Origin of the sequence: Kutzneria sp. CA-103260 (assembly GCF_018263855.1) — a bacterium.
GTDB lineage: Bacteria > Actinomycetota > Actinomycetes > Mycobacteriales > Pseudonocardiaceae > Kutzneria.
This window is the reverse complement of record NZ_CP073318.1, coordinates 8,254,055-8,310,444: the sequence shown is the minus strand read 5'-3', so window position 1 is coordinate 8,310,444 and position 56,390 is coordinate 8,254,055. Positions and strand designations below refer to the sequence as shown.

The 56,390-nt window shown below is 71.2% G+C and carries 54 protein-coding genes (1 of these 54 cut by a window edge); 35 read left to right on the top strand and 19 right to left on the bottom strand.

Going from position 1 to position 56,390, the window contains the following annotated elements:
* The 4 genes in view from thiO to JJ691_RS36505 are tightly spaced (at most 50 nt apart) and all read left to right on the top strand, a layout consistent with a single transcriptional unit that may run on beyond the window.
* Positions 1-1,036: the 3' portion of a glycine oxidase ThiO gene (gene thiO / locus JJ691_RS36520; RefSeq protein WP_211764090.1), read on the top strand. The gene continues 68 nt to the left of window position 1, outside the view; 1,036 of the gene's 1,104 nt are visible here — the last part of the coding sequence; its start codon lies off the left edge, out of view; the stop codon is at positions 1,034-1,036.
* Positions 1,037-1,237, top strand: coding sequence for a sulfur carrier protein ThiS (gene thiS, locus JJ691_RS36515; RefSeq protein ID WP_211764089.1), 201 nt, complete (start codon positions 1,037-1,039; stop codon positions 1,235-1,237).
* 1 nt (position 1,238) lies between these two features.
* Positions 1,239-1,994 carry a thiazole synthase gene (locus tag JJ691_RS36510; protein WP_211764088.1) on the top strand — a complete coding sequence of 252 codons (756 nt, stop codon included), beginning with the start codon at positions 1,239-1,241 and terminating at the stop codon, positions 1,992-1,994.
* 50 nt (positions 1,995-2,044) lie between these two features.
* Complete coding sequence (locus tag JJ691_RS36505; protein ID WP_211771931.1) at positions 2,045-2,479, top strand: MarR family winged helix-turn-helix transcriptional regulator; 435 nt, start codon at positions 2,045-2,047, stop codon at positions 2,477-2,479.
* Here the strand turns inward: JJ691_RS36505 and JJ691_RS36500 are convergent.
* Positions 2,476-3,414: an NADP-dependent oxidoreductase gene (locus JJ691_RS36500; RefSeq protein WP_211764087.1), complete on the bottom strand. Its 939-nt coding sequence runs from the start codon at positions 3,412-3,414 to the stop codon at positions 2,476-2,478. The genes JJ691_RS36505 and JJ691_RS36500 overlap by 4 nt on opposite strands.
* 96 nt (positions 3,415-3,510) lie before the next feature.
* Here JJ691_RS36500 and JJ691_RS36495 point away from each other — a divergent pair, with 96 nt between their 5' ends.
* Positions 3,511-3,897, top strand: coding sequence for a winged helix-turn-helix transcriptional regulator (locus JJ691_RS36495; protein ID WP_211764086.1), 387 nt, complete (start codon positions 3,511-3,513; stop codon positions 3,895-3,897).
* Between the two features lie 79 nt (positions 3,898-3,976).
* Here JJ691_RS36495 and thiD read toward each other — a convergent pair whose 3' ends face one another.
* Complete coding sequence (thiD, locus tag JJ691_RS36490; RefSeq protein WP_211764085.1) at positions 3,977-4,807, bottom strand: bifunctional hydroxymethylpyrimidine kinase/phosphomethylpyrimidine kinase; 831 nt, start codon at positions 4,805-4,807, stop codon at positions 3,977-3,979.
* 142 nt (positions 4,808-4,949) lie between these two features.
* A complete protein-coding gene (thiC, locus tag JJ691_RS36485; protein ID WP_211764084.1) occupies positions 4,950-6,599 on the bottom strand; it encodes a phosphomethylpyrimidine synthase ThiC in 1,650 nt (549 codons plus the stop codon).
* A 185-nt stretch (positions 6,600-6,784) separates the two neighbouring features.
* On the opposite strand from thiC, the gene JJ691_RS36480 reads away from it, so the two are divergent.
* From JJ691_RS36480 to JJ691_RS36470, 3 genes are read left to right on the top strand one after another with little or no spacing between them, the layout of a single operon-like run.
* Entirely contained in the window at positions 6,785-7,417 is a 633-nt protein-coding gene (locus JJ691_RS36480) for a hypothetical protein (RefSeq protein ID WP_211764083.1), read from the top strand.
* A 34-nt stretch (positions 7,418-7,451) separates the two neighbouring features.
* Entirely contained in the window at positions 7,452-8,375 is a 924-nt protein-coding gene (locus JJ691_RS36475; protein ID WP_211764082.1) for an aldo/keto reductase, read from the top strand.
* A gap of 46 nt (positions 8,376-8,421) precedes the next feature.
* Entirely contained in the window at positions 8,422-9,384 is a 963-nt protein-coding gene (locus tag JJ691_RS36470) for a quinone oxidoreductase family protein (RefSeq protein ID WP_211764081.1), read from the top strand.
* Here the strand turns inward: JJ691_RS36470 and JJ691_RS36465 are convergent.
* Both JJ691_RS36465 and JJ691_RS36460 read right to left on the bottom strand, forming a co-directional pair.
* Positions 9,372-10,271 (bottom strand): glycosyltransferase, encoded by a 900-nt coding sequence (locus JJ691_RS36465; RefSeq protein ID WP_211764080.1) that lies wholly within the window; start codon positions 10,269-10,271, stop codon positions 9,372-9,374. The two genes, JJ691_RS36470 and JJ691_RS36465, sit on opposite strands and share 13 nt — an antisense overlap.
* Positions 10,272-10,386: 115 nt before the next feature.
* Positions 10,387-10,974, bottom strand: a complete 588-nt coding sequence (locus tag JJ691_RS36460; protein ID WP_211764079.1) for a peptide deformylase — start codon at positions 10,972-10,974, stop codon at positions 10,387-10,389.
* Between the two features lie 190 nt (positions 10,975-11,164).
* On the opposite strand from JJ691_RS36460, the gene JJ691_RS36455 reads away from it, so the two are divergent.
* Positions 11,165-11,461, top strand: a complete 297-nt coding sequence (locus tag JJ691_RS36455; protein ID WP_211764078.1) for a DUF3263 domain-containing protein — start codon at positions 11,165-11,167, stop codon at positions 11,459-11,461.
* Positions 11,458-12,054, top strand: a complete 597-nt coding sequence (locus JJ691_RS36450; protein WP_211764077.1) for a LytR C-terminal domain-containing protein — start codon at positions 11,458-11,460, stop codon at positions 12,052-12,054. Before JJ691_RS36455 ends, JJ691_RS36450 begins: the two co-directional genes overlap by 4 nt.
* 93 nt (positions 12,055-12,147) lie before the next feature.
* Here the strand turns inward: JJ691_RS36450 and JJ691_RS36445 are convergent, their stop codons facing one another.
* From JJ691_RS36445 to moeA, 5 genes are read right to left on the bottom strand one after another with little or no spacing between them, the layout of a single operon-like run.
* Positions 12,148-14,328, bottom strand: a complete 2,181-nt coding sequence (locus tag JJ691_RS36445) for an AAA family ATPase (RefSeq protein ID WP_211764076.1) — start codon at positions 14,326-14,328, stop codon at positions 12,148-12,150.
* Between the two features lie 28 nt (positions 14,329-14,356).
* Positions 14,357-15,313 (bottom strand): CDP-diacylglycerol--serine O-phosphatidyltransferase, encoded by a 957-nt coding sequence (pssA, locus tag JJ691_RS36440; protein WP_211764075.1) that lies wholly within the window; start codon positions 15,311-15,313, stop codon positions 14,357-14,359.
* A gap of 4 nt (positions 15,314-15,317) precedes the next feature.
* Positions 15,318-16,025, bottom strand: a complete 708-nt coding sequence (locus tag JJ691_RS36435) for a phosphatidylserine decarboxylase (protein ID WP_211764074.1) — start codon at positions 16,023-16,025, stop codon at positions 15,318-15,320.
* A 42-nt stretch (positions 16,026-16,067) separates the two neighbouring features.
* Positions 16,068-16,340, bottom strand: a complete 273-nt coding sequence (locus tag JJ691_RS36430; protein WP_211764073.1) for a GlsB/YeaQ/YmgE family stress response membrane protein — start codon at positions 16,338-16,340, stop codon at positions 16,068-16,070.
* A 9-nt stretch (positions 16,341-16,349) separates the two neighbouring features.
* Positions 16,350-17,537 (bottom strand): molybdopterin molybdotransferase MoeA, encoded by a 1,188-nt coding sequence (gene moeA, locus JJ691_RS36425; RefSeq protein ID WP_442912794.1) that lies wholly within the window; start codon positions 17,535-17,537, stop codon positions 16,350-16,352.
* Positions 17,538-17,754: 217 nt separating this feature from the next.
* On the opposite strand from moeA, the gene JJ691_RS36420 reads away from it, so the two are divergent.
* The 3 genes from JJ691_RS36420 to groL all read left to right on the top strand — a co-directional run bounded on the left by JJ691_RS36420 (position 17,755) and on the right by groL (position 21,066).
* Positions 17,755-17,958: a cold-shock protein gene (locus JJ691_RS36420; RefSeq protein WP_025354171.1), complete on the top strand. Its 204-nt coding sequence runs from the start codon at positions 17,755-17,757 to the stop codon at positions 17,956-17,958.
* Between the two features lie 119 nt (positions 17,959-18,077).
* A complete protein-coding gene (locus JJ691_RS36415; RefSeq protein ID WP_211764071.1) occupies positions 18,078-19,256 on the top strand; it encodes a protein kinase domain-containing protein in 1,179 nt (392 codons plus the stop codon).
* 187 nt (positions 19,257-19,443) lie between these two features.
* Complete coding sequence (groL, locus tag JJ691_RS36410) at positions 19,444-21,066, top strand: chaperonin GroEL (RefSeq protein ID WP_211764070.1); 1,623 nt, start codon at positions 19,444-19,446, stop codon at positions 21,064-21,066.
* A gap of 137 nt (positions 21,067-21,203) precedes the next feature.
* On the opposite strand, the gene JJ691_RS36405 is transcribed toward groL, so the two are convergent.
* From JJ691_RS36405 to JJ691_RS36390, 4 genes are all read right to left on the bottom strand, one after another.
* The gene (locus JJ691_RS36405; protein ID WP_249227241.1) at positions 21,204-23,834 is read right to left on the bottom strand and encodes a CHAT domain-containing protein; all 2,631 of its coding nucleotides are present in this window, start codon (positions 23,832-23,834) and stop codon (positions 21,204-21,206) included.
* Positions 23,835-23,898: 64 nt separating this feature from the next.
* Positions 23,899-24,363, bottom strand: coding sequence for a carboxypeptidase regulatory-like domain-containing protein (locus JJ691_RS36400; RefSeq protein ID WP_211771929.1), 465 nt, complete (start codon positions 24,361-24,363; stop codon positions 23,899-23,901).
* Between the two features lie 44 nt (positions 24,364-24,407).
* On the bottom strand, positions 24,408-25,019 hold the full coding sequence (locus JJ691_RS36395) for an RNA polymerase sigma factor (protein WP_211764069.1): 612 nt from the start codon (positions 25,017-25,019) through the stop codon (positions 24,408-24,410).
* A 309-nt stretch (positions 25,020-25,328) separates the two neighbouring features.
* On the bottom strand, positions 25,329-25,706 hold the full coding sequence (locus JJ691_RS36390; RefSeq protein WP_211764068.1) for a hypothetical protein: 378 nt from the start codon (positions 25,704-25,706) through the stop codon (positions 25,329-25,331).
* A gap of 667 nt (positions 25,707-26,373) precedes the next feature.
* On the opposite strand from JJ691_RS36390, the gene JJ691_RS36385 reads away from it, so the two are divergent.
* The 4 genes from JJ691_RS36385 (at position 26,374) to JJ691_RS36370 (ending at position 31,425) form a co-directional block, all read left to right on the top strand.
* Entirely contained in the window at positions 26,374-27,051 is a 678-nt protein-coding gene (locus JJ691_RS36385) for a copper homeostasis protein CutC (RefSeq protein WP_211764067.1), read from the top strand.
* Between the two features lie 44 nt (positions 27,052-27,095).
* Entirely contained in the window at positions 27,096-28,643 is a 1,548-nt protein-coding gene (locus JJ691_RS36380) for a beta-N-acetylhexosaminidase (RefSeq protein ID WP_211764066.1), read from the top strand.
* A gap of 85 nt (positions 28,644-28,728) precedes the next feature.
* Positions 28,729-29,964 carry an MFS transporter gene (locus JJ691_RS36375; protein WP_211771928.1) on the top strand — a complete coding sequence of 412 codons (1,236 nt, stop codon included), beginning with the start codon at positions 28,729-28,731 and terminating at the stop codon, positions 29,962-29,964.
* 210 nt (positions 29,965-30,174) lie between these two features.
* A complete protein-coding gene (locus tag JJ691_RS36370) occupies positions 30,175-31,425 on the top strand; it encodes a GGDEF domain-containing protein (RefSeq protein WP_211764065.1) in 1,251 nt (416 codons plus the stop codon).
* A 61-nt stretch (positions 31,426-31,486) separates the two neighbouring features.
* On the opposite strand, the gene JJ691_RS36365 is transcribed toward JJ691_RS36370, so the two are convergent.
* Positions 31,487-31,717, bottom strand: coding sequence for a PspC domain-containing protein (locus JJ691_RS36365; protein WP_211764064.1), 231 nt, complete (start codon positions 31,715-31,717; stop codon positions 31,487-31,489).
* An 84-nt stretch (positions 31,718-31,801) separates the two neighbouring features.
* Between JJ691_RS36365 and JJ691_RS36360 the strand changes: the two genes are divergently transcribed.
* From JJ691_RS36360 to JJ691_RS36320, 9 genes are all read left to right on the top strand, one after another.
* A complete protein-coding gene (locus JJ691_RS36360) occupies positions 31,802-32,659 on the top strand; it encodes an AAA family ATPase (protein WP_211764063.1) in 858 nt (285 codons plus the stop codon).
* Positions 32,660-32,675: 16 nt separating this feature from the next.
* Positions 32,676-33,764 (top strand): vWA domain-containing protein, encoded by a 1,089-nt coding sequence (locus tag JJ691_RS36355; protein WP_211764062.1) that lies wholly within the window; start codon positions 32,676-32,678, stop codon positions 33,762-33,764.
* On the top strand, positions 33,757-34,875 hold the full coding sequence (locus JJ691_RS36350; protein WP_211764061.1) for an XdhC family protein: 1,119 nt from the start codon (positions 33,757-33,759) through the stop codon (positions 34,873-34,875). The genes JJ691_RS36355 and JJ691_RS36350 overlap by 8 nt, the downstream gene beginning before the upstream one ends.
* Positions 34,876-35,018: 143 nt before the next feature.
* Positions 35,019-35,522: a (2Fe-2S)-binding protein gene (locus JJ691_RS36345; protein ID WP_211764060.1), complete on the top strand. Its 504-nt coding sequence runs from the start codon at positions 35,019-35,021 to the stop codon at positions 35,520-35,522.
* The gene (locus JJ691_RS36340) at positions 35,519-37,864 is read left to right on the top strand and encodes a xanthine dehydrogenase family protein molybdopterin-binding subunit (RefSeq protein ID WP_211764059.1); all 2,346 of its coding nucleotides are present in this window, start codon (positions 35,519-35,521) and stop codon (positions 37,862-37,864) included. Before JJ691_RS36345 ends, JJ691_RS36340 begins: the two co-directional genes overlap by 4 nt.
* Complete coding sequence (locus JJ691_RS36335) at positions 37,861-38,715, top strand: FAD binding domain-containing protein (protein ID WP_211764058.1); 855 nt, start codon at positions 37,861-37,863, stop codon at positions 38,713-38,715. The genes JJ691_RS36340 and JJ691_RS36335 overlap by 4 nt, the downstream gene beginning before the upstream one ends.
* A gap of 3 nt (positions 38,716-38,718) precedes the next feature.
* Positions 38,719-39,492, top strand: coding sequence for an SRPBCC family protein (locus JJ691_RS36330; RefSeq protein ID WP_211764057.1), 774 nt, complete (start codon positions 38,719-38,721; stop codon positions 39,490-39,492).
* Between the two features lie 70 nt (positions 39,493-39,562).
* Positions 39,563-39,832, top strand: a complete 270-nt coding sequence (locus tag JJ691_RS36325; protein WP_211764056.1) for a hypothetical protein — start codon at positions 39,563-39,565, stop codon at positions 39,830-39,832.
* On the top strand, positions 39,829-40,239 hold the full coding sequence (locus JJ691_RS36320) for a hypothetical protein (protein WP_211764055.1): 411 nt from the start codon (positions 39,829-39,831) through the stop codon (positions 40,237-40,239). Before JJ691_RS36325 ends, JJ691_RS36320 begins: the two co-directional genes overlap by 4 nt.
* Before the next feature lie 70 nt (positions 40,240-40,309).
* On the opposite strand, the gene JJ691_RS36315 is transcribed toward JJ691_RS36320, so the two are convergent.
* On the bottom strand, positions 40,310-41,971 hold the full coding sequence (locus tag JJ691_RS36315; protein WP_211764054.1) for a DNA repair helicase XPB: 1,662 nt from the start codon (positions 41,969-41,971) through the stop codon (positions 40,310-40,312).
* A gap of 337 nt (positions 41,972-42,308) precedes the next feature.
* Between JJ691_RS36315 and JJ691_RS36310 the strand changes: the two genes are divergently transcribed.
* Positions 42,309-43,100 (top strand): LppU/SCO3897 family protein, encoded by a 792-nt coding sequence (locus JJ691_RS36310; protein ID WP_211764053.1) that lies wholly within the window; start codon positions 42,309-42,311, stop codon positions 43,098-43,100.
* A gap of 85 nt (positions 43,101-43,185) precedes the next feature.
* Here JJ691_RS36310 and JJ691_RS36305 read toward each other — a convergent pair whose 3' ends face one another.
* On the bottom strand, positions 43,186-44,175 hold the full coding sequence (locus JJ691_RS36305) for an ABC transporter substrate-binding protein (protein WP_211764052.1): 990 nt from the start codon (positions 44,173-44,175) through the stop codon (positions 43,186-43,188).
* Positions 44,176-44,612: 437 nt separating this feature from the next.
* Here JJ691_RS36305 and JJ691_RS36300 point away from each other — a divergent pair, with 437 nt between their 5' ends.
* Genes JJ691_RS36300 through JJ691_RS36285 form a run of 4 tightly spaced genes read left to right on the top strand, consistent with a single transcriptional unit; the run spans position 44,613 to position 49,929 of the window.
* On the top strand, positions 44,613-47,936 hold the full coding sequence (locus JJ691_RS36300) for a sensor histidine kinase (protein ID WP_249227240.1): 3,324 nt from the start codon (positions 44,613-44,615) through the stop codon (positions 47,934-47,936).
* Positions 47,933-48,358: a roadblock/LC7 domain-containing protein gene (locus tag JJ691_RS36295; protein ID WP_211764050.1), complete on the top strand. Its 426-nt coding sequence runs from the start codon at positions 47,933-47,935 to the stop codon at positions 48,356-48,358. Before JJ691_RS36300 ends, JJ691_RS36295 begins: the two co-directional genes overlap by 4 nt.
* A 22-nt stretch (positions 48,359-48,380) precedes the next feature.
* Positions 48,381-49,352, top strand: a complete 972-nt coding sequence (locus JJ691_RS52665; RefSeq protein WP_249227239.1) for a DUF742 domain-containing protein — start codon at positions 48,381-48,383, stop codon at positions 49,350-49,352.
* On the top strand, positions 49,333-49,929 hold the full coding sequence (locus JJ691_RS36285) for a GTP-binding protein (RefSeq protein WP_025354196.1): 597 nt from the start codon (positions 49,333-49,335) through the stop codon (positions 49,927-49,929). The genes JJ691_RS52665 and JJ691_RS36285 overlap by 20 nt, the downstream gene beginning before the upstream one ends.
* A gap of 61 nt (positions 49,930-49,990) precedes the next feature.
* Here the strand turns inward: JJ691_RS36285 and JJ691_RS36280 are convergent, their stop codons facing one another.
* Positions 49,991-52,222 (bottom strand): helicase-associated domain-containing protein, encoded by a 2,232-nt coding sequence (locus JJ691_RS36280; RefSeq protein WP_211764049.1) that lies wholly within the window; start codon positions 52,220-52,222, stop codon positions 49,991-49,993.
* Positions 52,223-52,338: 116 nt separating this feature from the next.
* On the opposite strand from JJ691_RS36280, the gene JJ691_RS36275 reads away from it, so the two are divergent.
* From JJ691_RS36275 to JJ691_RS36260, 4 genes are all read left to right on the top strand, one after another.
* Positions 52,339-52,521, top strand: a complete 183-nt coding sequence (locus tag JJ691_RS36275) for a hypothetical protein (RefSeq protein ID WP_211764048.1) — start codon at positions 52,339-52,341, stop codon at positions 52,519-52,521.
* 92 nt (positions 52,522-52,613) lie between these two features.
* Positions 52,614-53,999 (top strand): NAD-dependent malic enzyme, encoded by a 1,386-nt coding sequence (locus JJ691_RS36270; protein ID WP_211764047.1) that lies wholly within the window; start codon positions 52,614-52,616, stop codon positions 53,997-53,999.
* A gap of 10 nt (positions 54,000-54,009) precedes the next feature.
* Complete coding sequence (gene moaC, locus JJ691_RS36265; RefSeq protein ID WP_211764046.1) at positions 54,010-54,489, top strand: cyclic pyranopterin monophosphate synthase MoaC; 480 nt, start codon at positions 54,010-54,012, stop codon at positions 54,487-54,489.
* Positions 54,486-55,439 carry a molybdenum cofactor biosynthesis protein MoaE gene (locus JJ691_RS36260; protein ID WP_211764045.1) on the top strand — a complete coding sequence of 318 codons (954 nt, stop codon included), beginning with the start codon at positions 54,486-54,488 and terminating at the stop codon, positions 55,437-55,439. Before moaC ends, JJ691_RS36260 begins: the two co-directional genes overlap by 4 nt.
* A 153-nt stretch (positions 55,440-55,592) precedes the next feature.
* On the opposite strand, the gene JJ691_RS36255 is transcribed toward JJ691_RS36260, so the two are convergent.
* Complete coding sequence (locus tag JJ691_RS36255; protein ID WP_211764044.1) at positions 55,593-56,243, bottom strand: LysM peptidoglycan-binding domain-containing protein; 651 nt, start codon at positions 56,241-56,243, stop codon at positions 55,593-55,595.
* Positions 56,244-56,390: the final 147 nt, after the last annotated feature.

Genomic DNA, 56,390 nt, shown 5'->3' with positions numbered 1-56,390 from the left:
CCATGAAGTGCAGCTGATCGACGCCGCGCCGGGGTCCGGCGCGTCCTGGGTGGCGGGCGGCATGCTCGCGCCGGTCACCGAGGCGTGGCCGGGCGAGGAGCACGTGCTGGCGCTGGGCAGCGCGTCGCTGGACCGCTGGCCGGAATTCGCCGCCCGGCTGGACAAACGTGGCGGCCTGCGTGCCGAGGGAACCCTGGTGGTCGCGGTGGACGCGGCCGACCGCGAGGAACTCGACGGCGTGGCCGACTACCTGGCCCGGCTCGGCCGTGCGGTGGAACGGGTCACCGCGCGCCAGACCCGCCAGCTGGAGCCGTCGCTGGGCACATCCGTCCGAAGTGGACTGCTGGTGCCCGGGGATCTGGCCGTGGACAACAGAGTGCTGCTGGCCTCGCTGCGCAAGGCGGCGGTGGACGTCGGCGTGCAGCCGATCGCCGTCGCCGCGAAGAGCGTCAGCGCCGGGGAAGTGCTGCTGGCCAACGGTTCCACCGTGCACTGCGACACGGTGGTGCTGGCCGCCGGGGCGTGGAGCGGCGGCCTGTACGAGGGGTTGGCGAAGGTCGTCCGGCCGGTCAAGGGCGAGGTGCTGCGGCTCAAGGCCCGTGATGGCGCGCTCGATCCGCCGACCCGGACCGTGCGGGCCCTGGTCGAGGGCAGGCAGGTCTACCTCGTGCCGAGGGACGGCCGCGGCCTGGTGCTCGGCGCCACCCAGTACGAAGCCGGCTTCGACACCGAGGTGACGGTCGGCGGCGTCCGGGACCTGCTGCGCGACGCCGAGCGGGTGCTGCCGGGCATCGGCGAGTTCGCGGTGGTGGAATGCGCCGCCGGCCTGCGTCCGGGCAGCCCCGACAACCTGCCCCTGCTGGGCTGGCTGGAGCCGGGCCTGCTGGCCGCCACCGGCCACCACCGCAACGGCATCCTGCTCGCCCCGATCACCGCCGAGGCGGTGGTCGACCTGCTCGCCGGACGCGAACCCCCGGAGCCGGCGCGCGCCGCCGACCCAGGCCGACTGCTCGCCGTGACGAACGGGGGAACCTGAATGCTGGTCGTGGTCAACGGAACCGAGCGCGAGCTGGCCGACGGGGCGACCGTCGCCGACGCGCTGGCCGCCATCGACGCCCCGCCCCGGGGCATCGCGGTGGCGCTGGACGGCGAGGTCGTGCCACGGGCCGGCTGGCCGGACACACCGCTGCCGCCCGGCGGCCGCGTCGAAGTGCTCACCGCCGTGCAGGGAGGCTGACGTGGACGACCCGTTTGTCATCGCCGACCGCGAGTTCGGCTCGCGGCTGATCATGGGCACCGGCGGCGCGGCCAATCTGGCCGTGCTGGAGCGGGCGCTGCTGGCCGCCGGCACTGAGCTGACCACGGTGGCGCTGCGCCGGATGGACGCCGCCGGCGGCACCGGCGTGCTGGACCTGTTGCGCCGCCTGGGAATCGAGCCGTTGCCGAACACCGCCGGCTGCCGGACCGCGGCCGAGGCGGTGCTCACCGCCCGAATGGCCCGCGAGGCCCTGGAGACCAACTGGGTGAAGCTGGAGGTCGTCGCCGACGACCGGACCTTGCTGCCCGACGCCGTCGAACTGCTCGACGCCGCCCAGCAGCTGGTCGACGACGGCTTCGTGGTGCTGCCCTACACCAACGACGACCCGGTGCTGGCGCTGCGGCTGGAGGAGGCCGGCTGCGCCGCCGTGATGCCGCTGGGCTCGCCCATCGGCACCGGGCTGGGCATCCGCAACCCGCACAACATCGAGCTGATCGTGTCCCGGGCCTCGGTGCCGGTGATCCTGGACGCCGGCATCGGCACCGCCTCGGACGCCGCGCTGGCCATGGAGCTGGGCTGCTCGGCGGTGCTGCTGGCCACCGCGGTCACCCGGGCCCAGGACCCGGAGCGGATGGCGGCGGCGATGCGGGCGGCGGTGGATGCCGGCCGTTCGGCCCTACTTGCCGGCAGAATTCCGCAACGCTTCTGGGCCCAGGCGTCCAGCCCGCCGCGCTGAGTCATCATGAACGGCAGGTGCCACCTACCTGAGGAGTGAGTGTCGTGGCGATGTCGACGACGACGGCCACGGTCGACGAGACCACGCGGCTGTACCTGGCGGTCGGGAGGCTGTCCCGGATCCTGCGCCGCAGCGGTTCCCCCGGCCTCGGCCAGGGCTCGATCTCGGCCCTGGCCACGCTGACCTACCAGGGCCCGATGCGGCTGGGCGACCTGGCCGCTCGCGAAGGGGTGGCCCCGCCCACGCTGTCCCGGATCATCGCCGCCCTGGTCGAGTCCGGCTTCGTGCTGCGGGAGGCCGACCCGCAGGACGGCCGGGCCTCGCTGGTGCGGGCCACCGCCGAGGGGGAGCGGATCATGGCCGGGGTCCGCTCCGATCGGCTGCACGAGCTGCACAACCGATTGGAGCGGCTCACCGAGCAGCAGCGGGCCGCGATCACGGCCGCCCTGCCGGCGCTGGAGGAACTGGTGGCCGAGGACGTCTAGCTGCCGGCCACGTCCAGCACGAGCTTGCCGGTCAGCTGGTTGGCCGCGCCGATCTCGTGGGCCTTGCCGGCCTCGGCCAGCGGCAGCACCTGGTCGACGCGCACGGTCAGGCGGCCGGCGTCGATCAGCTCCAGCAGGGCCAGCAGGCCGCGCTGGTCGGGCTCGACGAGGATGCCGGTGGCGCGCACCCCGCGCTGCCGGGCCTTGGCCGCGAGCGCGTCGTCGACGCCGCCGGGCACCGCGAACACCGTGCCGCCGGGCTTGAGCACGTCCACCGACCGCAGCGCGTTGTCGCCGCCGATCAGGTCGAAGACCACGTCGACGTCCTTGGCGACCTCGGTGAAGTCGGCGGTGGTGTAGTCGATCGGCTCGTCCACGCCGATGCCCCGCAGGAAGTCGTGCTTCACCGTGCGGGCGGTGCCGTAGACGTAGGCGCCGTGAGCCTTGGCGATCTGCACTGCCAGGTGGCCAACGCCGCCGGCCGCGGCGTGCACCAGCACCTTCTGGCCGGGCTGCACGTCGGCGTCGTCGATCAGGGCCTGCCAGGCGGTCAGGCCGGCCAGCGGCAGCGCCGCGGCCTCGAAGTGGCTCAGGCCGGCCGGCTTGCGCACGAACTGCCGCGACGGGGCGACGACGAACTCGCCGTAGCCGCCGACCTCCTTGGGGAACGCCGGCATGCCCAGCACCTCGTCGCCCGGCTGAAGCCAGCTGACCCCGAAGCCGACCTGCTCGACCGTGCCGGAGACGTCCCAGCCCAGCACGAACGGCGGCTGCCCCAGGAACACGCCGTGCTCGCGGGTCTTCCAGTCCACCGGGTTCACGCCGGCCGCGTGCACCCGGACCAGGATCTCTGTCGGTCCCGGCTCCGGCCGCTCCACGTCGACCACTTCCAGCACCTCGGGGCCGCCCAGCTTGGTCTGGCGCACGACTCGCATCTCGATCTGTCCCTTCCCTTCGAATGCTTGCTCAGTCATCCTGTGGGAGCTGGTACACATCCGCTAGTACGCACTAATTTGTAAAGTAGGTACCTGATGGATACCGCCTGGGACCCGTATCTTCTCGCCTGTCCGTGCCGGGACGTGCTGGACCTGGTGGCCAACAAGTGGACCGCGCTGATGATCGGCAAGTTGGCCCAGCGGCCGCACCGGTTCGGCGAGCTGCGGCGCGAGGTGGCCGGCATCACGCCCAAGGTGCTCACCCAGAACCTGCGCAGCCTGGAGCGGGACGGCCTGATCAGCCGCAAGGTCTACCCGACCACGCCGCCGAGCGTGGAGTACGCGCTGACGCCGCTGGGCGAGAGCATCAGCGGCTACCTGATCGCGCTGAACAACTGGACCGCGGCCAACTTCGACGAGATCAAGCGCTCCCGCGCCGCCTACGACGCCGCCGCAGCCGCCGTACCGCAACCAGTCAGCTGACGTCAACCCCTCAGCGTTTGGAAGGGACCATTCCACGCGTCAGACGAGCGAAATGGTCCTTTCACGCAGTGAGGGAGGCTCAGATCGGGGCGTCGGAGAGACGCCAGAAGTTGGAGACCGGGCCGGTGCCCTGGCCCAGCGGGTAGGCGTTGCGCACCGAGTGCACGATGAAGCGCTTGCCGAACTCGGCGGCGGCCGGCATGGTCGCGCCCTTGGCCAGGGCCGAGGTGATCGACGAGGCCAGCGTGTCACCGCTGCCGTGGGTGTCGTTGACGTCGAAGCGCGGCCCGGGCAGCTCGATGACGGCCACGCCGTCGTAGAGGATGTCCACGCACTCCGGGTCGGAGCGCAGGTGGCCGGCCTTGATCAGCACCCACTGGGGCCCGAAGTCGTACATCGCCTTGGCCGCGTCCAGCATCATGTCCCGGCTGGTCACGTCGATGCCGGTGAGCAGCCGCACCTCGTCCAGGTTGGGCGTGACGAGCGATGCTCGCGGGAACAGCAGACTCTTCAGGCCGGCCAGGGCGTTGTCGTGCAGCAGCTGGTCGCCGTGCATGGACGCGGACACCGGGTCGACCACGAACGGGATCGTTCGGTCCCGTCCGATGCCGACCCTGTCGATCACCTCGGCGATCGCCTCGATGATCGCCGCCGACGCCAGCATGCCGGTTTTCGCCGCGGTGACGCCGATGTCGCTGACCACGGCCTCGATCTGGGCGGCCACCACCTCGGGCGGGATCTCGTGGAAACCCGAGACCCCGACCGAGTTCTGCACGGTGACCGCGGTGACCGCGGTGGTGGCGTGCACGCCGCAGGCGAAGAACGTCCGGCAGTCGGCGTGCACGCCCGCCCCACCACCGGAATCGGTGCCGGCGATGGTCAACGCGCGAGGGGGAGTTGAATTGGTCACCAGTCACTCCGCGAGTTCGCGCCGGTCTCTGGAGCTGCGGGCCGGGAAAATCGCATCTGTTCAGCGATTTTTCCGGCCAAGGCGAAGAGACCGGTCACGAGCGAACTCGCCCCGCGCGGTACGCGCGGCGTGGGCGCTGTGTTCACGACTCGACTACCGGAAGGTAGACCTGCTTGCCGTGCGCCGCGAACTCCTGTGACATCTCCGCCATCCCAGCCTCGATCGCCTCCACAGAGGACAAGTTGTGCTCCTCAGCGTACTTGCGCACGTCCTGGGTGATGCGCATGGAGCAGAACTTGGGGCCGCACATGGAGCAGAAGTGGGCGGTCTTGGCCGGCTCGGCCGGCAGCGTCTCGTCGTGGTAGGACCGCGCGGTGTCAGGGTCCAGCGACAGGTTGAACTGGTCGGTCCAGCGGAACTCGAAGCGGGCCTTGGACAACGCGTCGTCGCGCTCCTGGGCCTTGGGGTGGCCCTTGGCCAGGTCGGCCGAGTGCGCGGCGATCTTGTACGTGATCACGCCGGTCTTCACGTCGTCCCGGTTGGGCAGGCCCAGGTGCTCCTTGGGCGTGACGTAGCACAGCATCGCGGTGCCGGCCCAGGCGATCTGCGCGGCGCCGATGGCCGAGGTGATGTGGTCGTAGGCCGGCGCGATGTCGGTGGCCAGCGGGCCGAGCGTGTAGAACGGCGCCTCGCCGCAGACCTCCTCCTCCAGCCGCACGTTCTCCACGATCTTGTGCATCGGCACGTGGCCGGGGCCCTCGATCATCACCTGCACGTCGCGAGCCCGGGCGATGTGCGTGAGCTCGCCGAGGGTGCGCAGCTCGGCGAACTGGGCGGCGTCGTTGGCGTCGGCGATGGACCCGGGCCGCAGCCCGTCGCCCAGCGAGAACGTCACGTCGTAGGCCCGCAGGATGTCGCAGAGTTCCTCGAAGTTGGTGTACAGGAAGCTTTCCGTGTGGTGCGCGAGACACCACGCGGCCATGATCGAGCCGCCGCGGGAGACGATGCCGGTGACCCGCTTGGCGGTCAGCGGCACGTAGCGCAGCAGCACGCCGGCGTGCACGGTCATGTAGTCCACGCCCTGCTCGCACTGCTCGATCACGGTGTCCCGGTAGACCTCCCAGGACAGTTTGGTCGGATCCCCGTTGACCTTCTCCAGGGCCTGGTACATCGGCACGGTGCCGACCGGCACCGGCGAGTTGCGCAGGATCCACTCCCGGGTCTCGTGGATCCGCTTGCCGGTGGACAGGTCCATGATGGTGTCCGCGCCCCAGCGGGCGGCCCACACCATCTTGTCCACCTCCTCCTCGATCGACGAGGAGACGGCCGAGTTGCCCATGTTGGCGTTGATCTTGACCAGGAACTTCTTGCCGATGATGGCCGGCTCGGACTCGGGATGGTTGCGGTTGACCGGGATCACCGCCCGCCCGATCGCCACCTCGCTGCGCACGAACTCGGGGTCGACGCCCTCGCGGGCGGCGCAGAAGGCCATCTCCTTGGTGATGACGCCGGCCTTGGCGTAGGCCAGCTGCGTCACCGCGCCGTTGACGGGCTCGCGTTCGGCGACCCACGGCGCGCGCAGCTTCGACAGTCCACTGTGGACGTCGATCGCGGTGTCCGAGTCGGTGTAGGGGCCGGAGGTGTCATACAGGTCAAGGTGTTCGCCATTGGTGAGCGCCACCCGGCGCATCGGGATCCGGGTGCCGTCCGGACCGTCGACGTAGACCTTGTGGGAACCCTGGATGGGGCCCGTGGTCACGGTGGGCCGGACACGGTCGTCAAGCGACGTCATGGCGATTCCTCCCTACGCTGGCATTACCCAGTCAGGTTCAGGCGGTCGGCGGCACCGGATCACCTGGATCCAGCCGCCCTCTCAGCCCGCTTGTGGCGCGAGCTCCCGCGTGTGTTCAGTTGTCGGCTCCCGAGGCTAGCGAGTGCCGGCAATTCCTGCCAGCCTCGGTCGCGTACCTTGTGCCGGTGGCAGACGATCAACCGTTTCCACCGGGCGCCCGGCGAGCCGTCCGGCCGACGGCGGTCATCGACTGCCCGGCCTGCGGTGAACTGGCCGGCCGCGGCTACCCGATGTGCCTGGTGTGCGCGGAACTGGTCGACCAGTTCTGGACGCTGGACTGGCGGCCGCTGGTGGAGGTGTCCGGCATCCCGGAGCTGGAGCTGGCCGAGCTGGTGCTGCTGGAGGACGTCGGCAAGCTGCCGTGGACCTGCACCGACGTGGCGATGACGCTGCTGCGTTGCCCGGCCTGCGGGGCCGAGCTGGGCACCGGCGACCTGCCCTGCCTGCGCTGCCGGGTCGCCGACGAGCAGCGCTGGGCCTGGGACCACATGGGCTACCCGGACCGGATGACCGGCAACGAGCACGCCATGCGGGTGGCCCGGATGGTGCTGCGGGCCCCGCACCGGCAGCGCGAGACGATCGTGCAGGGCTGGCGGCTGACCATGCCGTTCCTGCTGCTCGGCGAGCTGCCCACGACCGCGCAGGCCCAGCGGATCCGGGCTCACATCCTGGCCGAGCGCTACGACGAGCTGGTGCGCTGCCGGTCGTTGCGCGAGCTTGCCGGGCTGCCGAGCGTGCCCTGGCGAAAAGAAGATTGACCTGGAGTGCACTCGAAGCGGTTGGATCGGCCCCATGGTGAGTCTGGGCATTGGCACGTGGGCGATGGGCGGTCCGTTCTGGGCGGGCACTCAGGCGGTCGGCTGGGGGCCGACCGATGACGAGGAGTCGGCGCGGGCGCTGCGGCGCGCCGTCGAGCTGGGGGCGACCCTGTTCGACACCGCCGACGTGTACGGCACCGGGCACGCCGAGGAGCTGCTGGGCAAGGTCTTCGCCGGGCGGCGGGACGAGATCCGCATCGCCACGAAGTGGGGCAACGTCTTCGACCCGGCCACCCGGCAGATGACCGGCCGCGACGGCAGCGTGGCGCACATGCGCCGGGCGCTGACGGAGTCACTGCGGCGGCTGGGCACCGATCACGTCGACATCTACCAGCTCCACATCGGCGACCTGCCGTTCGAGCAGGCCGCCGAGCTGCGGTCGGCCTGCGACGACCTGCTCATGGAGGGGCTGATCCGGGCCTACGGCTGGAGCACCGACGACCCGGAGCGGGCGGCGGTGTTCGGCACCTACGTGCAGGCCGAGATGAACGTGCTGCACGACCGGCCGGACCTGTACCCGGTGCTGGAGATCCAGAACATGACCATGCTGTGCCGCGGGCCGCTGGCCATGGGGCTGCTGACCGGCCGCGACTGGGCCACGGCGGCGCTGCCCGATGACGACGTGCGCAACAAGGTGCCGGACTGGATGCAGTTCTTCAAGGACGGCAAGCCGACGCCGGAGTTCGCCAAGCGGGTCGAGGCCGTGCGCGAGGTGCTGACCTCCGGCGGCCGCACGCTGGCCCAGGGCGCGCTGGCCTGGATCTGGGCCCGGTGCGACCGGGCGGTGCCGATCCCGGGCTGCCGGACCGTGGCCCAGGTCGAGGAGAACGTCGGCGCGCTGGCTTTCGGGGCGTTGAAGCCGGCCGAGCTGGCTGAGGTGCAGAGCCTGCTGAGCTGAGGTTCTGTACTTGCGGGTCCATTTTTGTCGTCTTAAGTTCGATGCCATGCGAACAATTCACATCGAACGGCACGGTGGGCCCGAGGTGCTGGCCTGGACCGAGGTTCCCGACCCCACTCCCGGCCCCGGGCAGGCCGTCGTCGCGCCGACCGCCATCGGCGTGAACTACATGGACATCGGGGCCCGGGAGACCGGCATGGGCGGCTGGGCCGCGCCGGTGACGCTGGGCGTGGAGGGCGCGGGCCGGGTGGTGGCCGTCGGCGACGGGGTGTCCGACCTCGCCGCCGGCGACCGCGTGGCCTGGTTCTACGTGCCCGGCAGCTACGCCGAACTGGTCCTCGCGCCGGCGGAGTCGCTGGTCAAGCTGCCCGACGACATCGACGACGAGACCGCCGCCGCGGTGATGATGCAGGGCTTGACCGCCAACCACTTCACCACCGAGACGTACGCGATCAAGCCCGGCGACGTCGCCGTCGTGCACGCCGCGGCCGGCGGCGTCGGCCGCATGCTGACGCAGATGATCAAGGCCCGAGGCGGCACCTCGATCGGTCTGGTGTCCCGGCCGGAGAAGGTCGCGGCGGCCCAGGCCGACCATGTGCTGGTGTCCAGCGGCGGCGGCTTCGAGGACAAGATCCGCGAGCTGACCGGTGGCGAGGGTGCGCACGTCGTCTACGACGGTGGTGGCGCGCCGACTTTCCGCTCCTCGCAGCTTTCCCTGCGGCGGCACGGAGTTCACGTCTACTACGGGCCGTTCATGGGCGTGCCGACACTGACGCCGATGGACCTGCCCAACAGCATCCTGCTGTCCTACGCGGCCGTCGGCGACCACGTGCCCACGCGGGAGGCGCTGATCCACCGCACCGGCGAGGTGTTCGACCTGGTCCGCCAGGGACAGGTCACCGTGCACATCGGCGGCCGCTACCCGCTCAAGGACGCCGCCCAGGCCCACTCCGACCTCGAATCCCGTGCCACCACGGGAAAGCTACTGCTGGTGCCTCAGGACAGATAGCCCTCGACCGTGGCGGTGATGCTGCCCAGGGCGTCCAGCCGGGCGTACTCGGCGGCCAGCCGCCGGGCATTGCCCCGATAGGTCGGATCGGTCAGCACGATCCGCACCGCCCGCTCGATGTCGTCGTCCGACGGCTTGTCCGTGGCCAGGTACAGCGCCGCGCCGGTGGCGGCGGCCCGGGTGTTGCCCTCCAGTTGGTCGGCCGAGCGACCGGTCAGCACCAACGGCTTCGCGTGCCGCAGCGCCCGCTGCACGGTGTCGAAGCTGCCGTCGCTGACCACCACGTCGTCCTCGCAGTGCGGCGACGGCAGCGTGCCCACGAACCGCACGTGCGACGGGGTGTCGCTGCGCCGGTAGCTCAGTTCCTCCACGGACAGCTGGAGAAACCGGTCCGCGGCCAGGACCGGGGCGTCCAGCACGAACGGCAGCGGGTCGTGGGTGACGCCGACCGACCGCATGGCCTCGACGAACTCCTCCTGCACGCCGCCGAGCGCGTCCCGGACGTACTCGTAGGCGCGGCGGTTGCGCTCGCGGCCGGCCGCCGTGTGGTCCGGCGGCAGCCCGAAGCCCGCCGGGGCGGTGTCGATGCTGCTCAGTGAGAACGGCTCGGTGCCGATCAGGATCAGCGCCGACGGCTTCGGGCCCGGCGCCCCGTAGCTGAGCGGCAGCGTGCCCTGGAACGCGACGTCGCCGACCACCACGGTCGGCGCGTCGGACTCCGCCAGCAGCCGGCACAGCCGTCGGTGCTGGTCGACCAGCGAACGCCCGGTCGGCGGTTCGAGGCCGGTGATCAGCTCGACCTCGTGGCCGCGGCGCGTCAGCGACTCGGCGATCGTGCGCATGGCGCGCAGGTGCGTGGTGGTGGCCGTGACGACGACCCTGCCCATGGCTCTAGTCCTCCCCAGGAGTGGCGCCCTATGACAGGAAGACGTGTGACCGCGCGAGTTGGATCAATGAATGGGCGAACGGGCACGAGGACCAGCCCGGCCGGCCCCAGGTCCCTTAGTCCTCGTCGTCCTCGTCGGCGAACGGGTCCGGCTCCACCGCCGGGTCCCAGGACAGGCCGGGCACACCCCACCCGTTGCGCTTGAGCATCTTCTTGGCCGCCCGGGCGTTCCGGCCGACCAGCCGGTCCAGGTAGAGCAGGCCGTCCAGGTGGTCGGTCTCGTGCTGCAGGCAGCGGGCGAAGAAGCCGGTGCCCTCGATCTCGACCGGCTCGCCGTGCTCGTCGGCGCCGGTGACCTTGGCCCAGTCGGCCCGGCCGGTCGGATAGGTCTCGCCCGGCACCGACAGGCAGCCCTCGAAGTCGTCGTCCGGATCGGGCATGCCCTCCGGCCGGTCGGAGGTCTCCAGCTTCGGGTTGACGACCACGCCCTTGAACCGGTTGCCCTGGTCGTCGGGGCAGTCGTAGACGAATACCCGCAGGTCGACGCCGATCTGGTTGGCCGCGAGCCCGACGCCGTTGGCCGCGGCCATGGTCTCGTACATGTCCGCGACCAGGGTGCGCAGGCTCTCGTCGAACTCGGTGACCGGGCGGGTCGGGGTGCTCAGCACCGGGTCGCCGACCACGCGGATGGGGTGAATCGCCATGGGACCGACCCTAGGGGCCGGTTCGGCAAGATCATTGTCAGGGGTGGTCGGTAAGGTTTCCGGATCCGGGACGCGCCGAGGTCGGGCACGGCCCGGATCAAGATCACGTGATTGAATGGTCGCCGGGGAATCACACGGGTGTGATTCCTGCGACCGCAGGGATCCGCGACCGTGAGGGGCGAGGAGCCAGATGGACGCCGCAAAGGCCATCACGCAGGTGGACGAGCCTGCCGACGGCCTGACCCGACGAGAGCACGCCATCCTGGCGTTCGAACGTCAGTGGTGGAAGTACGCCGGGGCCAAGGAGCAGGCCATCCGTGAGCTGTTCGACATGTCCTCGACCCGCTACTACCAGGTGCTCAACGGCTTGATCGAGAAGCAGGAGGCCATGGCGGCCGACCCGATGCTGATCAAGCGGCTGCGTCGGCTGCGCGCCGGGCGTCAGCGCGCCCGCGCCGCGCGCAGGCTGGGGTTCGAGCTGCGATGACCGCGCCGGAGACACCCACCGGCGGTCCGGCCCGGCCGGCCCGCATCGCCGGCATCGTGCTGCTCGTCGTCGCCGGCATCGCCCTCGTGATGGGTGTCGTCAGCCTGCTGCCGCTGGGCGGCGGCAGCAACGAGGCCGGCGCCACCACCACGACCACCACGCCCTCGGCCACCACCTCGTCGTCCGCGCCAGCCAAGCCGACGACCACCACGCCCGCGCCGACCACCACAACCACGGCGCCGCCGGCCAGCACCACGGCCAACCAGCCGACCCCGCAGCCGCCGGCCAACAACCCGCAGTCGGTGCAGGTGCGCGTGTACAACAACGGCACCATCCAGGGCTACGCGCAGCAGGCCGCCGACGACTTCAAGGCCGCCGGCTGGAACGTCACCACGGTGGGCCCGTACTCGCAGGGCATCATCGCCACCACCACGGTGTACTACCGCCCCGGCACCGACGAGGAAGCCGCTGCCAACCAGCTGGGGCACGACTTCCACATGCGGGTCATGCCCCGCTTCGACGGCATCGAGACCGCCTCCCCCGGCGTCATCGTCATCATCACCAACGATTTCAGCCCCCCGGCCAAGGGCTGATCAAGGGCCCGATCCTCTCTCGTTGAACCTCATGAAGGGCCCCTTCCTGACGTTCAACGTCAGGAAGGGGCCCTTCATGACAAAAAGGGGCGGTCAAAGCTGGCGGGACTCGGCGTAGGCCGCGAGCTCGGCCAGCTGGGCCGGGTCGAGGGACGGACTGACGGCGGTGCGGGCCTTGGCCAGGTGTCCGGCAGTGACCTCGGCCGCCGACAGGGACTCCCGCATGGCGGTCAGCGCGGCCTCCCGCACCAGGCCGGCGCAGTCGGCGGCGGAGTAACCGTCCAGCTCGGCGGCCAGCGCCGCCAGGTCCACGTCGGCGGCCAGCGGCATGTTGCGGGAGGCCGAGCGCAGGATCTCGGCCCGGGCGTCGGCGTCCGGCGGCGGCACGTAGATCACCCGCTCCAGCCGGCCCGGTCGCAGCAGCGCCGGGTCGAGCAGCTCGGGCCGGTTGGTCGCGCCGACGACGATCACGTCCCGCAGCGGCTCCACGCCGTCCAGCTCGGTCAGCAGCGCGGCCACCACCCGGTCGGCCACGCCGGAGTCAGAGGACTGGCCGCGTCGCGGGGCCAGCGCGTCGACCTCGTCCAGGAAGACCAGAGCCGGCGCGGCCTCGGCGGCCCGGCGGAACAGCTCCCGCACGGCCCGCTCGGACTCGCCGACGAACTTGTCCATCAGCTCCGCGCCCTTGACCGACAACACGTTCAGCCGCCCGCTGCCGGCCAGGGCTCGCACCAGGAAGGTCTTGCCGCAGCCGGGCGGCCCGTACATCAGCACCCCGCGCGGCGGCTGAACCCCAAGGCGGGCAAAGGAATCCGGGTACTGCAGCGGCCACAGCACCGCCTCGGTCAGCGACTGCTTGACCTCGGTCATGTCGCCGACGTCGTCCAGCGTCAGGCCACCGGTCCGCAAAGTGTCCGAAGTGGACATGGAGATCGGGCGCACGGTCTCCAGCGCGCCCAGCAGGTCCTGCTGGCTGACCTGGAGCACGCCGTCGGAGTGCCGCATGGCCGCTCGCAGCGCGGCTTCCCGGCGCAGCGCGGCCAGGTCGGCGGCGACGAAACCGGGAGTGCGGTCGGCGACCGCGCCGAGGTCCACATCGGACTCAACCGGCACCTCGCGCAGCAGCACCCGTAGCAGCTCGACGCGAACCTTGGCGTCTGGCAACGGAAGCGACAGCGTCCGGTCCACCAGCTCCGGGGCCCGCAGCCGAGGATCGACCGCCTCCGGGTGCGCGCTGGTCACGGCCAGCGCCAGGCCCTCGGTGCGGACCGCCGCACGCAGCGTGTCCAGCACGATCGTGGCCACCGGCGGGGGAGTCGAGGCCGGCAGCAGGGCGTCGATGTCGGAGATCAACAGCACCGAAGGCTTGGTGGCCTTGGCAATCGTCGCCGACAGCTGCTGGGCGGCCGCGTTCGCCTCCAGCGCGGCGATGCTCGGGGCCGACAGCTCGACCACCGCGGCCCCGACGCTGTGCGCGACGGCCCGCACCAGGGTCGCCTTGCCGACGCCCTCCGGGCCGGTGACCAGCACCCCCAGTTGCGCCGACGCGCCGAGCTGGGCCAGCAGCTCCGGCCGGTGGAAGGTCAGGTTCAGCCACTCCGACAGCAGCTTGGCCGAGTCCTGCTGGCCGACCAGATCGGCCACCGGCACCGGTGGCACCGACGGCGCTTCCACCGGCGCCACAACCAGTTCGGCCACCGGCGCCGGTTCGACCACGACCTCCGTGCCCCGCCAGTTCAGCACGCTGCTCGGGCCGACGGTCACCGGACCGACCGGCTGGGTCGCGGTCACGGTGATCAGCTCGTTGGTCCAGGTCGTGCCGATGGCCAGCGACAGCTGCCGGCGGGCCTGCGAGACGTCCGAGCCGGGCGGCGGGGCCAGGTCCTGCGGCAGCAGCGACACCGCGTCACCGGTGGTCAGCACCTTGCCGGTGAGGGCCAGCCGCAGCGTGTCCGGGTGCACCGAGGCCGAGGCCAGCCGGGACCCGGACACCACGATCGACCGGGCCTGCGACACCTCGACCGGCGCGACCACGATCTCCGAGCCCTCGACGATGCCCAGGTTGGACAGCGTCACGTCGTCCACGTAGACGAAGCCGTGCGGGCTCTCGCCGTCGTGGGCGGCGGCCAGCGCCGCGCTGACTCGGGCCCCGGTCAGCTTCACCGCGTCCCACGGGCGCAGGCCGAGCGCGGCGAGCACCTCGGGATGCAGGCGGACGACACCTCGCCGGGTGTCCAACGCGGACGGTGACAGCCGGGCGGTCAGCGAGATCACGCCGCCAGCTTATCCACGCCCCCGCGACTCAGCGGCGCTCTTGGCGACGAAGCCCCAGCTGCCGCCAGCCCCGGCGGCGGCCGTCACCGCTGCCATTGCCGTTGCTGGTGGGCTCGCCGCGCCGCGGCAGCCGCACCTGGCTGATCCGGCTGGCCGCGCCGGCCACCCGGCGGCGCAGCGGCGGCCGCAGCCCGAACCGGCGGGCGGCGCTGCCGGCGCGGCGGATCGCCCGCCGCTCCCGCGACGGCACCGACCAGGCCTCGGGGTGCCGGGCCAGCCAGTAGTAGCGGTACACGGCGTACGGGATGTGGCCCAGGTAGATCAGCATCGCCGCGACCAGCGCCCACAGCGGGTACAGCAGCACGGTCGCGGCCACCAGCACCACGCCGACCAGCAGCGGGGCCACCAGGCGCGGCGGCACCTTGATCGTCTTCAGCGACAGCGTGGGCACCCGGCTGATCATCAGCGCCGCCACGAAGACCGTCCAGGCCGCGACCAGGATCGGCGAGGTCCACCAGCCGGTGCCGGCGGCCAGCCACAGCACCATCGGCAGCAGGGCCAGCAGCGCGCCCGGCGGCGCCGGCACACCGACGAAGAACTCCTTGGTGAACGGCGGCTTCTCGGTGTCCTCGAGCAGCGTGTTGAACCGGGCCAGGCGCAGCACCATGCAGGCCGCGAAGATCAGGGACACGATCCACAGCCCGTTGTCCGAGCCGTGGTTCCAGATGTAGAGCATCAGCGCCGGCGCGACGCCGAAGGAGATGGCGTCGGCCAGCGAGTCCAGCTCCGCGCCCATCTTGCTGGTGGCGTCGAGCAGCCGGGCGATCCGGCCGTCCAGGCTGTCCAGGATGGCGGCCGCGCCGATCGCGCCGATCGCCACCTCGTAGTTGTTGGTGAGGGCGAACTGCACGCCGGACAGGCCCGCGCACATGGCGAGCACCGTGATGGCGTTGGGCAGCAGCCGGACCCCGGGACCCGAGGGCATCTGGTCAGCCCCCGAGTTCGGCGAGCACTGTCTCCCCGCCGATGGTCCGCTGCCCCGGCTCGACCAGCACCTTGCTGCCCAGCGGCACGTAGAGGTCGACCCGGGAGCCGAAGCGGATCAGGCCGTAGGTGCGGCCGGCCACCGCAGGGTCGCCCGCGTTGACCTCGCACACGATGCGACGCGCGATCAGGCCGGCGATCTGCACCACGACCAGGTCGTGGCCCTGCTCGGTGCGGATGGCCAGCGAGTTGCGCTCGTTGTCCTCGGACGCCTTGTCCAGGTCGGCCGACAGGAACTTGCCCGGCCGGTAGTGCGCCGCGGTGATCTCACCGGAGGCCGGCAGCCGCTGCACGTGCACGTCGAAGATGTTGAGGAAGGTGCTGATCCGCAGCATCCGGCCGGACAGACCCAGCTCGGCCGGCGGCTCGACCACGACCACGTCGGCCACCGTGCCGTCGGCCGCCGCGACCGCGATGTTCGGGCGGGTCGGCGTCACCCGGGCCGGCTCCCGGAAGAACCAGGCGCACCAGGCCGTGGCCAGGAAGCCCAGGAAGCCCAGCCGGCGGTTAAGCAGCCGCAGCACCAGCGCCCCGATGGCGAAGCCGGCCACGATCGGCCGCCCGCCCGGGTGCATCGGCGGCACGGTCTTGCGGGCCAGCTCCAGGAAGTGGCCGACGGAGAACCCGGCAGGTTCGGGCGAGTTGGCGTTCATCGCGCCACACGATAGGGCACCCGCCGGCCGACCCCGCGTGCGCTACCGGCGGCGGCCGGCGTTGCGGAACAGGCTCAGCACCGCCAGCAGGATCACCGCGCCGACCAGTGCGATGCCGAAGCTGGTGAAGTTCCAGCCGAAGTCCCGCGGATGCCCGGTGACCAGCTGGTACAGCCAGCCGCCCAGGAACGCGCCGGCGATGCCGACCAGGATGCTGACGATGCAGCCCTGCGGCCGCCGGTCCCGACCGCCGACGACCAGGTTGGCCGCCCAGCCCACGATCGCGCCCAGCACGATCCATCCGATGAGTCCCACGACACGACTCTACGCATCGAGCGCGACGACGGTGACGGCGTCACCTGCGGCGACCTCGCTCACACCCTCCGGCACGATGATCAGGCAGTTGGCCACCGCCAGCGCGCTGAGCAGATGCGAGCCGGGGCCGCCGACCAGCCGGACCGTGCCGGCCGACGGGTCGTAGCGGCCGCGGCGGAACTGACGGCGGCCGGGCGGCGAGTGCAGCGCCTCGTCGATCACCGCGGTGCGGGTCGGCCGCTGGATCACCGCGTGCCCCATCGCCGAGCGCAGGGCCGGGCGCAGGAACACCTCGAACGACACCTGGGCGCTGACCGGATTGCCGGGCAGCGTCACCACCGGCACACCCCGGTACTCGCCGGCCCCCTGTGGCATACCCGGCTGCATGGCCACCTTGCGGAACTCGACGCCGTTGCCGGTGAACGCGTCCTTGACCACTTCATAGGCGCCGGCGCTGACGCCACCGGATGTGACGATCAGATCGGCCGATTCCAGCCGGGCGGCCAACACCGAGTGAAACGTTTCGACATCGTCGGGCACGAAGCTGAGCACTTCGGCCAACGCGCCGACGGATCGAATCGCGGCGGCCAGCATCACGCCGTTTGATTCGTAGATCTGCCCCGGCAACAACGGATTCCCCGGCGCGACGAGTTCGGATCCGGTGGACAGCACCAGCACCCGGGGCCGTCGACGGACCGGCAGCTCGCCCGCGCCGACCGCGGCGGCCAGACCCAGTTGCGGCGGACCGAGTTCCGCGCCCGCGCGCAGCACGACATCGCCGACCCGGACGTCCTCGCCGGCCCGCCGGATGTGCGCGCCCGGCTCCACCTCGCCATTGACCAGCACGCTTTCCGTGCCGCCGTCGGTCAGTTCGACCTGCACGACGGCGTCCGCGCCGGGCGGCACCGGGGCGCCGGTCATGATCCGCTGCGCGGTGCCGGCGGCGAGTTCGGTGAGCACCGTCTTGCCGGCCGGAATGTCGTCGGTCACGGGGAGTTCTACCGGGGCGTCCCTGATGTCTCGCGCCCGAACGGCGTAACCGTCCATGGCCGAATTGTCGAACGGCGGCAGATCGACCGGTGAACTGAGGTCCTCGGCGATGGCCAGACCAAGGCAGTCCGCCAACGGAATGCGTTCTACCGGCGTATTGCCGACCAGGTCCAACACCATCGCCAGGTGTTCGTCGACGCTCGCCAACCGAGTAGCTGAAGTGGACACGGGACCCATCTTCGCGCATACCCGCCGGTGTCGGCGGTACCGCCGTTCGAGTCAGAGGAAATTGCTGTGTGGCAACGATCTTGTCGCATGAAGAGCACCCAACAAGCAGATGGCGAGCGGGCTTGCCGCCGCTAACGTTGTCGTGAGATCCATTCGGCGCCCCCAGCGCCGTGCGCCACATCTCAAGGAGGACGCCGTGGCAGTCGGCACGGTCAAGTGGTTCAACTCGGAAAAGGGCTACGGCTTCATCGCTCAGGACAGTGGTCAGGACGTGTTCGTCCACTACTCGGCGATTCAGATGGACGGATTCAGGGCACTGGCTGAGGGCGACCGGGTTGAGTTCGAGGTCCAGGCCGGCCGTGACGGCCGCAGCCAGGCCGCGGACGTCCGCAAGGTCTGATCTGCAGAGTCTGATCTGGAAGGCACAACCCGCGGTCAACGGCGGCGGCCCGCGCGGCCGCCGCCGTTTTCCCGCCAACCGGACGCGCGGCGAAACTCGCGGACGTTAGGCTGACCGCCGTGTCGGACGACTTGACCGGAAAACGCCTGGGCCACTATCGCATCGACGCGGTGCTCGGCCGTGGCGGCATGAGCGTCATGTACCGGGCGACGGACATGAGGCTGGGCCGCAAGGTCGCGCTGAAGGTCATCTCCGAACACCTCACCGAGGACCCGGAGTTCCGCGAGCGCTTCGTCGACGAGGCGCGCAACACCGCGGCCATCGACCACTCCAACGTGGTGCCGCTGTACGACTTCGGTGAGCTGGACGGCCTGCTCTACATCGCCATGCGGCTGGTGGACGGCTCCGACCTGGCCAGCCTGATCAAGGACGGCCCGCTGCCGCCCTCGCGCGCCCTGATCCTGGTCAGCCAGGCCGGCGAGGCGTTGGACATGCTGGCCGGCCGCGGCCTGGTGCACCTGGACGTCAAGCCGGCCAACATGCTGGTGACCAGCCGGGAGTCCGCCGGCGAGCACGTCTACCTGGCCGACTTCGGCCTGACCCGGCGCGGCGCCACCGGCCACCGCACCCGTGGCGGCGACTTCCTCGGCTCGCCCACCTACGCCGCCCCCGAGCACCTGCGCGGCGAGCCGGTGGACGGCCGCACCGACCTCTACTCCCTGGCCTGCGTGCTGTTCGCCTGCCTGACCGGCCGCCCGCCGTACCAGGGCGGAGTGTCCGAGGTGATCCAGGGCCACCTGGGTAGCCAGCCGCCGTCGGCGACCAAGCTGGTGTCGTCCCTGCCGGTCGGCATCGACGACGTGATCCGCAAGGGCATGGCCAAGGACCCCAAGCAGCGCTACGCCAACTGCCGCGAGCTGGTCGCCGCCGCGCGCTCGGCCCTGGTCACCGTGGCCACGCCGGGCGTCTCCGCGCCGCCGCCACAGCAGCAGCCGACCGTGCGCACCGAGCCGGCCAGCGGCCCGGTGCCGGTGCAGGCCGCGCCGGTGCAGGCGCCGGCCTCCCAGCCGTTCCCGAGCCAGCCCCAGCCGCGCCCGTACCAGCCGGCCCCGGCGCAGCCGCAGTACGGCGGCTACCCGCCGCAGAGCGACCAGCCGGTCCGGCTGCGCCCGCCGACGCCGATCAACGCCACCGCGTTCCGCGAGGACGGCGGCGCGGCCCGGTGGGCCGTGCCGGTGTTGGCCGGCACGGCGCTGCTGGTCCTGCTGGTCGTGGTGATCGTGTGGCTCACCGCCTGAGCGGGTGTTTGCTTGCACTCGCCGCCCCCGAGTGCTAAACACGAACTAGCACTCGGGCACTACGAGTGCCAACACGTTAGGTCGGGACGGTGAGGCCGGCCGGGGTGAACCTCCGGTGGGTCGTCCGTCGCGGGCACCGAGCCTGGCCGAGCACCGTGTCATCCATAATCCGGAGGACCACACCGCAATGGCCAAGATGATCGCGTTCGACGAGGACGCCCGCCGCGGTCTCGAGCGCGGGATGAACACCCTCGCTGACGCCGTCAAGGTGACGCTCGGCCCCAAGGGTCGCAACGTCGTGCTGGAGAAGAAGTGGGGCGCCCCCACCATCACCAACGATGGTGTCTCCATCGCCAAGGAGATCGAGCTCGAGGACCCGTGGGAGAAGATCGGGGCCGAGCTCGTCAAGGAGGTCGCCAAGAAGACCGACGACGTCGCGGGTGACGGCACCACCACCGCCACCGTGCTGGCCCAGGCGCTGGTGCGCGAGGGTCTGCGCAACGTCGCCGCCGGCGCGAACCCGCTGGGTCTGAAGCGGGGCATCGAGAAGGCCGTCGAGGCGGTTGCCGAGCAGCTGCTGAAGACGGCCAAGGAGATCGAGACGAAGGAGCAGATCGCTGCCACCGCGTCCATCTCCGCCGCTGACTCCACGATCGGCGAGCTGATCGCCGAGGCGATGGACAAGGTCGGCAAGGAAGGCGTCATCACCGTCGAGGAGAGCAACACCCTCGGGCTCGAGCTGGAGCTCACCGAGGGCATGCGCTTCGACAAGGGCTACATCTCCGGTTACTTCGTGACCGACGCCGAGCGTCAGGAAGCGGTCCTCGAGGACCCGTACATCCTGCTGTTCGGCTCCAAGATCAGCTCCGTCAAGGACCTGCTGCCGCTGCTGGAGAAGGTCATCCAGGCCGGCAAGCCGCTGCTGATCATCTCCGAGGACGTCGAGGGCGAGGCCCTGGCGACCCTGGTGGTCAACAAGATCCGCGGCACCTTCAAGTCCGTCGCCGTCAAGGCCCCGGGCTTCGGCGACCGCCGCAAGGCCATCCTCCAGGACATCGCCACCCTCACCGGTGGCCAGGTCATCTCCGAGGACGTGGGCCTGAAGCTGGAGAACGCCGACCTGTCCCTGCTGGGCAAGGCGCGCAAGGTCGTGGTGACCAAGGACGAGACCACGATCGTCGAGGGCGCCGGCGACGCCGAGCAGATCCAGGGCCGCGTCAAGCAGATCCGCGCGGAGATCGAGAAGTCCGACTCGGACTACGACCGCGAGAAGCTCCAGGAGCGCCTGGCGAAGCTGGCCGGCGGCGTTGCCGTCATCAAGGCCGGCGCCGCCACCGAGGTGGAGCTCAAGGAGCGCAAGCACCGCATCGAGGACGCGGTGCGCAACGCCAAGGCCGCCGTCGAGGAGGGCATCGTCGCCGGTGGTGGCGTGGCCCTGCTGCAGGCCGCCGAGACCGCGTTCGCCGGCCTCACCCTCAACGGTGACGAGGCCACCGGCGCGAACATCGTCAAGGTCGCCGTCGAGGCCCCGCTGAAGCAGATCGCCGTGAACGCCGGCCTCGAGGGTGGCGTCGTGGTGGAGAAGGTCAAGGGTCTCAAGGCCGGCGAGGGCCTGGACGCCGCGACCGGCGAGTACAAGGACCTGGTGGCCGCGGGCATCATCGACCCGGCCAAGGTCACCCGCTCGGCGTTGCAGAACGCCGCGTCGATCGCCGCGCTGTTCCTCACCACCGAGGCCGTCGTCGCCGACAAGCCGGAGAAGAACCCGGCCCCGGCCGGCGCCCCGGACGCCGGCGGCATGGACTTCTGAGTTAAAAGGCGAACTGGGCGACCCCTGCTTGCGGAAAGCGCAAGCAGGGGTCGCCTTTTAGTGTCTTGTGGGGGCCCGGCCCCCACGCCCCCACGCCGGGACTTCGCCCCGGACCCCAATCCTGCGTGCCGGTGCCGTTAGTTGCTGGCCCCCAGGCAGATGAACGGCCGCCTGAACGGGTCCACTGCGGTGGCGTCGGCCAACGCCACGGCCGGGCGGGCGCCTTCGGCGACGCGGCGGTGGTAGAAGGCCATGCTCTCGGCCGCCGTGTGGTCGCCGACGCGGGAGACCGCCGCCGTCACGGTGCGGACGCCGGTGGCCAGCAGGGCGCCGGCGAAGCCGAGGGCCTCGTCGCCGGGGCGGATGCGGCTCATGGCCAGCTCGCAGGCGGCCAGCACGACCTGCTCGGGCGGGCGTTGCAGGCGAGCGGTCTCGTGCGCGAACAGGCCGCCGTCGACGAGGTCGAGGCGGGAGAACAGGGCGTTGCCGGGCTCGTGCATGCCATGGGCGGCGATGTGGGCCAACTGGGCGCCGTCGAGGGCTTCGAGGACGGCTTCGACGGTGGCCCGGGAACCTTCGAGGACCTGGGCGCCGGGCAGGTAGCGGGTCAGCTGGGCGACCTCGCCGACGGCGGCGGGCAGGTCGGGACCGCCGACCAGGACGCTGCGACCGGTGCCGGGCAGCTGCTGGTCGGCGGAGGCGGCGAGCCAGGCGGTGGCCGACGGGGCGACGACCACGGGCCGGCCCCGCAGCGAAGGCAAAGCGCCCCAGGCGATGGGGTAGAGGGGAGCGGTGGGCACGACCACGAGCTCCCGGTCGCCGATGATCCCGGCCAGCGGCCGCAGCAGCTGCTCGTCCAGGGACTGGGCCCGGCGGCGGGCCGACGCGGACACCACCTCGACCAGGGCGGCGGGCAGGTGGTCGGGGGCCAGGGCGTCGAGGTCGGCGTGCAGCATCTGGGCCGACCGCTGGGCCTCGGCGACGCTGCCCAGCCGCACCAGCCGCGGCCGACCGTTCACGATCACCACGGCGACCAGGGCGTCCTCCACCGCGGCGAAGCTGATCATCGCCCGATCCTCCAGCCGCTTGCCCACCTCGGCCAGGTCGGCGACCGGCCGCGGCCGCCCCCACACCGTGGTCTGCCAGCCCAGCCGGGTGACCTCCTGCTGCAACGCGGCGTGCCGGGCGGCCATCTCCCGCACCCGCCGGCCCTCGGCCTTGGCCAGCTGCATGGACCGGGTGAGGTTGCGGATCTCGCTGATCCGGTCGGCCAGCTCGGGATCGTCGATGGAGGGCTGCGGCTCGTACCGGTACACCTGGGCCCGGGTCCGCTCCAGCCAGCCGAACAGCCGCCGCGCGTCGGCCGCGGACCGGCCGCCGTCCAGCACCAGCCGCACGGCCAGCACGCCGAGCTCGCGCCCGTGCACGGCGGTGCCGCACACCAGCTCCAGCCCGCCCATGCGGTCCCGGGTGCGGCCCAACTCATTGAACCCGACCCGGGCCTGGCTGAAGGCGGTGCGGCGGTCGCCCGTGGCCACGGCCACCTCGGCCCGGGCCAGGCGGCGCAGCATGCGGTGGTCTATGGAGGTGAACCGGCGCGGCGCGGGCACCTCGGCCAGCAGCCGGGCGGCGTCGGCGACCTCGCCCCGTCGCAGCTGGACGCGCACGGCCAGCAGCTTGGCGACCGCGGACTCGTCGGTCTGCGCGAGCCCGCCGAGCCGGTCGGACAGCTCCAAGGCCCGCCGCACCAACAACTTCGACGGCTTGCGAGAACCACTCAGCGCGGCCGCGACGGCGGCGTGCAGCCCGGTCAGCGAGGCCAGCCAGGCCATCGCCGGCCGGTCCTGCCGCAGGTACCGGCGCCGGGCCAGGTCGGAGAACCCCCGCGCGGTGGCGTAGTCGCCCGCCATCACGGCCGCGGCGGCCCGCAGCGTCTCGGCCTCGGCCAGGTCCCGGTTGCTGCCCTGTTCCCGCAGGCTGGCGAAGGCCTCGTCCAGCGCGTTGGCGGCCTCCTCGGCCAGCCCCGCGAACAGCAGCACCTGCGCCCGGTCGGAGCGCACCTTCGGCACGGCCGTCGGCGCGACCCGCAGCATCAGTCGCTCGGCCTCCTCGTAGTAGCGCAGTGCCGTCGGGGCATCGCCCATCCGGTAGTGCATCTCGCCGAGGTTGGTGGTGGTGATCGCCAGCGTCACCGGGGCGTGGTAGGTGTGGCCCAGCCACAGGCAGCGGCGCAGGTCGTCGCCGGCTGAGTGCGGATTGCCCAGGGCGCTGTTCACCAGCGCGCGGGCGGTCAGCGCGCTGATCAGGCCGTTCTCCACCGGCGCGCCGGAGGCCAGCGCCTTGTCCGCCACGACCACGGCCTTGTCCAGCACGGCGAGGGCCTCCGGCAGCCGGCCGGCCCGCCACAGGATGTTGCCGTGCTGCCGCTCGAGCAGGCCCTCCAGCGCCATCCGCTGGGAGCCGACCGGCATCGACGACACCAGCCGGCCGGCCAGCTCCAGCGACGGCATGCCCTCGCGCATCCCGTACGCCTCGGAGTCGGTGTGCGCGAGTGAGGCGAGCACCCGCACCCGCATTGTCTGCTGGTCCGGGTCCTCGGCTGGCAGGCGGTCCAGCAGCCGCAGGTTCCGGCGGTGCAGCCGGGACGCCTTGACGTACTGCTGGGACAGCGCGATCTGGTGCACGCTGGCGTGCAGCTTGGTCGCCCGGTCCAGCACGTGCGCGGCGGCGCGAGGGCGCGCGGCAGCGGCGATGGACGACGGAGGCACCCGTACATACCAGCACACCCCGCCGAAGGTGTGGTGTCCACCGTCGGAGGGAAGATCGCTTCGCCTAGAGCATGAGCGTCGGCGTCACGATCGTCCGTGGCCGCGCGCCGGCCCCGCTGGCCAGGTGCACCACCAGCTGGGTGGTGCCCTTGGGCACGTCGTCCACCGCGAACCGGCCGCCCTCGTCGGCCTCCGCGGTGGTCGAGGAGTGCCCCGACACCCGGACCTCGACGGTGTGCGGACCACCGGGCACCAGCCAGCCATCGAACCGGTAGCCGGCACCGGCCGGGGCGAAGCTGACCATGATGGTCAGGTCTTCCACGGTGAAGGTGACGGTGTTCGGGCCGGCGCCCCGGACGCCGGCCAGCTCCTCGGCCCGCTCCCAGCGCGCGACCTCGACGTCGAGGTCCTCCAGGGCGATGGCGAACTGCACTCTCTCGACCAGGTCGGCCGGCACCGGGTCGACCTTGTCGAACAGCACGTCGAGCTCCGCGAGCAGGAGCAGGTCCTGCTCGGTCAGGTTGTCCATGTCCAGACCGGCCTCGTCGAACTGGTCCTCGCCGTTGGTGGCGCTCACTGCGGCCCCCCTTCGTCCAGCAGTTCGCGCAGCGCGACCAGACACCGGCCCCTGGTCGGGCCGATGCTGCCGCGCGGCATCTCCAACGCCTCCGCGACCGCGTCGTACTGGGCCCGGCCCGACAGCACGGTGAGCGTGAGCAGTTTCTGACAGCGTTCGGTGAGCTGCTTGAACGCGGCCCACAGCCGGCGGTCCCGGTCGTCGCGCAGCGCGTGCTGCTCGGGACCGTCCACCTGGGTCGGAATGTCCACCAGGTCCTCGGCGGCCACCGGGGTCTCCCGGTCGTAGCCGGTCGTCTTGGCCCGCTGGGCCTCCCGGCGGGCCGTCACGATCAGCCACGCCGCCAGCGCCTTGGGCTGCTGCAGCCGGTCCAGGTGGCGCAGCAGCGCCAGCCAGACGGTCTGCACGACGTCCTCCGCGTGCACCTTGTCCAGGCCCTGGCTGCGGGTGACGTGCCAGACCAGCGGCGTCAGGTCGGCGACCAGCACGTCCAGCGCCCTGCGGTTGCCGTCTCTGGCCGCGACCAGACACGCCGCGTGGCGGTCGTGACCGGTCAGCCCCTCCCAAGGGTCATGGCCGGTCAGCCCGTCCCACGTGTCAACGGCCATTCGAAGCACCTCCGGGTCTGAGGTACGTGGGCGCGCCCCGGTCCCCCCGCCACGGGGACGCACCCCGTGCCTGCATCCTGCCCTACCTGGTGTAGTCGCCCACAGCCAGTCGGGCCAATCGTGCTCGATGACGGCCACGCCCCCCGGCGTGTTTCCGTGTGCTGCCACCGCCGCCCCATTCACTCCCGCGGGCCCCCGGACGGGCCCGACGTGATTAAGAGCGGCCAACTCGGACTCAGATACTCACGAATTGATAACGGACCCGGTCGGGTCGGTGGCAGGTCCCGCCACCGACCCGACCGGTGGTGCTCACGGGCGGACGGTCTCGGCGTGGCCGATGCCGCCGTTCGGGCGGGCGACGCCGTCCGGCTTGGGACCCTCCGGGTGCCCGATGCCGCCCTCGGCCTGCACGCTCCTGCCGGGCTGCAGGCCCGAGACGGGCTGCACGGTCAGGCCGGGCTGCCCACCCTGGCCGGGCTGCGGGTCCTCCGGGTGGCCGATGCCGCCAGTCTCGGTGCGCACGACGTCGGTCGGCTCGACGGTCTCGGCGTGGCCGATGCCCCCGTTGGGGCGGGCGACGCCGCCGCCGTGCACGGCGTCCAGCGCCTGCTCGACCTCGGCCAGCATCGCGGGGTCGAGAGTCGCGTCCGGCGTGCTGGTCGACTGGGTGTCGTCAGTGGTGCTCATGATGTCGTCCCCTCTGCTGTTCCCCGGTGACACCGGCCGCACCTTGTCGTTCCCCCGTGCGGCGGCGTCCTGTCGTGGAGCAACACGGTGTCCCGGCCCCACCCGGTTCACCATGCGTGCTCATTGTGCCGCCGAGTCGCCTCGAACAGCGCAACGATTTAACAAGGGATCGCTCGATCGGACTAGATACACGCCAGCGTGTGATCAACAAGTAGTCGGCGCGAACGCGCGAAAGGGCCGGAGGCGACTGTTGGCGGTCCGGCGTCGGGTCTCCCCGTCCGACGCCGGCGCCGTGCGCCTCCGGCCCGGACCCTTCACACCCCCGCTGACGTGAAGGGTCCTGCACGCGCGACGCCCGCTTCCCGACGACCGAACCGATGCCCCCTCGACACCGGGCCGGCCGGCACCCCTGTCAGGCGGGCGCCTGCCGCGCGTTCCGACCTGGTGGAACCGCCTCCCCCGAGATTGGCTCCACCACCCCCGACCGGCGCCTGTGGACGCCTGGTCCGCCTCGCCGTCCCCCGTGGCTTGGGTGAACGGTTCGGACACCAGGACAGGAGTGGTCGCGATGACCGCAGATACAGGCTCGGGAAAAATTTCTCGAAGTTTTCGATCTTGGCTGTTCGGCGGTGGTGATCACGGCCCGGTTGCCCCTATGGTCTAGACCATGTCGGACTTGCTGCTGGAAGTCATCGCGCTCGACGCCCGGGACGCGCACGCCGCCCAAGAAGGCGGGGCCGACCGGCTCGAACTCGTCAGCGACATGGCCGCGGACGGGCTGACCCCCGCCGTGGCCACCGCGCGGCGGGTGCTCGCCGCCACCGACCTGCCCGTTCGGGCCATGCTGCGCGACAGCGCCGGCTTCGCCCCCTGGTCGCTGGACCAGCTGCGGGCCGAGGCCGTCGCGTTGCGGGATGTCGGCGTCACCGAGTTCGTGCTCGGCTGGCTCACCGAGGACGGTGTCGTGGACGTCGACGCCTGCCGGACCGTCATCGCCGAGCTGGACGGCTGCAAGTTCACCTTCCACCGGGCTCTCGACCACTCCGCCGACCTGCTGGCCGCGTGGAAGGAGGTCGCCACCCTCGGCGCCGACACCGTGCTGGCCGCCGGCAGCGGCGCCGGTGTCGCCGACGGGCTGCCGATGCTGCGCAAGCTGGCCACCTTGCAGGAGGCCGACGGCCTCACCGTGATGGCCGGCGGCGGCCTGCGGGTCGACCAGGTCCCCGGTCTGCGGGCCGACGGCGTGCGCCGCTTCCATGTGGGCAGTGCCGTGCGGCCCCAGGGGTGGAACCATCCGGTGGACGCCGCCGCCGTGGCCGAGTGGGCGACGCTCGTCCGCGGCTGAGTCACACCTGGTCTGGACCTGTGGCGTGACATAGAGTCCCGCTCGTGCCGGGATTCGAGACCTTGCTGCCCCGACCGTCGCGAGTGGACGCCACGGGCGGGCGGCTGCCGCTGGACGAGAACACGACGCTGGACGGCGAGCCGGCGGCGGTGTCGTGGCTGCGGGAGGTGCTGGCCCCGGCGACAGGTCTGCCGCTGCGACCGGCGGCGGATCCGACGATCCGGTTCCGCATCGTGCCGTGGCTGGACGGCCATCTGATCCGGGTGTTCCCGGACGGTGTGCTGGTGGAGGCCCAGGACGAGGAGGCGGCGTTCCACGCGGCCCAGTCGATCCGGCAGCTGCTGGGCCCGGCGGCGTTCCGGCGGGCGCCGGTCGGACCGAGCAACTGGTCGCTGCCGTGCGGGGTGGTCGAGGACCGGCCCCGCTTCGGCTGGCGGGGCGCTTTGCTCGACGTGGCAAGGCATTTCATGCCCAAGGACGGCCTGCTGCGGTTCATCGACCTGCTGGCGGCGCACAAGATGAACCGCCTGCACCTGCACCTGACCGACGACCAGGGCTGGCGGTTCGAGGTCAGGCGCTACCCGAAGCTGACCGAGATCGGCGGCTGGCGCGAGGGATCCCGGGTCGGGGTGCGCACCGACGACACCACCGACGGCCGCCCGCACGGCGGCTTCTACACCCAGGATGACCTGCGCGAGGTGGTGGCCTACGCGGCCCGGCGGCACGTGGTGGTGGTGCCGGAGATCGACATCCCGGGCCATAGCCAGTCGGCCATCGCGGCCTACCCGGAGCTGGGCAACCTGGACTACCCGCTGCCGGTGTGGCCGCTGTGGGGCGTCAACGAGAACGTGCTCAACACCGAAGACTCCACTGTGGACTTCTACCGGCACGTTTTCGACGAGCTGGTCGAGGTTTTCCCGTCGGAGGTCATCTGCGTCGGCGGCGACGAGGTGCCGACGGTGCAGTGGACCTCAGCTCAGGCGGCCGCGCGGGGCCTGGCCACCGTGCCGGAACTGCACGGCTGGTTCATTCGGCAGATCGCGGAACACCTTGCCACGCATGGACGTCGCGCGATGGGCTGGGACGAGATCGCGGACGTCGGACCGTTGCCGGGCGGCGCGGTCATCGCCTCCTGGCGCGGTGAGCGGGCCGGTGTGGACGCCGCCCGCGCCGGCTTCGACGTGGTGATGTGCCCGGAACAGAAGGTGTATCTGGACCACCGGGAGTCCGACCGGCACGACGAGCCGATCCCGGTGGGCATGGTGCACACGCTGTCCGATGTGTACGAGTACGAGCCGATCCCGGTCGACCTCACCGGCGAGGCGGCCCGGCGGGTGCTCGGCGCGCAGGCCAACGTCTGGACCGAGCACCTGGACTCGCCCCGGCGGGTCGACTACGCGGCCTTCCCGCGGCTCTCGGCGTTCGCCGAGGTGGCCTGGACCGATCGGAGCAACCGGGACCTGGCCGACTTCACCCGCCGCCTGTCCGAGGACCATCTGCCCAGGCTGGACGCACTCGGCGTGGAGTACCGGCCGCTGGCCGGCCCGCACCCGTGGCAGACCCGGCCCGGCGTCCCCGGCCGCCCGCGTTAGTCGACGCGGGTGAAAAGCCCGCGCGCACCACCCGTTTCGCTTACCAGTCGCTACCGTGCGAGCACGGACGGTGGGGGCGGTGCGTATGGCGGGACGGTTCGGGGCGGCGTTCGCGGACGCCGAGTTCAGGGCCATCTGGGCGGCCAGCGGGCTGTCGATGGTCGGCGACCAGCTGGCCCGGGTCGCACTGGTGGTGCTGGTCTACGGCGACACCGGCTCGGCCGCGCTGACCGGGTTGACCTTCGCGCTGACCCTGGTGCCGTCCTTCGTGGGCGGCGTTTTCCTGTCCGGCCTGGCCGACAAGCTGCCCCGCCGCCGGGTGATGCTGACCGCGGACCTGTTGCGGGCGGCCATGATCGTGCCGGTCGCGGTGCCGGGCATGCCGTTCCCGGTGCTGTGCGTGCTGGTGGCCGGGGTGTCGCTGCTCAACGCCCCGTTCCGCGCGGCCGAGCAGGCGCTGTACGCGGATGTGTTGCCGCAGCAGGACTTTCTCGCCGGCATGGCGATACGCAACATCACCAACCAGTCGGCCCAGGTGCTCGGCTTCGCCGGCGGCGGCCTGCTGCTGGCGGTGATCGGCCCGTACTGGGCGCTGTCCCTGGACGCCTTGTCGTTCCTGGTCTCCGCGGCGCTGCTGCGGGTCGGCGTGCGGGCCAGGCCGGCCGCGATCAATCCGGCGGTCCGCTCCACCCCTGGCGGTTTTTCCTTGCTGCGCAACGACTCCGGCTTACGTTCGCTGCTGCTGATCGGCTGGTTGACCGGCGTGTTCATCGTGTACGAGGGACTGGCCGGTCCCTACAACGCCGAGCTGGGCGGCACCACCGCCACCCTCGGCCTGCTGCTGGCCGCCGACCCGGTGGGCAGCGTGATCGGCGCGTTCCTCTTCGGCCGCTTCGTGCCGGCCACCGCGCAGACCCGGGGACTGGCCCTGATGTGCGTGGCCTCGGGGGCGCCGCTGCTGGTGTGCCTGCTCCAACCAGGACTGATCGTTTCCGCCGTGGTATTCGTGATCGCCGGCGCATTCGGCACCGCGACATACATGCAGACAACGGCGTCTATTGTGCGCGGAGTGCCCGATTCCCGGCGGGCCCAGGTGTTGGGACTGGCGTATGCGGGAATGATGGCCGCGCAGGGGTTGAGCCCATTCGTGGCTGGTCTGGTAGCGGACCGTGTCGGGGCGGCGAATGCGGTCGGCTGGTTTGGCGTGGTCGGGCTGCTGGTCGCGGCGCCGGTGGCGGTGGCCTGGCGTCGCGCCACCACCAGCCGGCCGGAAATCTGGCTGCCCGCCCCGGAATCCGGAGCGGACACCCGGCTGAACTGACCGGTGCGAGACTAGTCCCGCGTCTTTCGCGTTGCCTTCATGACGTTCCCTCCTGTGATCACGGTTGTGAACTCACCCGGATGAACCTAGCGAATCTGCCGTCTCCGACTGAACACTGGAGACGGCGGCGAAAAAGGGGGCGACGTGTCGAGTATGAGCCAGTCCAGATCCTCTCCGAAAGGGGTCGATCGTTACGGGCTCATCAACCGCATGGCCGGATTCGCGCTGTGGGAGCTGCCGGGACGCTGGATCGTTTACGCCGTTCTGTTGGAGTCGGTCGCCCTCGTTCTGGCGTTGGCCTCCTTCACCCACGGCGCGCTGACCGATGTGGCGCTGCTGCGCTTCGGCATCCTGCTGGCACTGGGCATGGTGCAGGCCGAGCTGTCCCGGCGGATCGAGCGCGACCGCCGCCGGATGAGCGGCTCCACGCACATCAACATGACGTCGATCTGGCTGATCCCCGCGGTGTTGATGCTGCCGCCGCAACTGGTCGCGGTGCTCTGCGTCGCGCTGTACACGCACATGTGGCTGCGGATCTGGCAGAACCTGCGCAACGTCTCGCTGCACCGCACGGTGTTCGGGGCCAGTGCGGCGATTCTGGCCTGCCTGGCCGCGAACACCGTCTCGAACATGCCGCTGGCCGACCGGCTGCCCGAGTGGAGCTGGGGCGTCACCATGGCCTGCCTGCTCGGCGGGCTGACCTTCGAGCTGGTGGACGCCCTGTTGCTGGCGGTGTCCATCAACCTGCGCAGCCTGGGCAACGCCACCCTGACGGAGCTGTTCGGCAGCTGGGACGACAACGCGCTGGAGCTGACCACGCTGTGTCTCGGCGGGCTGACCGCGCTCACCCTGGTGTACCAGCCGCTGTTCACGGTGCTGCTGTTCTGCCCGATCGTCGTGCTGCACCGCAGCGTGCTGGTCAAGGAGCTGGAGGCGGCGGCTACCATCGACGTGAAGACCGGGCTGCTCAACGCGGTCACCTGGCACCACATGGCCACTCAGGAGTTGGCTCGGACCAAACAGGACCGCCGGGCCACGGTCGGTGTGCTGATGGTGGATCTCGACCACTTCAAGCGGGTCAACGACACCTACGGACACCTGGCCGGCGACGCCGTGCTGAAGTCGGTGGCGGCGGCGGTGAAGGGCCAGGTGCGCGCCGACGACGCGGTCGGCCGCTTCGGTGGCGAGGAGTTCGTGGTGCTGCTGCCCGGCGTCGACGACGCCGGCGCTCTTGTTGTGGCGGAACGGATTCGCAAGACGGTCGGCGCGCTGTACGTGATGTCGCCTCAGGACGGTGTGCCGATCGCCGGGCTGACCTGTTCGATCGGCGTCGCCGTGCACCGCAGCAGCGGCACGACGATGGAGCGGCTGCTGCTGGCCGCGGACACGGCGGTGTACCGGGCCAAGCGCACCGGCCGCAACCGGGTCGTGTCCACTATGGACAAGCGGGACGCGGCTTAGCGGCCCGCTGCCAGAGCCACGCGGGGCCTCCCCCTCGAAGGCCCCGCGTGGCTCGTCCCACTCACTCGCTCTCGGCTTCCGGGACCAGCAGCCAGCAGGCCGCGTAGAGGACCACGCCGGCGCCGGCGAAGAACACCGTGCCGACCACCATGCCGACCCGCAGCAGGGCGGCGTCCACGCCCAGCATCTCGGCCGCGCCGCCGCACACGCCGGCCAGCATTCGGTTCTCCCGGCTACGGCGGAAGGTGCGCATCTTGTCTCCGGCCTCGTTCAGGATGTTGTTCGTCGTCATGACACAAAGACTGCCCGCCCGGCGGCCGCGTGCCATCGGGGTTCGTCCCTGGTTCGACCCGGAGATGGGCCTACCCTGCAAGCCATGGACACCCCGGGTGAGCTGGCCGCGGCCCTGGACCGGGTCGGCTATCTGGCCGACGAGGGGCTGGCCACGGCCGCCTTTCTGGCGCTGCGGATGCGCCGGCCGCTGTTCTGCGAGGGCGAGCCCGGCACCGGCAAGACGGCGCTGGCCAAGGCCCTGGCCGATGTGCTGGGCACGTCGCTGATCCGGTTGCAGTGCCACGAAGGCATCGACGCCGCCCGCGCGCTGTACGACTGGGACTTCCCGCGCCAGCTGCTGCACCTGCGGGCGATGGAGGCTCAGGGTCGCACCGACGACGCTGAGGCCGAGCTCTACACCCGGCGGTTCCTGCTGGCCCGGCCGCTGCTGCAAGCCCTGGAGGAGCCGGGCTGCGTGCTGTTGGTGGACGAGATCGACCGCGCCGACGACGAGTTCGAGGCGTTCCTGCTGGAGGTGCTCGGCGAGCACGCGGTCAGCATCCCGGAGCTGGGAGAGATCCGGGCCGCCGAGCCGCCGTTGGTGGTGCTGACCTCCAACCGCACCCGTGAGGTGCACGACGCGGTCAAGCGCCGCTGCCTCTACCACTGGCTCGAACACCCCGGCCTGGCCCGGGAAGTGGCGATCCTGCGCCGGCGGCTGCCCGGGCTGACCGAGGCCCTGGCCGTGCAGGTGGCCACGGCGGTGTCCCGGCTGCGGACGGCGGAGCTGCTCAAGCCGCCGGGGGTGGCCGAGTCGTTGGACTGGGCCGAGGCGCTGCTGGCCCTGGACCGGCCGTTGTTGGACGTCGAGTCGGCGGCGATCACCCTGGGTGCGGTGCTGAAGTACCGGGAGGACGCGGACCGGGTCGTGCGGGCGGGGTTGGACGCGCTGCTGGCCTGAGACGCATTATCTGAAGATGACGGACCCGCTGGTCGGGCTGACCGGGTTCGCCGAGGTGCTGCGACGGCTCGGCCTCGGCGCGGATCCGGTGCGGGCGCAGGCGTACCTGGAGGCCCTGCGGCTCGTGGATGTGGCTCAGCCGAGCCAGGTGTACTGGGCCGGCCGCCTGAGCCTGTGCGCGGAGCCGGACGACATCGCCGGCTACGACGCGGCCTTCGCCGCCTGGTTCGGCGGCGTGCCGGTGCACACCACGGGCAATGGCCGGACCAAACGACGGACCGCGACCAGTGTCCCGCTGGTGGCCCCGGTTTCCGGCAAGGGCGACGGCGATCTTCCCGAACTGAGAGTAGCGGCCAGCGACACCGAGATCCTGCGGCAACGAGACGTCACCAAGCTCGACGGCGCGGCGTTGCGGGAGCTTCTGGCCACGATCGACACCGCACCGCCGCTACGGCGCAGCGTCCGCACCCGCCGTTCCCATCGCGGCCGGCTCGACCCTGATGAGACCCTGCGTGAGCTGCTGCGATCCGGTGGCGAGCCGGTACGGCTGCGCTATCGCCGCAAGCGTTTGCGGCCGCGTCGGCTGGTGCTGCTGATCGACGTCTCCGGCTCGATGGCCCCCTATGCCGACGCGCTGCTGAGGTTCGCACACGCCGTGGTCCGGCGCTCCCCGCCGAGCACCGAGGCATTCACGCTCGGTACACGGCTCACGCGGGTCAGCCGCCAGCTCCGGATGCGCGACCCGGACCAGGCCCTGGCCGCGGCGGCCCGGGCAGTGCCCGATTTCGCCGGCGGCACGCGTCTCGGGGACACCATTCGGCTATTTCTTGATCGCTGGGGGCAGCGCGGGCTGGCGCGGCAGTCCGTCACGGTGGTCTTCTCTGACGGCTGGGAGCGGGGCGACGCGGCGCTGCTCGGCGAACAACTGGCCCGGCTGCGCCGGCTCGCCCATGCCGTCCTGTGGGTGAACCCGCATGTCGGCCGTTCGGGCTACGCCCCGGTACAGTCCGGTATCCGCGCGGCGTTGCCGCACGTCGACCGGCTGCTCGCCGGGCACAGCCTGGCCACGCTGGACGAACTGCTGACGGAGGTGCGGCGTGCGTGACCTTCTCGACACCGTCGACGAGAACTGGCAAGAGGGCCGGCCGACCGCGCTCGGCACCGTCGTCGCCACCTTCCGCTCCGCCCCCCGCCAGCCCGGCGCCGCCATGCTCGTGGCCGAGGACGGCCAGGTCTCCGGCAGCGTGTCCGGCGGCTGTGTGGAGGGCGCGGTCTACGAGCTGGCGCAGCAGGTGATCGCCGACGGGCGGCCGGTGTTGCAGCGCTACGGCGTCAGCGACGACGACGCGTTCGCGGTCGGCCTGACCTGCGGCGGCATTCTCGACGTGTTCGTGGAACGGGTCGACGGCAAGCGCTTCCCCGAGCTGGCGGCGGTGGTCGAGTCGGTGCGGGCCGAGGAGCCGGTGGCCGTGACCACCGTCGTGGAGCATCCCGACGAGACCCTGGTTGGCCGGCACCTGGTGGTGTGGACCGATCGCCGGGCCGGCGACCTGGGCTCCGCCCGCATCGACGACGCCGTCACCGACGACGCCCGCGGCATGCTGGCCAGCGGCCGCAGCGGGCTGCTGCACTACGGCCCGGACGGCCAGCGCCGCGGCGAGGGCCTGGCGGTGTTCGTCAACTCCTTCGAGCCCCCGCCGCGCATGCTGGTGTTCGGGGCGATCGACTTCGCCGCCGCGATGGTCCGCCTCGGCGCGTACCTCGGCTACCGGGTGACGGTCTGCGACGCCCGGGCGGTGTTCGCGACCAAGGGCCGTTTCCCCGACGCCGACGAGGTTGTCGTCGACTGGCCGCACCGATACCTGGCGCAGCAGGCGTCCGAGGGCAGGATCGACCACCGCACGGTGATCGCGGTGCTCACCCACGACCCGAAGTTCGACGTGCCGGTGCTGGAAGTGGCGCTGCGGCTGGATGTCGCCTACATCGGGGCGATGGGGTCCCGGCGTACCCACAGCGACCGGCTGGCCCGGCTGCGGGAAGCCGGCCTGACCGACCAGGAGCTGTCCCGGCTGTCCTCGCCGATCGGACTGGATCTGGGCGCGCGGACGCCGGAGGAGACCGCGGTGTCGATCGCCGCGGAGATCATCGCCCTGCGCTGGGGCGGTCGCGGCGAGCGACTGGCCCACTCCGAGGGACCCATCCACCGCACCGGCTGACCGGCGGGGCGCATATGCGGTGACAATGCCGCTGCAAGACCGCATCTGCGCTGAAGATTGTGTCCGTCGGCGGACAGGGGCAGGCTCGCCAGTGTGAGCCCGATCACGACGTGATGGCGGGTTCGGCGCTGCCGGGAGGCGACATGCGTATCACCATGATCGTGGACGGGGTGAGCTACACCGACGAGGTCGAGCCGCGCACGCTGCTCGTGCAGCATCTCCGCGAGACGCTGGGCAAGGTCGGCACGGTGGTCGGCTGCGACACCGGCAACTGCGGGGCCTGCACGGTGCATGTGGACGGCCACAGTGTCAAGTCCTGCTCGATGCTGGCCGTGCAGGCCGACGGCTGCGAGATCACCACCATCGAGGGCCTGGCCCGGGACGGCCAACTCCATCCGGTGCAGCAGGCCTTTCACGACAACCACGCCCTGCAGTGCGGCTTCTGCACGCCGGGCATGATCATGCAGTCGATCGACCTGCTGGCCGACGATCCCGATCCGGACGAGCGGACCGTGCGGCACGGCCTGGAGGGAAACCTCTGCCGCTGCACCGGATACCAGAACATCGTGCGCGCGGTCCAGGACGCGGCGCATCGCCTGAAGCCGGCCGCCGAGCGGGAGCGCGAGGCCGTGGGCGGTGGCGAATGACCACCGCCGAGATCGGCAAACCCCGGCGCCGCAAGGAAGACGCCCGACTGATCACCGGTCGGACCCGCTGGACCGACAACATCGCGCTGCCCGGCCTGGTGCACATGGCCATCCTGCGCAGCCCCGTCGCGCACGCCCGGATCACCTCCGTCGACACGCGGGCGGCGCGGGCCAAGTCCGGTGTGCTGGCGGTGCTGACCGGGGCCGACCTGGCTGAGGAGCAGGGCAGTCTGCCGTGCGCGTGGACGATCACGCCGGACATGAAAACCCCGGCCCACCCGGCGATCGCCGTGGACACGGTCAACTACGCCGGTGAGGCGGTGGCGGTCGTGGTCGCCCGGACGTCCGCCGAGGCGCACGACGCCCTGGAGGCCATCGACGTCGACTATGAGGACCTGCCGGTGGTGCTGGACATGGAGGCGGCGATCGCCGACGGCGCGCCGCTCGTGCACGAATCCTTGGGCACCAACAAGAACGCGCTGTGGGTGTTCGACTCGGCCGAGGCCGGCACCGGCGGCAACGTGGACGAGGCCATCGCCGTCGGCGAGATCGTGATCGAGCGGAAGTACCGCCAGCAAAGGCTGATCCCGGCGTTCATGGAGCCGCGGTCGGTGGTGTGCGACCCGACCGGCGAGCAGTTCACGCTCTGGTCGGCCACCCAGGTCCCGCACATCCTGCGGCTGATGCTGGCCCTGTCGCTGGGCGTGCCCGAGCACAAGGTCCGGGTGATCGCCCCGGACGTCGGCGGCGGCTTCGGCGGCAAGCTCCAGGTGACGCCCGAGGAGTTCCTGGTCTTCCTGGTGGCCCGCCGGCTGGGCAAGCCGGTCAAGCACACCGAGACCCGCTCCGAGTCGCTGGCCACCGGCCACCACGGCCGCGACCAGATCCAGCGGGTGACGATGTCGGCCACCCGGGACGGCACGATCACCGGCCTGAAGGTCGACCTGCTGGCCGACATGGGCGCGTACCTGAGCCTGGTGACGCCGGGCATCCCGATCCTGGGCGCGTTCATGTACAACGCCATCTACAAGATCCCGGCCTACCGGTTCAGCTGCACCAACGTGTTCACCAACAAGGTGATGACCGACGCCTACCGTGGGGCCGGCCGGCCCGAGGCCACCTTCGCCATCGAGCGCCTGATGGACGAGCTGGCCGCGGAACTGGGGATGGATCCCCTGGCCGTGCGGGAGAAGAACTGGATCAAGCACGAGGAGTTCCCGTTCACCACGGTCTGCGGCCTGACCTACGACTCCGGCAACTACGAGGCGGCCACGGACAAAGCCAAGCAGCTGTTCGACTACGACGGTCTGCGGCGGGAGCAGTTGGAGCGCCGCGAGCGTGGCGACGCCGTGCAGCTGGGCATCGGCATCTCCACGTTCACCGAGATGTGCGGGCTGGCGCCGTCCCGGGTGCTGGGCTCGTTGTCCTATGGGGCCGGCGGTTGGGAACACGCGGCGATTCGCATGCTGCCCAGCGGCAAAGTCGAGGTCGTCACCGGATCCTCGCCGCACGGGCAGGGGCATGAGACGGCCTGGAGCCAGATCGTGGCCGATCAGCTGGGCGTGCCGTTCGAGGACGTCGAGGTGCTGCACGGCGACACCCAGTCCTCGCACAAAGGCATGGACACCTACGGTTCCCGCTCGCTGACCGTCGGCGCGATCGCCGTGGTGAAGGCGGCGGACAAGGTAATCGCCAAGGCCCGCAAGGTGGCCGCGCACATGCTGGAATGCAGCGAGGACGATCTGGACTTCGCCGACGGCCGATTCACCGTGCGCGGCACCGACAAGGGAACCGGCATCGGCGACGTGGCGCTGGCGGTGTTCGCCGCGCACGATCTGCCCGACGGCGTGGAGCCGAGCCTGGATTCCGAGGCGACGTTCGATCCGGAGAACTTCTCGTTCCCGCACGGAACTCACTTGTGCGCCACGGAAGTGGACACCGAGACCGGGCGGGTGGCGATTCGCTCCTATGTCTGCGTCGACGATGTCGGCACGGTGGTGAATCCGCTGATCGTCGAGGGCCAGGTGCACGGCGGACTGGCGCAGGGCATCGCCCAGGCGTTGTTCGAGGAGGCCGTGCACGATGAGAACGGCACCCTGACCACCGGCACCTTCGCCGACTACCTGCTGCCCTCGGCGGCCGACCTGCCGTCCTTCGTCACCGATCGGACCGAGACGCCGTCGACGACCAATCCGTTGGGCGTCAAGGGAGTCGGCGAGGCCGGCACCATCGCCTCGACGCCGGCCGTGGTCAACGCCATCGTGGACGCCGTGCGGCACCTCGGCGTCAACGACATCGAGATGCCGTGCACGCCGTTCCGGGTTTGGAGCGCGATCCAATGATTCCCGCTGCCTTCGAGTACACCCGTCCGTCCACTGTGGAAGAGGCGATCCGCGCGCTGTCCGACGCCGGCGAGGACGCGAAGGTGTTGGCCGGCGGGCAGAGTCTGCTGCCCGTGCTGAAGATGCGGCTGGCCGCGCCGACGGTTGTCGTCGACATCGGACGCGTCCCCGAGCTGCGGGGCGTGCGTGAGGACGGCGATGACCTGGTCATCGGCGCGATGACCACGCACTACGACGTGGCCCGGGACCATCTGGTCCAGGAGCACGCGTCACTGCTGGCGCGGGCCACGGAAACCGTTGCCGATCCCCAAGTTCGGCACCGCGGCACGTTCGGCGGCGCGCTGGCCCACGCTGATCCGGCCGGCGATCTGCTGGCCCCGGCGCTGGCCCTGGGCGCGGTGATGGTGGTGGCCGGTCCGTCCGGACGGCGCGAGGTGCCGGCGGCCGAGTTCTTCGTCGACTACTTCACCACCTCGCTGGCCCCCGACGAGCTGCTGGTGGCGGTGCGGATTCCCAAGCACACCGGCTGGTTGTCGCACTACGAGAAATTCAACCGGGTGGCCCAGGCCTGGTCGATCGTCGCGGTCGGAGTGTCGCTGTCGGTGCGTGGCGGCAAGATCGCCGACGCCCGGATCGGGCTGACCAACATGGCTTCGGTGCCGGTGCGGGCGGTCGGCGTCGAGCAGGCGCTGATCGGGCAGCCGGCCGGGGCCGACGTGCTGCGGGCCGCGGCCGGACACGCCGCCGAGGGCACCAGTCCCGGCGTCGACGGCAACGGCGACGCGGCGTACCGCAGCCAGTTGGCCAAGGTGCTGACCGGCCGGGCGCTGACGATGGCCGTCGGGGGCTGACCGGTGCGACTGGAACACCAGTTCCGGGTGGCGGCGCCGGTCGACGAGGTCTGGTCGGCGCTGCTCGACCCGCGGCGGGTCGCCCCGTGCATGCCGGGCGCGACCCTCGGCGAGGTGACGGACGAGTCGTTCACCGGCTCGGTCAAGGTCAAGCTCGGGCCGGTGGCCTTGCTGTACAAGGGGACCGGCTCGTTCGAGGCCACCGACGAGGCGTCGCGGCGGGCGGTCATCAAGGCGTCCGGAAAGGACAGTCGCGGCAGCGGCACCGCCTCCGCGACGGTCGAGGTCACCCTTTCGGCGGATCCCGGTGGGACGGTCGCCCGGGTCGTCACCGACCTCAGCGTGACCGGCCGGCCGGCCCAGTTCGGCCGGGGCATGATCACCGAGGTCGGCGGCAAGATCCTGGACCAGTTCGCCGGCTGCCTGGCCGGGAAGTTGGCCCCGGCGGCGGAAAAGCCGCCGGCCGAACCCGCTCCGCCCGCCGCTGCGACGCTCGCGGACCCGTCTGCCGACGACGCTGCCGGGTCCGGCTCCCGGCCTGGCGGATCGGCTTCCGACTCCCAGCCCGCGTCCTCTTCTGACTCACCAACCACCGCTTCTCCTCCCCGCACGGCGGAAGAACGGGCAGCGGGAACCGAAGAAGGGGCAGCCGCGCCGGAGGCCGAACCCCTGGACCTGATGCAGTTCGCCGGAACGTCCGTTGCCAAACGAGCCGTTGTGGTCATTGGCCTGGTGGTGCTGCTCATCGTGGTCGTCGGCTGGCTGCGCCGCCGCTGAACGGCTACACCCGGACGCCCATTGGGATGGCGTGCACCCGGGGTTCACACACTGCCGCCATACTGTCCCCGTGCCGAGCAAGCGAGTGACGATCACCCTGCCCGAGGACCTGGCGCCGCGGGTCCAGGAGCTGGCCGACGACGCGCACTTGGCGCTGGCCACCTACGTCACCCGGGTCGTGGAGTACCACGTGCTCAACCAGGAGGGCCTGACGGCGATGGAGTACTGGGAGAGCCGGTACGGCCCGCTGACCAAGCCCGAGCTGGCCAGCGCGGACGAGGCCATCGAGGCGGCCCGGGCCCGGCTGCGGCCGCCCCAGCAGGGCTCGGCCCAGCAGTGACCGGCAAGTACCGGCCGCCGGTGGTCTACACGGTCGGGGCGCTGATGGCGGCGCTGGACAACAACCGCGCGTTCATGGCCCTGCACAAGTGTTTCCTGCTCGACGAGTGCCGGATCGTGGTGCCCTCGATCGTGCGGGTCGAGGTGCGCCGCCGCGGCGACGGCCGGCAGCCGACCGAGGTGCTCAAGGCGTGCAAAACGGACTGGGAGGACGAGTCCGAGACCAGCGTCCTGCACGAGTACATGATCGACTTCGTGGTCGGCAGCAAGGTCAGCCGAATCGACGCCATGGTGGCCGCCACCGCCGTGGCGCACCGGGCCGTGGTGGTCACCACCGAGGTGAACGCCCTTGAGCTCATGTGGGCGGTCGACGACGTCGACCGCCCCATGGCCATCATCACCATCTAACGCCCCCCGCACACATGAAGGGCCCCTTCCTGACGTTCAACGAGAGGAAGGGGCCCTTCATGATGTTCGGCTAGCCCACTTCGGGCAGCGCCGGGCCCAGCAGGTCGTCGGCGTCCACGATCTTGTACGCGTAGCCCTGCTCGGCCAGGAAGCGCTGGCGGTGGGCGGCGTAGTCGGCGTCCAGCGTATCCCGGGAGACGATGGAGTAGAAGTGTGCCTGCCGGCCGTCGCCCTTGGGCCGCAGCAGCCGGCCCAGCCGCTGGGCCTCCTCCTGCCGTGAGCCGAAGGTGCCCGACACCTGCACGGCGATGGACGCCTCGGGCAGGTCGATGGAGAAGTTGGCCACCTTGGACACCACCAGCGTCCGAATCTCGCCCTTGCGGAACGCGTCGAACAGCTCCTCGCGCTCCTTGTTCTTGGTCGAGCCCTGGATCACCGGCGCGTTCAGGCCCGCGCCCAGCTCGTCCAGCTGGTCCAGGTACGCCCCGATGACCAGCGTCGGCTCGCCCTTGTGCTTGTCCAGGATGGCCTGCACCACCGGCAGCTTGGTGCGCGCGGTGGAGCAGATCTTGTACCGCTCCTCGGGCTCGGCGGTGGCGTACTGGAGCCGCTCGTTGTCGGTCAGCGTCACCCGCACCTCGACGCAGTCGGCCGGCGCGATCCAGCCCTGGGCCTCGATGTCCCGCCACGGCACGTCGTAGCGCTTGGGCCCGATCAGCGAGAACACGTCGCCCTCGCGGCCGTCCTCCCGCACCAGGGTCGCGGTCAGCCCGAGCCGCCGACGGGACTGGAGGTCGGCGGTCATCCGGAACACCGGGGCCGGCAGCAGGTGCACCTCGTCGTAGATGACCAGGCCCCAGTCGCGGGAGTCGAACAGCTCCAGGTGCTTGTACTCGCCCTTGGTCTTGCGGGTGATCACCTGGTAGGTGGCGATGGTGACCGGGCGGATCTCCTTGCGCTCGCCCGAGTACTCGCCGATCTCGTCCTCGGTCAGCGAGGTCCGGGCCACCAGCTCCCGCTTCCACTGCCGGCCGGCGACCGTGTTGGTCACCAGGATCAGGGTGGTCGCCTGGGCCTCGGCCATCGCCGCCGCGCCGACCATCGTCTTGCCCGCGCCGCAGGGCAGCACCACCACGCCCGAGCCGCCGGCCCAGAACGACTGGGCGGCCAGCCGCTGGTAGTCGCGCAGCTGCCAGCCGTTCTCCTCCAGCGCGATCGGGTGCGCCTCGCCGTCGACGTAGCCGGCGTGGTCCTCGGCTGGCCAGCCCACCTTCAGCAGCGCCTGCTTGAGCCGGCCCCGCTCGCTCGGGTGCACGACCACCGTGTCGTCGCCGACCCGGGCCCCCAGCATCGGGTTGATCTTCTTGTTGCGCAGCACCTCTTCCAGCACCGCGCGATCGGTGGAGACCATGGTCAGGCCGTGCGCCGGGTTGTTCACCAGCTGTAGCCGGCCGAACCGGGCCATCGTGTCCACCACGTCCACCAGCAGCGGCTGTGGCACCGGGTACCGGCTGTACCGGACCAGCGCGTCGACCACCTGCTCGGCGTCGTGCCCGGCGGCGCGGGCGTTCCACAGCGCCAGCGGCGTCACCCGATACGTGTGCACGTGCTCCGGGGCCCGCTCCAGCTCGGCGAACGGCGCGATCGCGGTGCGCGTCTCGTCGGCGAGCGGGTGGTCGACCTCCAGCAGCAGCGTCTTGTCGGACTGGACGATCAGAGGTCCGTCGGTCACCGCTCGTGCTCCTCACCTCGGGGACAGCCCAGTGTTGCAACGCCGGGAACCCGATTGCCAATCCGGTGGCCGACCGACCGCCCCGAACCCGGTTGTGTGACGCAGATCACCTATGGGATTTCTTGGAGATCGCGTTTACGACTGGTGACCAATTGATCGCCGTCAGTGCCGTTCGGAGGCGCTTCAGGGCACCGCGCGTGCCCGAATCTCGTGGTCACATAACCAACCGGTAAATACCCGGCGGGTGGGGCCCCGCGGTGGCTACTGTCCGGGCCTTCGGGGGTTGTGACGCCTGAGGCCAGGCGTTTTGTCATCAGTAACACCACAGAGGGAAACCATGAGCACTCCACCCATGCCTCCGGGCCCGCAGGGTCCGCAGGCGCCGCAGCCTCAGGGACAGCCGTACCCGCAGGCCCCGCAGGGCCAGCCCGTCCCGCAGGGTCAGTTCCCTGGCCAGCCGGGCCAGTTCCCCGGCCAGCAGCAGCCGTTCCAGGGCGGCGGCGCTGTGCCGCCCGGCGTCGGCCCCGTGCCCGGCACCGGCCCGCTGCCGGGTCAGCCGCAGCCCTTCCCGCAGGCCCCGATGGGCACGCCGCCGAAGAAGCGGCGTCGGCTGCTGGCCAGCATCGGCGGCGCGATCGGCGTCATCGTGGTGGTGCTGATCGTCCGCGTGGTCATCGGTCTCGGCGTGGGGACCGCCGTGAACAGCGCCGACGACGCGCACAACACCGCCGTGGGTGACTGCGCGAGCGTCACCGGCACCACCACCAAGCCGAACTACGACAAGGTCGACTGTGGTTCCGGCAAGGAGAACTACATCGTCGGCATGGTCATCAAGCCCAGCGAGAGCTGCCCGGACAAGGGTGGCTACGACGAGTACTACGAGGACGGCACGCTCAACAACGTGAAGCTGTGCCTGGCTCCGGTGCTCGCCGACGGCAAGTGCTACGACCTGAACTCGAGCGGCCCGGACATGGGCTACTCGCCGCAGGCGTGCTCCTCGACGAATTTCCAGGTCAAGGTCATCAAGGACAAGGCGGACAAGAACGCGTGCGGTGACGCGGCGGCGGGAGCGCTGGCCTACGACCCGCTGAAGCTGACCTACTGCCTCAGTCAGCCCAGCGGTTCCTGAAGATTCACGTAGCGGCAACGTAAAACACGGCCGGGTCGGGAAAAATCCCGACCCGGCCGTGGTCTATTTCGTCAGAAAATGTCGATCAACTGTTCTGCTGCTGGGGCGGCAGCATCGACTGGGCGTCCAGGCGGTTCAACAACATTCCGGACGTCTGCATCATGTCGGCTACGCGCTGCAGGCGCACCGCGTTCAACGTGGTCGGGAAGTTGCCCACCGAGACCAGGTCGGCGGTGGCCGCGTCGACCCCGGCGTAGTCCTTCAGCGCGATCTGCACCTGCAGCCGGTCCGAGGCCTGTTGCTGGGCCTGCTGCAACGCCTTGCGGAAGGCGGCCATGGTGTTCGGGTTGGCGTCGGCGAACTTCTTGGACGACGCGTAGCCGGTCATCGGGAACTCCTGGGTGGCGCCGCGGGCGGCGTCGGTCAGGATGGTCGCGCCCAGCTGCTGCTCGGCCTTGGTGATGAACGGCTCCACCATCCAGGCCGCGTCCACGGTGCGGTTCTGCAGCGCGGTGATCATGTCCGTGAACGGGATCGTGGAGAACGCGATCTTGTTCTGCTGCACGCCCGCGGTGTCCAGCACCGACTTGGTGGTCAGCACGCCCAGGTCGTTGTCGGCGTTGACGGCGATGCGCGGCGTCGGCTTGGAGATCGGGTTGTTGTAGCCCAGCGAGGGCAGCGTGACCAGGGCCATCGTGTTGGTGCCGGCCTGGTAGGCCTCGCCCTGCAGCTCCAGCTGGGCGCCGCCGGCCTCGGCCTTGAAGAACCCGACATGCGTGGCGAAGGCGACGTCGAGCTGCCCCCCGGCCAGCTGCTTGATCGCGTCCTGGTCGTTGTTCTCCTGCACCAGCTCGATCTTCAGCCCGGCCGCGTCGAACAGGCCGCTCTTGACCGCCATGTACAGCGGGGCCACGTCGACCTGGGCCTGGTAGCCGACCCGGAGCGCCGGGTGCTCGAGCGTGGGCGAGTTGGAAGAGCCGGATCCGGGCAGCATGCTGCACCCGGCCGCGGAAGCGACCAGACCCAGCGCCCCCGCGAGCGCCACAGCGGTCCGTCGTACCGCTCCGATGGCCATGCGCACCTCATTAATTTGATCTACGGGCCCCCCAACCGGGCCGCTGGCATCAAACCACGATCGATACCAACATGCGGGGATGGTAGCCACCCGGACGTATGAAGGCATCCCCCGCGGCGGATACCGTGAGTGCATCTGGAGTCTTCCCGTACGACGTATCCACCACTACGCTTCTTGGGCTAGTGGATGTGGTCGGCGCGGACCACTGAAGAAGAGGACGGCGGGGCCGTCTGGCATTACGCCCCGTGGTTGTGCTGCAATTCGGCCCACTTCGGAACCATCTTGGTCCGGGGAGGGACCGAGACACTGCTGCTGGAATGAGGAAGCCCAGGGTGGCCCGTCGAGACAAAGGCCCCGGCCGACCAGGCCTCGCTGGTCCGGCGCGTTCGGGTGGCCCCGAAAAGGGTGAAGGACTGGCTGCGCAGCGTGATGTTGACGTGAGCGAAGAAACCGCACATACCGGACCAAGCGGCGATGTCGACGACATCGACCGCACGAGTGGCGGCACCGGCTCCCGGTGGCGCCTGCAGAACTGGCGGCTGCGCACCAAGCTGCTGGTCGTCCTGCTGATCCCGACGATTCTGGCGCTCATCCTGGGCGGTATCCGGGTCAGCAGCGACGTGTCCAACCTCACCGACGCGCAGCGCCTGGCCAAGCAGGTGCAGCTGCAGGTGTCCGTCGCCGACCTGGTGCAGCAGCTCCAGCGCGAGCGCGACCTGACCGCGCAGTTCGTCGCGGCCAACCGCACCGGCGACCAGGTCAGCCTGGACCGCGAGCGGGACCGGGTGGTGCAGGACATCACCGCGTTCCGCAACCTGGTCAACACGCTCGGTCCTGGGCTGTCCAGCGACGTGGAGCAGCGCTTCCGGACCGCGGCCGACCAGCTCTCCCGCCTGACCAACCTGCGCAAGGCCGTACAGGAGTCCCAGTACCCGGCCAGCGCCACGTTCAACGCCTACAGCGACTCCATCCAGAACCTGCTCGACCTCGGCGAGCAGGCCATCTCCACCATCACCGACCCGAGCCTGGTCCGGCTCCAGCTGGCCACCAACGCGGTGGCCCGGGCCAAGGAGCAGGACTCCCGCCGCCGCGGCATCCTGCTCCAGGTCTTCCAGACCAAGAACTTCCCGCAGGACCAGCTGCGCGCCCTGCTGGCCGCCGACGCCGAGCTCGACGCGGCCAAGAACGACTTCTCCAAGTCGGCCACGCCCGACCAGCAGCGCATCTTCGACGACACGGTCACCGGCCTGATCGTCGACGACGCCAACAAGCTGGAGGAGTCCGCGCTGATCCGCGGCACCAACGGCCAGAGCCTGGACGGGCTGACCACCACCCAGTGGGACATCGACTCCACGCTGACGGTCAACCTGACCAACCAGGTCCAGCAGGCCCTGTTGCAGCAGCTCCAGCAGCAGACCGACAGCCTGGCCAGCGCCTCCCAGGACTCGGCCATCCGCAACTCCGCGCTGGTCCTCGGCGCGCTGCTGCTGGCCCTGGTGACCGCCCTGTTCGTGGCCCGCTCGCTGCTGCGCCCGCTGCGCGTGCTGCGCCGCACCGCCCTGGACATCGCCGACCACCGGCTGCCCGAGGAAGTGCAGCGCATCCTCACCGACCCCAACCCGGCCGAGGCGGCCCGGGAAGTGGTCAACCCGGTCCCCATCCACACCAAGGAAGAGGTCGGCCAGCTGGCCCGGGCCTTCGACGCGGTGCACGGCGAGGCGGTCCGGATGGCGGCCCAGCAGGCCATGCTGCGGGACAACGTCAACGCCATGTTCGTCAACCTGTCCCGGCGCAGCCAGGCCCTGGTCGAACGCCAGCTGGGCCTGATCGACCGGCTGGAGCAGGACGAGCAGGACCCCGACCAGCTGGCCAACCTGTTCGAGCTGGACCACCTGGCCACCCGGATGCGGCGCAACTCGGAGAACCTGCTGGTTCTGTCGGGCACCGACCTGGGCCGCCGGCTGACCCGGCCGGTCCCGGCCGGCGACGTCATCGGCGCCGCCGTGTCCGAGGTCGAGCAGTACGCCCGCATCCAGGTCGCGCCGACGCCGGAGCTGACGGTGCAGGGCCGCGCGGTCAACGACCTCGTGCACCTGATCGCCGAGCTGCTGGACAACGCCACCGCGTTCTCCGACCCGAACACCAAGGTCACCGTGCGCACCGCCAAGACGCGGCGCGGCGAGCTGGCCATCGAGATCCACGACCGCGGTGTGGGCATGTCCGGCCCGGACGTGAACGAGACCAACGACCGCCTGGCCGACCCGCCCGAGGTCGACGTCGCGGTGTCCCGCCGGATGGGCCTGTACGTGGTCGCCCGGCTGGCCAAGCGGCACGACATCAAGGTGCGGCTGCGCGGCAACGAGGACATCGAGGGCGGTATGACCGCGCTCGTCGTCGTGCCCGGCTCGCTGGTGCTGGCCCCCGGGGCCGACGTCAGCACGCCGCCGTCGGGCGCGGAGCGGCCCTCGGCCCAGGCCGGTGGCGGCATCGCCAACGCGTTCGGCATGGCCCGGCGTCCCTCCACCCAGCTGGAGGACCAGCCGGCCGCGGCGCCGGAGCCGGCCGGCGACCCCGGCATGCCGGTGCAGTTCGTGTCCAGCGCGGGCAGCCCGGAGCTGGGCGTCACCGGCGTGCCGCGCTGGTCGCCGAACACGCCCCCGCCCGCGGTGCCGGCGCAGACGCCGCAGGAGAGCACCGCGACCTGGTTCCCGTCGATGGAGGACTCGGCCGCCGGCAAGCCGGTGGACATGTTCGCCGGCTTCCAGGAGCTGCCCGAGGAGCAGGTCACCCAGGGCCTCAACGGCAACGGCACGCTCAGCGCCAACGGCAGTCTCAACGGCAGCGGCAGCCTGAACGGGCACGCCACGCCGCCGGCCGCCGTGCCGGCGCCGGCCCAGCCGGAGCCGAGCCCCTTCCCGTCGCGTGACCTGGATCATGAGCTGGACGCGCCGACCGAGCGGCTGCCGATCTACGAGGCCGTCCTGTCGCAGTGGTTCCAGGCCGTCGAGGACGAGACCCCGGATCTGGAGGGCCCGTTCGGCGTGCCCACCCCGGCCGGCGCCTCCGTCGACGACCTGCCCGCCGGCCCGGCCACCGCCACCATGTCGCTGCCGCTGCCCGAGGTGCCCGAACCGGAGGTCGACGAGGCTGTCGCGCCGGAGCCCGCCGCCCCGGCCGTCGAGCCGCCGGCTAAGCCGGCCCAGCCGGCCGCCGAGGCCCCCGCGGCCGCCCGGACCGAGGCGCCGCCTGCCGCCAAGCCGGCCGGCGGGTCGCCGCTGCCCAAGCGCACCCCCCGGGCGACGACGGACCAGCGGTCCGGGCAGACTCCGGTGGTGCCCGTAGAGACCGAACCCGCCCGCCAGCAGCAGCCGGAGACCCCGGCGGCCCGCAATGGTTCGGCCCCGCTGCCCACCAGACCGGCCCGGCCGGCAGCGGCACGTAGTAACGAATGGACATCTCCTGGCGACGAAGGATGGCAGGCTGCTGAGTCCTTGCTGAACCAGGCGCCCGATTCGCAGACCAACGCTGGCCTGCCGAAACGGGTCCCGAAAGCGCACCTCATCCCGGGTTCGGCCGCACCGAAGACGCCGGCCGCGGTGCCCACCAGGGCGCCGGCCGCACCTCGGTCGGCTGACTCGGTGCGGGGTCGCATGTCAAGCTTCCAGCAGGGCGTGCGCCGTGGCCGGCACGCTTTGATAGACGCCTACTCTGGTGATGCGTCCACATCGCCGCAGAGCAGTGAAGACGAGGAGCAGGAGTGACTACCGCGTCTGTACAGCAGCCCGGCAGCTTCAGCTGGCTGATCACCGACTTCGTCCGCCGGGTCCCCGGCGTGGCGCACGCCGTCGTCGTCTCCGCCGACGGCCTGCTGCTGGCCGGTTCCCACGGCCTGCCGCGGGACCGGGCGGAGCAGCTGTCGGCCGTGTCGTCCGGGCTGATCAGCCTGACCCAGGGCGCCGCGCGTTGCTTCGAGGGCGGCGCGGTCAACCAGACCGTCGTGGAGATGGAGCGGGGGTACCTGTTCCTGATGTCGATCAGCGACGGATCGTGCCTGTCCATCCTGGCCGCGCCCAACTGCGACATCGGGCTGGTCGCCTACGAGATGACCCTTCTGGTCGAGCGGGTCGGCCAGCAGCTGACGCCTGAACTACGGGCTCAGCTGCAGGGCGTGGTCCGCAGATAGGCCCGGGCGGGGGTGAGAAGTGATGGCCAAGGGTTCTGGCGTACCCGGCGGCCGGTTCGGTAAGAAGTTCGACTACCAGGCCTGGGCCGCCGAGGGCTTCAGCTTCTCCGATCCCGATTCGGAGGGGACCTCGGAGGCCGAGGACGACGCGCACTACGAGCTGGATGAGGTGCTGGATGACCCGCCACGACACCAGCTGCACGACGCCCCCCGACAACCCGGCGCCGGCGGCCGGGCCTTCGGCACCGCGGGACGAGGTCTAGGCGACATGGCAGCTCACGGTCTAGACGACCCGCCGCAGCACGGCCTCGACGAGGTGCCCAACCGCTTCGAGATCGACGGCTACGGCAACGGCCTGTTCGGTGGGCCCGGCGCCGACCTGTTCGGCGAGCACGGCTTCGTCGAGGGGCCGGCGCGCAGCCGTGGCGCCTACGGCCTGCCCGAGGAGATGCCGGGCGCGAACGCGTTCGGCTTCGCCGAGGAGCGGCCGGGCGAGCGCAGCAACCCCGGCTATCGCGGCGGACCGCCCTCGGGACCCATTTCCGACCCGATGTCGGGCCCGCTCTACGATGCCGACGGCTACGAGGTGCATTTCGTGCAGCCGCCGGACCCGGAACCCGAACCGGAGCCGGCACAGCACGAGCCCGTGGTCGAGACCGGATCGCTGGTCCGTCCCTACACCAGGACCGGCGGCCGGACCCGCCCAGATTACGACCTGGCGATCGAGGCGTTGGTGTCCACCAGCGACCACGGTCGTGACAGGGATGCCGCAGTGACCGCCGAGCACCGGTCGATCTGCGGTCTGTGCGTTGAGACCCGCTCGGTCGCGGAGATCGCGGCGCACCTGCGGCTGCCCCTCGGGGTGGTCCGGGTGCTCATCGGTGACATGGCCAGCATGGGTCTAGTCCTGATTCACCAAAGCGGCCTGGTCGTGGGGGACAGGCCGTCCATTGAATTCCTGGAGAGGGTGCTCAGTGGGCTCCGCAGGCTCTAGTCCCCAGATCGCCCGGCAGGCGACGACATCGGCGAAGATCGTGGTCGCCGGTGGGTTCGGTGTCGGCAAGACGACGTTCGTGGGGTCGGTGTCCGAGATCGTGCCGTTGACGACCGAGGCGGTGATGACCGAGGCCAGCCTAGGTGTGGACGACCTGTCGGCCACACCGAACAAGGTCACCACCACGGTGGCGATGGACTTCGGTCGGGTCTCTTTGGACAGCGACCTGATTCTGTACCTGTTCGGCACGCCCGGTCAGCACCGGTTCTGGTTCATGTGGGACGACCTGGTGCGGGGTGCGATCGGCGCGGTGGTGCTGGTGGACACCCGGCGGTTGGCCGACGCGTTCGCGTCGATCGACTTCTTCGACGACCGGCAGCTGCCGTACGTGGTGGCGGTGAACTGCTTCGACGGCATGTTGCACCACCGGATCGACGACGTGCGCGAGGCGTTGACCATCGACCAGTCGGTGCCGATCGTGACGTGCGACGCCCGTAACCGGGAGTCGACCAAGCAGACGCTGATCACGCTGGTCGAGCACGCCATGCGGCAGTGGATGTCGGTTCGCGCCGGTTAGTAGTTACAACGTTGCAGAGAGTGCCGGGACTCGCCGATCGTGGCGGGTCCCGCTCTCATTTCTACTGCTCGACCAGGGCCGCCGACGTGATCAGGTGCACCGGGTAGCGGCGGATCTCGCCGTGGTCCACGCCCTCCAGAATGCCGCCGGCCACGCTGACCGGGGTGACCACGCGCTGCGTCGCGACGCCCCGTGAGTCGACGAAGCCCAGCCACACGCTGCGACCCTCGCTGGCCGCCGCCCGCAGCAGCTCCAGCGTGGCCGCCACGGCCGTGCCACGCGGCGTCGCGGCCGCCCGGTCCCCGGCCCGCAGCTGGTCGATCAGCGCCCCGAGCTGTTCCTCGGCCACCACACCGGGTGCTTGGCCGCGCCGCGACGGCCGGGCCTTGGCCGGGATCCGCCGGCCGGGCGGCCGCAGGTCCAGCACCGAGCCGTCGGCTCCTTCGGCGGCCGGCGCGAAGCCGGCCCCCCGCAGCTCGTCCAGCACCTCGATCAGCGGCAGCGGGCTGACCAACACCGTCGGCGCGATCCGTCGCAGCTCCAGGCGGGCCGAGGCCGGGTTGGCCAGCACCTCGGTGATCAGCACCGGGTCGTCGCAGCGCAGGAACGAGCCGGCCGCCCCGCCCCGCAGCCGCCCATGTCGGCGGGCTACGTCGTCGATCAGGTACGCCAGTCCCTGCGGCACCGGCGTCCGGGACCGGGTGCGGAACAGCTCGTGCAGTTCGTCGGCGGTGCGGCCGCTGTCCAGGGCCCGCCGCACCGAGGCCTCGCTGACCCGGTACACGGTCGCCCCGCCGGCCGACTCGATGTCGGCGACCAGGGTCATCTCGGCAGCCAGCAGCGGCTCCAGCGGCCCGGGGGCGACCACCGTCAGGTCGGCCTGCACCAGCACGTGGTCCAGCGGCTCCGGCATCGCGTCGGCCATCCGCTTGGCGGCCATCGCCGGCCCCTCGACCAGCAGCGCCCGCGTCGCCGAGCTGACCGCGCCCAGCGCCATCACACCCAGCGCCGCCGCCTCCGCGTACGTCCAGCGCACGACGTCGTCCCGCAGCCGCCCGCCCCGCCGCGGCGCCCGCCAGGCCAGCAGGGCCGCCACCTCGTCGGCGTTCGGCACCGAGGTGCCGGCCGGCAGCTCGGCCAGCGCCTCCAGCACCCGGCGGCGCTCCCGCGGGGCCAGCGGCCGGCGCAGGTCGTCGGTGAGCGGGCCGATCGCCTTGTCACGTTCGTCACGGGTGCCGATCAGCGCCGGCAGTCGCGGCAGGTCCAGCCAGGCGGCGGCGATCATGGCCCAGCGCTGCTCCGGCGCGGCCACCAGCCAGCCGTCGGCCAGCGTGGTCGGCACCCACTCCGGCTCCACACCCTCGCTGTCGGCGACCAGCCCGGCCCCGACCACCAGCTCGGCCAGCAGCCCGGCGCGGGCGTCGTCGACGTCCAGCGCCTTGCCGATCCGGCGCACCTCCCGCACGCCCAGGCCGCCCGAGCGCAGCACCGGCGCGGGCTCCTCCGACCACAGCCGCAGCAGCCCCTCGACGTGTCGGACCAGCTCCGACGCCTCGCCGGCGGCGGTGGTGTCCACAACGGACTGCTCGCGGGCAATCCTGGTCAGGCCCGGCTCCTTGACCTGGACCGTCCCGAGTGGACGGCGGCCGCGGATGGCCATGCCCACCTCGCGGGGCAGCTCCACGGTCTCGCTGTCGCGGCGGGCCAGCAGGCCCATGGCCAGCAGCCGCTGGGTCGGCGTCCTGGCCCGCTCCAGCGGCACGACCACGCCCGCGTCCTTGGTCAACCCGATCGGCGAGTCGCCGGCCAGGGCGGTCAGCAGCCGTCGTTCCGGCTCCTCCAGCCCGGCCAGCACCTCGGTCAGGTCCTTGCCGACCAGGTGCGGTAACGACCGGCCGAGGCCGCCCGGGTACTGGGGTGCGACCTCCCGCGCCGCCGGCACCGCCGACACCGCGTCGTCCGGACCCCACACGACGGCCCGGGTCCGCAGCGCCCGCACGGCCTCGGTCACGCGGGTCAGGGTGGCGTCGGCGGCCAGCAGCCTGGCCGCCTCGCGGACCGACACCGGTTCGGCGTCGGCGGCCAGCACGAGCAGCGCTTCCAGCACGGTCAGGGTGAAGGTGTCCAGGTCCTCGCAGGCCCGGGCCACCGACGCGCGGATACCGGCCCGGGTCGCCAGCACGGTGCTGTCCGCGGGCGCCGGGGTCGCCAGGTCCGGACGGGCGCGCAGCAGCGCGACGAGCGCGTCGTCGTCGAGCGCCCGGAACCAGTCCGCGAGTGAGAGGCCGGCCATCATGCACCACGTTAGCCGTGCGGCACGCTGGATGTGCCGCGTGGGAGGCGTCGGGCCCGTGGCCATTTGCTCGCGCGTCATACTGTGCATGTCAGACCGCACGACGAGGAGGAACCGTGGCGAAGGACCGCAGCACGCGCATCGAGCCTTCCTGGCCGAACATCGAGGGCGAGAAGCACCCGGTCAGCGAGCTGGCCACGGACGTGCAGGGCGCGCTGTCGCCGTTCGGTGACGTGGTGTTCCCGGTCGACCCCGAGTCGCTGCCCTACACGCACCCGGTGACCGAGATCAACCGCTGAGGGTTGGTTTTCGAGTCGCGCACGTTCCGGAATTCGACGCGGTTTAGGCTCGTTTCATCGGCCGTCGGCCGCGTCGAATCTGGAGGACAGCCATGCCGGTTCCGGGACCCGGATATTCGATCACCATTCGGGTCGAGGCGCCGCCGTCGGCGAGCGCTGCCGGCGACCTGACCAGCGCGGTTGGCCGGGTCGGGGGTGTGATCACCGCCTTCGACGTGGTCGAGTCGCACGCCGATCGGGTCGTGTTCGACATCACCTGCAACGCGATGTCGGCCAATCACGCCAAGGACATCACCGACGGTCTGGACGCACTTCCGGGTGTTCGCGTCCGAAAGGTGTCCGACCGCACATTCCTGGTCCACCTCGGCGGCAAGATCGAGGTCAACTCCAAGGTCGCGCTGCGCAACCGTGACGACCTGTCCCGGGCCTACACCCCCGGCGTCGCCCGCATCTGCCAGGCCATCGCGGCCAATCCCGAGGACGCCCGCCGCCTGACCATCAAGCGCAACACCGTGGCCGTGGTCACCGACGGCTCGGCCGTGCTCGGCCTGGGCAACATCGGCCCGGCCGCCGCGCTGCCGGTGATGGAGGGCAAGGCCGCCCTGTTCAAGAAGTTCGCCGGCGTGGACGCCTGGCCGGTGTGCCTGGACACCCAGGACACCGAGGAGATCATCCGCGCGGTCGAGCTGATCGCCCCGGTTTACGGCGGCATCAACCTGGAGGACATCGCCGCCCCGCGCTGCTTCGAGATCGAGGCCCGGCTGCGGCAGAAGCTGGACATCCCGGTCTTCCACGACGACCAGCACGGCACCGCCATCGTCGTGGTCGGCGCGCTGCGCAACGCCCTGCGCGTGGTCGGCAAGGACATCACCAAGTGCAAGATCGTGGTCTGCGGCGTCGGCGCCGCCGGCTCGGCCATCATCCGCCTGCTGCAGCACCAGAAGCCGGCCGACATCCTGGCCGTCGACATCCACGGCATCGTGCACCCGAGCCGGGACAACCTGGACTCCAACCTGGAGCAGATCGCCGCCACCACCAACGTGGAGCACAAGGCCGGCACCCTGCACGACGCGCTGGTCGGGGCGGACGTGTTCATCGGCGTCTCCGCGCCCAACCTGTTCGGGGCCGCGCAGGTGGCCACCATGAACTCCGACGCCGTGGTGTTCGCGCTGGCCAACCCCGACCCGGAGATCGACCCGGTGGAGGCCCAGCAGCACGCCGCCATCGTGGCCACCGGCCGCAGCGACTACCCGAACCAGATCAACAACGTGCTGGCCTTCCCGGGCGTGTTCCGCGGTCTGCTCGACGCGCACGCCACCTCCATCACCGACGCGATGCTGGTGGCTGCGGCCAACGCCATCGCCGACGTGGTGGAGCCGGAGCGGCTCAACGCCTCGTTCATCGTGCCCAGCGTCTTCGACAGCAACGTGGCCCCGGCGGTCGCGGAGGCGGTCAAGAACGCGTCGCGGGCCAACTAACATCTCCGCCGTGAGCGAGCTGAGTCACGTCGATTCCGCCGGCGCGGCCAGGATGGTCGACGTCTCGGCCAAGGAAACCAGCGCGCGGGCCGCGGTCGCGACCGGCGTGCTGCGGACCACCGCCGAGGTCGTCGGCCTGCTGCGGCGGGACGGGCTGCCCAAGGGCGACGCCCTGGCCACCGCCCGGATCGCCGGCATCATGGGGGCCAAGCGCACCCCCGACCTCGTGCCGCTGTGCCACCCGATCGCCCTCACCGGCGTGCAGGTGGACCTGGCGCTGGAGGACGAGGCCGTGCGCATCACCGCCACCGTGAAGACCACCGACCGGACCGGGGTCGAGATGGAGGCCCTGACCGCCGTCGCGGTGGCCGGGCTGACCCTGCACGACATGGTCAAGGCCGTCGACCCGGCGGCCGTGCTGGACGCGGTGCGGGTGGAGACCAAGGACGGCGGCAAGACCGGCAGCTGGCAGCGACCGGAGGACCGATGAGCAGGCGGGCACGGGTTGTCGTGGCGTCCAACCGGGCCGCGGCCGGGGTGTACGCCGACCGGACCGGGCCGGTGATCACCGCCTGGCTGCGGGAACGGGGCTACGACGTGCCCGAACCCGTGGTGGTGCCCGACGGCGATCCCGTCGCCGCCGCGCTGCGGGCCGCCGTGGCTGAGGGGGTGGCCGTGGTGCTGACCACTGGCGGCACTGGTGTGACGCCGACCGACCGAACGCCGGAGGCCACCCGCACGGTCCTGGACTACGAGATCCCCGGCATCGCCGACGCCATCCGGTCCGCCGGGCTGCCCAAGGTGCCGACCGCCGTGCTGTCGCGGGGCGTGTCCGGTGTGGTCGGGACCACGTTGGTGGTCAACCTGCCCGGCTCGACCGGCGGGGTGAAGGACGGACTGGCCGTCTTGGACGGTGTGCTCGACCACGCGGTCGATCAGCTGGCCGGCGGCGATCACGCCCGGCCCGCCGAATCTCGTGAGCAGGTGTCCGCCACGGAGACGACGACGGATGCGTCGGCTGTGGTGGTGCGGGCCGAGATCAACGAGACGCCGATCTCCGCCGCCGAGCACGCCACCCTGGTCTCCGACCGGGCCGCCGGCGCGGTCGTCACGTTCGAGGGCGTGGTCCGTGACCACGATCACGGCCGGGGTGTCACCGAGCTGGAGTACTCCGGCCACCCCAGCGCCAAGGACGTCATCGCCGACGTGGCCGCCGAGGTCGCCGCCCGCCACCCGGAGGTCCGGGCGCTGGCCGTCAGCCACCGTCTCGGCCACCTGGCCATCGGCGACGTGGCCCTGGCCTGCGCCGTGTCGGCCGCCCACCGGCGCGAGGCGTTCCTGGTCTGCGCCGAACTCGTCGACGAGGTGAAGGCCAAGCTCCCGGTGTGGAAGCGCCAGGTCTTCACCGACGGCACCGACGAATGGGTCAACTGCCCCTGATCGGTGCCGCCATCACGGAGCGGGGTCCGGGGCGGAGCCCCCGGCGTGGGGGTCTGGGGCTCGGCCCCCAGAAAACGCTCTAGCGCCCCATGTTCGCTGTCCAGGAAATCGGACACAGCGCGAACATGGGGCGCTCAGGGCGCTAGACAGACGTCACTTCGTGGCCAGCTTCTGACCGACGATGATCAGGTTCGGGTCCGAACCGATGACGTCCTTGTTCTTGTTGTACAGGTCCTGCCAGGTGCCGCTCAGGTTCAGCTTGCCCACCAGGGTGGACAGCGTGTCGCCCGCGACGACGGTGTAGTCGCCGTTGCCGTTCAGCTTCGGGGCCTGGACCGGAGCCTCCGCCTGCGGGGCCACCGGGGCGGCCTTGCGCGGGGTGGCCTTGGGAGCGGCCTTCGGGGCCGGGGCCGGCGCGGGAGCGCCGACACCACTGGTGGTGCCGTACCGGAAGCAGTTCGGCCAGGCGTGGGGGCCCTGGGCGGCGAGGACCCGGTTGGCGACGGCGATCTGCGCGTCGCGGCTGGCCAGGTTGGCGGTCGGCGCGTAGGCCGCACCGCCGTAGGCACGCCAGGTGCTGGCGGTGAACTGAAGACCGCCGTAGAACCCGTTGCCGGTGTTGATCGCCCAGTTGCCACCGCTCTCGCACTTGGCGACAGCGTCCCAGTCCGCGCTCGGCGCCGCGTTGGCGGTACCCGCCGCAATCGCCATCGGGGCGGCGACAATCGCACCGGCCAGGGCAACCTGGGTCACGGTACGGGCGACGTTGGACTGCGAACGGTGCTTACCACGGTAAGAACTCATTGACCTCTCGCCTACAGCGCCTGCGTCACGAGCTCGCCGGCTCAACGGGCACACGTGTGTCCGTCGAACGCCGGCCTGGGGTTCCGGGTGGTGCACATCCCGCTGGGCGGTTCTCGGGCGCCCAGGGGTGGTTCCCCCGCCCCTGTT

Bases quoted from the DNA above. Each gene is read 5' to 3' on its own strand.
- JJ691_RS36385 (WP_211764067.1), top strand. From the start codon at position 26,374: ATGTCGGACTTGCTGCTGGAAGTCATCGCGCTCGACGCCCGGGACGCG.
- JJ691_RS36365 (WP_211764064.1), bottom strand. From the start codon at position 31,717: ATGACGACGAACAACATCCTGAACGAGGCCGGAGACAAGATGCGCACC.
- JJ691_RS36470 (WP_211764081.1), top strand. From the start codon at position 8,422: ATGCGAACAATTCACATCGAACGGCACGGTGGGCCCGAGGTGCTGGCC.
- JJ691_RS36305 (WP_211764052.1), bottom strand. From the start codon at position 44,175: ATGGCCATCGGAGCGGTACGACGGACCGCTGTGGCGCTCGCGGGGGCG.
- pssA (WP_211764075.1), bottom strand. From the start codon at position 15,313: ATGCCCTCGGGTCCCGGGGTCCGGCTGCTGCCCAACGCCATCACGGTG.
- JJ691_RS36255 (WP_211764044.1), bottom strand. From the start codon at position 56,243: ATGAGTTCTTACCGTGGTAAGCACCGTTCGCAGTCCAACGTCGCCCGT.
- JJ691_RS36460 (WP_211764079.1), bottom strand. From the start codon at position 10,974: ATGGCGATTCACCCCATCCGCGTGGTCGGCGACCCGGTGCTGAGCACC.
- JJ691_RS36375 (WP_211771928.1), top strand. From the start codon at position 28,729: ATGGCGGGACGGTTCGGGGCGGCGTTCGCGGACGCCGAGTTCAGGGCC.
- JJ691_RS36390 (WP_211764068.1), bottom strand. From the start codon at position 25,706: ATGAGCACCACTGACGACACCCAGTCGACCAGCACGCCGGACGCGACT.
- JJ691_RS36475 (WP_211764082.1), top strand. From the start codon at position 7,452: ATGGTGAGTCTGGGCATTGGCACGTGGGCGATGGGCGGTCCGTTCTGG.
- JJ691_RS36280 (WP_211764049.1), bottom strand. From the start codon at position 52,222: ATGGCCGGCCTCTCACTCGCGGACTGGTTCCGGGCGCTCGACGACGAC.
- JJ691_RS36360 (WP_211764063.1), top strand. From the start codon at position 31,802: ATGGACACCCCGGGTGAGCTGGCCGCGGCCCTGGACCGGGTCGGCTAT.
- JJ691_RS36495 (WP_211764086.1), top strand. From the start codon at position 3,511: ATGGATACCGCCTGGGACCCGTATCTTCTCGCCTGTCCGTGCCGGGAC.
- JJ691_RS36395 (WP_211764069.1), bottom strand. From the start codon at position 25,019: ATGGCCGTTGACACGTGGGACGGGCTGACCGGCCATGACCCTTGGGAG.
- JJ691_RS36345 (WP_211764060.1), top strand. From the start codon at position 35,019: ATGCGTATCACCATGATCGTGGACGGGGTGAGCTACACCGACGAGGTC.
- JJ691_RS36455 (WP_211764078.1), top strand. From the start codon at position 11,165: ATGGACGCCGCAAAGGCCATCACGCAGGTGGACGAGCCTGCCGACGGC.
- JJ691_RS36355 (WP_211764062.1), top strand. From the start codon at position 32,676: ATGACGGACCCGCTGGTCGGGCTGACCGGGTTCGCCGAGGTGCTGCGA.
- groL (WP_211764070.1), top strand. From the start codon at position 19,444: ATGGCCAAGATGATCGCGTTCGACGAGGACGCCCGCCGCGGTCTCGAG.
- JJ691_RS36270 (WP_211764047.1), top strand. From the start codon at position 52,614: ATGCCGGTTCCGGGACCCGGATATTCGATCACCATTCGGGTCGAGGCG.
- JJ691_RS36500 (WP_211764087.1), bottom strand. From the start codon at position 3,414: ATGCGAGTCGTGCGCCAGACCAAGCTGGGCGGCCCCGAGGTGCTGGAA.
- thiC (WP_211764084.1), bottom strand. From the start codon at position 6,599: ATGACGTCGCTTGACGACCGTGTCCGGCCCACCGTGACCACGGGCCCC.
- JJ691_RS36450 (WP_211764077.1), top strand. From the start codon at position 11,458: ATGACCGCGCCGGAGACACCCACCGGCGGTCCGGCCCGGCCGGCCCGC.
- JJ691_RS36340 (WP_211764059.1), top strand. From the start codon at position 35,519: ATGACCACCGCCGAGATCGGCAAACCCCGGCGCCGCAAGGAAGACGCC.
- JJ691_RS36505 (WP_211771931.1), top strand. From the start codon at position 2,045: ATGTCGACGACGACGGCCACGGTCGACGAGACCACGCGGCTGTACCTG.
- JJ691_RS36465 (WP_211764080.1), bottom strand. From the start codon at position 10,271: ATGGGCAGGGTCGTCGTCACGGCCACCACCACGCACCTGCGCGCCATG.
- JJ691_RS36310 (WP_211764053.1), top strand. From the start codon at position 42,309: ATGAGCACTCCACCCATGCCTCCGGGCCCGCAGGGTCCGCAGGCGCCG.
- JJ691_RS36435 (WP_211764074.1), bottom strand. From the start codon at position 16,025: ATGAACGCCAACTCGCCCGAACCTGCCGGGTTCTCCGTCGGCCACTTC.
- JJ691_RS36370 (WP_211764065.1), top strand. From the start codon at position 30,175: ATGGCCGGATTCGCGCTGTGGGAGCTGCCGGGACGCTGGATCGTTTAC.
- JJ691_RS36400 (WP_211771929.1), bottom strand. From the start codon at position 24,363: ATGGACAACCTGACCGAGCAGGACCTGCTCCTGCTCGCGGAGCTCGAC.
- JJ691_RS36335 (WP_211764058.1), top strand. From the start codon at position 37,861: ATGATTCCCGCTGCCTTCGAGTACACCCGTCCGTCCACTGTGGAAGAG.
- JJ691_RS52665 (WP_249227239.1), top strand. From the start codon at position 48,381: ATGGCCAAGGGTTCTGGCGTACCCGGCGGCCGGTTCGGTAAGAAGTTC.
- JJ691_RS36260 (WP_211764045.1), top strand. From the start codon at position 54,486: ATGAGCAGGCGGGCACGGGTTGTCGTGGCGTCCAACCGGGCCGCGGCC.
- thiS (WP_211764089.1), top strand. From the start codon at position 1,037: ATGCTGGTCGTGGTCAACGGAACCGAGCGCGAGCTGGCCGACGGGGCG.